The organism is Planococcus sp. APC 3900, assembly GCF_030407735.1.
Classification (GTDB): domain Bacteria; phylum Bacillota; class Bacilli; order Bacillales_A; family Planococcaceae; genus Planococcus; species Planococcus notacanthi.
This window is the reverse complement of record NZ_JASDCT010000005.1, coordinates 1-56,596: the sequence shown is the minus strand read 5'-3', so window position 1 is coordinate 56,596 and position 56,596 is coordinate 1. Positions and strand designations below refer to the sequence as shown.

The following is a 56,596-nucleotide window of genomic DNA, read 5'->3' as shown; positions in this document are numbered from 1 at the left end:
TTATCAGTCATCGGTAACTTTCGAAAAGGCATTATATGGGTCGTTCCGACCTTGGTTTTAACCTTATTCATGCTATTCGGTTTCTGGTACGACTCGCAAGGGGACAGCCATTTCGCGCCAATCACCATGTTGGTCATCCTGTCTGTCAGCTTGTTGGATGATATCGTCTATTTCGCACTTGGCCGGATGCCTGCCGGGCTATTCAACCGGCCCGAGCCTGCAGAGCCGATTAAAGAATTGATCCGGAGGTTGCTGTCTTTTGCGGTAACCCTGGGACTCATTTTCCTCATCAGCTCATATTTAATGTAATTTCATCAAAAATGCCACCTTCGAAATCAAATGATTTCATAGAAGGTGGCGTTTTTTCGTAACGGGCCAATTGCCGATAATTATTTATAGAGTGTTGAACAGTTCCATCCGAATCCGTGATATATGCTTCTCCATCAGCTGCTTCGCTAAGTCGCTGTTGCCGTCGGCGATGGCAAGGTAGATTTCTTCGTGTTCTTTGAGTGTATCCTGATGCCGGTTTTTATCGGTGAACCGTTGGCTGCGGGTAGCCCTTATATTTTCTTCCATCCGTTTGGCGAGTGTTTCCATCAAATCGATCAAAAGTTGGTTCTTTGCAGCATAAGCGACCTGAAAGTGGAAATCCAAGTCTGCCTGGACGCCCATTTCCGGATCGTCTACGGCGTCAGCCATTTGCGACAGCACATGCCGAATGGCTTTTAGGTTCTGAGAAGTTGCCCGTTGTGCTGCCAGAGAAACCGCTTCCACTTCAAAAGCTCGGCGAAGTTCGAGCATGTCGTCGATCAATTGAGCTTGTGTCTCCTCTATGTGCGTGCGGAGTTCTTTGCCGAGCGTATCGCGTTTGGAAGCAGCGAGGAAACTTCCGCCCCCTTGGCGTATTTCGATAAATCCTTTGCTTTCCAGTCCCTTCAATGCTTCTCTCACTGAATTTCGGCTCACGCCGAACAGAACGGCGAGATCCCGTTCGGAAGGAAGCCGGTCACCGGGATGTAAATTTTGTTCCAAGCAGAGCATGTTTATCTGTTCGACAATCAATTCATAGGTTCGTTTCTTAGGATTCAAAAGTATCCTCTCCCCGCCAGCTTTTTTCTACTTTTCATCATCATACAGAATATTTTTGTAAATGTCTGAACATTTCGTTGTGATTTTCAGAGTATTATGTATAATTAGGTTAATTGGTTGGACCAATTCTTAAAGAAAGTATAAACCTTTCTTTTATTATACTGAATTTTACTAAAGGGGCGATACAGTATGGCAATCGACAATCAGGAAAAGATCCTTGAAAGCTTGAAGCAGCACTTGACACCAGAGCAGATCAGCGTCAATGAAACCGTTAAAGAATTGCATGGGAAAGATGAATCCTATCACAAAATGGAGTTGCCGGACATCGTCGTTTTCCCTGAAAACAAGGAGCAGGTTTCGGAGATTATGAAAATCTCGTCACAGTATCAGATTCCCGTCATCCCATTCGGACTTGGTTCCAGTTTAGAGGGCCATGTCATTCCGCAACGCGGAGGCATCACCATCGATTTTTCATTGATGAACAAAGTCTTGGAAGTTTTTGAAGAGGATTTTCTTGTGACTGTACAGCCGGGTGTAACACGGACCCAGCTCAATAAGGAACTGAAGAAATACGGCTTGTTTTTCACAGTAGATCCAGGAGCGGATGCGACGCTTGGCGGTATGGCCGCCACCAACGCCAGCGGCACTACATCAGTGAAGTACGGAGTTATGCGTGATCAAGTAAGGGATTTGGAAGTGGTATTGGCGGATGGAACCTTTATCCATACCGGCAACAAAGCAGCAAAATCTTCCTCAGGCCTTCACTTGAATGGATTGTTTGTCGGTTCAGAAGGGACGCTCGGCTGTTTTACTGAAATGACACTTCGTGTATACGGCATCCCGGAACACATCACAGCAGCCCGCGCGTCGTTCCCGACGGTTAAAGACGCCGTGGAAGCCGTCGTATCCATTTTACAGGCAGGCATCCCGATTGCCCGCGTCGAACTGGTGGATGAGCAATCCATGGTACAAGTCAACAAATACAACGAAACCGCTTATACAGAGGGGCCAACACTGTTTTTAGAGTTTCATGGCAATGAAGCGGGACTGCGTCAGGACGTGGAATTCATGCAGGAAATCGTCCAAGGGCATGCCTGCATCGAAGTGGCGTTTGAAACGGATACCGCAGCGCGCAACCGCTTATGGGAAGCACGCCATACCTTGGCTTATGCCTATATCCACGGGCATCCAGGCAAAAAAATGATGGTGACGGATGTCTGCCTGCCGATTTCTGAACTGGCAGGAGCGGTCAGCCATGCACGGGAAAATCTGATGGCACTTGAATTGCCAGGGGGCATCGTGGGGCACGTCGGCGACGGCAACTTCCATGCACTCATCATGATGGACATGGAAAACCCGGAAGAAGTGGCCAAAGCGCAGGAATTCAATGAACGCATCGTCTTGTATGCACTTGAACGCGGCGGCACATGCACGGGAGAACACGGTGTCGGCATCGGCAAGAAAAAATACCAGGAACAAGAACACGGAGCTGCACTGGACGTCATGGCAAAAATCAAAGCAGCCCTGGATCCGAATAATTTGCTGAACCCTGGAAAAAATATCAACGTCGATCACAAGGAGCTGACCCAATGAAAGTTTTGCAGTCCATTAGTGCAGTCGCCGGAAAATACTTTGCCGTCTGGGTCATCCTGATTGCATTGCTGGCCTTTTTCTTCCCAGCCGCGTTCCTGGGCTTCGGCAGCTATATCACCATTCTGCTGGGTGTCGTCATGTTCGGAATGGGCTTGACACTGAAGCCAGTCGATTTCAAAATCATCTTCAAAAGTCCGCTCCCCGTCGTCATCGGAGTAGCGGCACAATTTTTAATCATGCCGTTTGCAGCATTCGCCATCGCTTATGTATTGAAATTGCCGCCTGAACTGGCTGCGGGACTCGTGCTCCTCGGCTGCGTTCCTGGAGGGACGGCATCGAATGTTATGGTTTATCTGGCCAAAGGGAATCTGGCGTTGTCCGTTGCAATGACCTCATTATCGACTTTGATGGCACCCATCATGACGCCGCTGTTGTTATTGCTGCTGGCAGGCCAATGGCTTCCGGTAAACCCGGTATCGATGTTCCTGTCGATCGTTCAAGTGATCATCATTCCGATTGCGCTGGGCATTCTGGTTCAACGGTTTTTCCCAAAAGCAGTCGCCAAAAGCGTCACCATCGTACCGCTCATTTCCGTTGCTGCTATCTTAATCATTGTGTCAGCCGTCACAGCGGCCAATGCGCAGAACGTCATCAGTTCAGGCTTCATCGTATTCCTGGCTGTCTTCTTGCATAATGGCTTCGGCTTACTGTTGGGCTATCTGACAGCGATGGCAATGGGGCTCAATGAAACAGACCGCCGTGCCATCTCACTTGAAGTGGGCATGCAGAATTCCGGCTTGGGCGTCGCCTTAGCCACAGCCCATTTCAGCCCGCTCGCTGCACTTCCAAGCGTATGGGGCGCGATCTGGCATAATATTTCCGGACCGATTCTTGCGACGATTTGGTCGAAGAGATCGGCTGATAAGAAGGAAGTAGTTGGGGTGGATAGAGGGGTAGAGGTTAAGCCTTGGAAGGTTTGAAAGAGTGTCGGTGAATCATTTATCATATATAGGAAACTATTAGCCGTCCATTTATGGGCGGTTTTTTTGTGGTTGATTTTGGCTAAAGATTAAGAAGGGTGCGTCAAGTCAAAGTTGGTTATTATTGTAATTACATCCTACTCTAGTAAAATGAAAGCTGAAGATAATTATAGATGCGAGCGGAACCATGTTAGGATAAAGAAATGAAGAAACAGAATATAAAACCAATAGGCGCGAGTTCTTAGCAGGCCATATAGAACAGCATAATCGACCTCTTAGGGGGTCAAAGTGTTGAAAACCTGAATCAAATGGTGCAAGAATACACCAGCCAGTTACAATATATTACTTTTACTCAATAAGAATGAAATCAAGGTTGGGTGGGCAGATGCAATTAGTGATTTCCCCATGCTGTCGGATCTGCTTTAGAATCTATGAATTCTTTTATGGGAGCATCGTGGATGCCCGTGTCTTAGGTACCTTAAAAAGTACAGAAGTCCTCCACAATTATATCCACCTGTCTATAGCGTTTTGGTGTTTAGCGAAATGAAACAAGTTGGTAAATAGTACGTCACTTGGTGGTAAATAAGATGACAGATATGATAAAATCTTTTTCCGTAATCAATTTCCGGATTTTGTGATGCAAGTAAGCGATCTGTTCTATTTAGAAGTCATACATCATCAATTAATAGGTTATGATAATATATTTATTTTTTTAGATTTAATAAGTGATTCTCCAATGGCCTCCAGATACGAAAGGGCAAAGAGGCTTTTCACTCAACTAACATTCACTTCTTAGATTTCTTTCTTGCTCTGCTCGTCCATATACTTTTGACGTATTTCTGCTAAGGTTTTTCCGGTTGCTTCATGAACAGCGAATACATAAGTTTGGATACTCGACCAGCCATATAAAGTTTTCAACCATTTTTGCATGGATAAAACTTCTCCATCGTATTCAACAAGACCATTATTCAAAAGAATGGCTCTTTCTGTACGATCTTTGGCTTTAATGATGTCTCCTGGTTTTATGACGCCCCACTCAATCATTGCATCAATTTTGGGCAATACCCGCTTAGTCAATCCAGTCTTTTGATTTTTTGCAGAAATACCTTTTTCTAAAAAGTTAACGTAATAATCGTTGTACTCATTCAAGGGCAAAACCTTGGTGACATTAAAAACAATCGTTTCCTGGATCTTATAAGGAATTAATTTAAAGCAGCTGATGTCGACGCCACTATCGTTTAACCAAGCCACTGCAGATAACGTCTGTTCGTCGAAGTCAGATGCGACTAACACGATTTTTTGTTTCTTATTGAATTGGTCAAGGACATTGTTGATGTCCAAAAATTCATTTAAAATACGCGTCCCCAGTTCAGAGCTGGTCAACGAAGGAAATTCAAAATCGGAACGGTATTTCTCAACATACGGACCATAAATCTTGTTAACCAAGTCTTCGGTATCGGCAATGGTTGCATAGCTTGCAGCATAACGGATGGCTTGGAATTCAAAAACATCTTTCCGGCTTTCAATATCTTTTCTGTCACGCTTAATTTCTATTAATACGATATTCCCGTTATTATCCACTGCTGTGAGATCACTGCGTCCATTGGAAGCGTTGCACACCTGTTGGCCCACAACTATCATGGATTCTTCTTCATCGCAGATCATTTCAATGTTTTTTCTCAGCAATTCTTCAATATGATTTTCTGTCATCTCTAGCTCTGAAAAGCTTGCAGCTTCAACTTTTTATATATATGTCCCTGAGATTATGTACATGACATTTATCCCCTCTACTAGTAATGTATTAGAAATATATTAATTGATAATTTGGAAATTTTAATCTTTTTATTTAATGATATGTTACCATTTAAGCAAATAGTTCACAAAGAAAGCCAAAAGATATTAACGAGAAGAGGAACAGCAAATGGTGAAAAAATATCGTGATCGGTTAAATATTTCTTCAGAAAAATGGCTGGAATTGCTTAATAACAAAGAAGTGTTTAGAGAAGACGACCTCGAACTAATAAAAGTCATTTTAGATAAAAACGATATAATATCTGGATCTGCTATAGCTGAGAAAATCGGGAAAAAGAATCATGGAGTTTTAAATCTGCAAGTCTGGAGGCTGGGAAAAAGAATTATTAAGTTTTATACAGAAATTGAATATCCTAAAAACGATAAAGGTGCGACACGTTATTGGCATATTCCATTTTTAGGAGAAGATCATCCTAAAGAAAAACGTTATTATTGGGAACTGCGTCCGGAACTTAAAGAAGCAGCCACAAGGTATTTTTATTCTGATTCTACATACGAAAGGATCAAGTCCTTTCCAAAAGATTTTTCTGCTATCAGGATCTTGCCTATGTCAGAAAAAGATCTTGAATTCGCTGGGAAAACGAGTGAAGAAGTGCAGAATTGGTTTAAAAATCATTTGCCTAATCGAACATATCAATTTAAAAACAGGATGGATACACCGGATGAAACTTTAGTTTTATTCCAATACCAAAATCGTTTGATTGCATTAGCTATGCTTGAAAGGGTGGAAAGCTATGAGGAAAAGAATGAATATGGATACAAAGGAAGATATAAATTTCAGAGTTCCTCAATCGCTATTTTTGATCCACTGAGTCTTAATGATGTTCAAGAGATTTGGAGCGGGGTAAAAAGCTTTAATCAATCTTCCCAAAAGCTTGAACTTGCACAATATGGAGCCTTGAAAAAATTGTTATCAAAACGAAATTTCAGATTTGTGGAATATGAAGACGAAGAAGATTATCAGAATGCAATTGGAAATATGGAAGTTGAAAGCGAAAAAGTAGAAGATCAACCTGAGGACTTGATCATTAAAATCAGCAAAGCTTCTGAGAAAATAAAATGGGGCAGAGATCCTGTTAAGGGGAAAAGAGCAATTGTCCAAGTTGATTTCAAATGTGAAGCTGATGACTCTCATACTTTTTTTAACTCATTTATAACGGGCAAAAACTATGTGGAAGCACATCATCTTATTCCTTTACAGTTTCAAAATAACTTTATAAATAGCCTAGATGTAGAAGCAAATATCGTTTCCCTTTGCCCTATGTGTCATAAAAAAGTACATCATGCAAGAATGGATGAAAAGTTACCGGTTGTGGAAGAATTATACGAAAAGAGAAAAGATCGATTAGAAAAATGTGGAATAGGCGTAAGTTTAGAAAATCTTAAAAGCTATTATTGAAGATGAACGGTGGATTGTTAGTATGAAGGAGTTGTCTTAACAAGCGATAATATTTTCTTGTAAAATAGATAATAAAAAGCGTATCAGTGAACAGAGGGATTGAAACATTCAGAGCTATTAACTATGCCTATCGTAGCAAAATACACAAATGCAACAAATCATTTTCAATGAAAAATTACAGTAATGAATGGTTTTTAAAAGTACTAAATATCTTAATGACTTTGAACGTGAGATCAGATTCCCACTACTTAATTAGTAATAAGAAACAAGAAACTGCCCCGCATTCTGCTTTCTCCCCAAAAAATAGTATGCTATACTATGGATATAAAAAAGACCGAGTGCTCTTACACCCGGTCAATGCAGTACATGCCGCAAAAGAGCGGCCAGCCAAATTATGAGAATGTTTATCTTAAAGAGTAATCGCCCACAATCCTGGCAGGGAAAGAGCGGTTACTTTTTTTATTTTTTGATGGTAATTGCGATGATTGCCACTACCGCTGTTAAGGCCGCAGTGAGGAATATACCAAATTGAAATAGCATATTCATAGCATCGTAAGTTGCCGACTGGTCGAGCATTGATAAGGTCCATGAAGCAATCTATAAACTGATCAACAGCAAGAAATTCGAAGACAATATGATTAAAATTAATAAGAGCATTTAAGCTGCAGCTGAAAAGCTGGGTTATCAAATTAAAGAGTACGATATGGCAAATGGCTAACAATTAATTCAATAAAAGGAGCAACACATCCATGGCAATCGCTAAATATGCAAAGTTTCAGCAGTACAAAAAATTGATTCAATCCATGCCATCGACCTATACAGAAGAGGCATTGATCGACGAGAAATTTCTTCTTGAACGAGACGATAAGAAAAAGCTGGAGATTTACTACGCTCCTTTTGAATATGTAAACGAAGGGGCGAAAGTCGTCATTGTTGGCATTACGCCTGGCATGCATCAGATGAAAAAGTCCTTTTCGACTGTAATTAAGGCGGCTGGAACAGAAAGTGATAACGAAGAAACTCTTCGCCAAGTGAAGAATAACTCCAGTTTTGAAGGGACCATGAGAAAGAACCTGGTCAAGATGTTGGATGAACTCGGCTTAAATGAGCATCTTGGCTTATTCTCAAGCATTGAGTTGTTTGAAGAGTCTAGCCACCTGGTTCATACGACTTCGGTTCTCACTTATCCTGTATTTTATAACGGGAAAAATTACAGCGGATCGACACCGAACCTGCTGAAAAATGATATGTTGAAGAAATACATTACGGACAAATTTGCGACAGAATTGGAAAACCTGCAGGATGCGTTAATCATTCCACTAGGCGTCAACGTTTCGAATGCTCTTCAATATCTGTCGGAACAAGGGGTGGTTGCACCGGGAAATATCCTTTCGGGCTTCCCGCATCCATCGGGCGGCAATGGCCATCGCCATAGACAGTTTGACGAAAACAAAGCTGCCATGGAAGAAAAGCTGAACGATCATTTTATTCGTGAAAAGCAGTGAAATAGCCAGCTGAACTATTTATAGGTAAAGGAAAAGGACTTATGCAAGTCCTTTTTTGTTTGGCTAAAAAATATTTCCGTTAATTTACATTTACTTAACCTTTCTTAATGCTCTATTCATACCTGCAATACATTCACTGCTTATGCTTGAGTTATCAAATACATAAGGAGTGGTTGAATGAAACGAATTGTTACCATATTGGCAGCAAGCTTGGCGTTGACAGCATTTACAGGATCAGCACTTGGTGCCGAACAGGGAGAAGCAGGCAAGGTGCTAACCAAACAGCAGCAGCAAAAGATGGTGAATATTGCGCATCGTGGAGCTTCGGGACATGCACCTGAGAATACGATGGAAGCATTTCAAAAAGGCGTTGAAATGAAATCGGACTATATTGAAATTGATGTCCAAATGACAAAGGATGGAGAGCTCATCGTCATTCACGATACGACAGTGGATCGTACAACCAATGGAACGGGCAAAGTCGGCGACTTAACGTTGGAGGAATTTGAGCAGTTGGATGCCGGCAGCTGGTTCAGTGAAGCTTATGCGGGTGAAGAGGTTCCGACTTTTGAAGAAGTGTTGGATGCATTCCGCGGGAAAACGGGCATTTTAATCGAATTGAAGGCACCGGAACTTTATCCGGGAGTGGAAGAGAAAATTGCGGATGCATTGATCGAACGAAATATGAGTAAGCCGAATAACAACAAAATCATCATCCAATCCTTCAATCACGAATCCATGAAAAAATCGAAAGAGCTGTTGCCGAATCTCTCCCATGGCGTTTTGACAGGAGGCAGTTGGGCCAATGTAACCGAAGAGCAATTAGCTCAATTTGCGGCTTACGCTGATTACTTTAATCCAACCATGAACATCGTCACGCACGAATTGGTGAGTGATGTCCATGAAGCGGGGATGGATATTTTTCCATACACTTCAAGAACGCAAGAACAAGCATGGCGGCTATTCGATTTGAATGTAGATGGAATCATTACTGATTTTCCAGAGCATGTTTATTCTCATCCCATGAAAAACTCATAATTTAATAAATACACAAAATACCCCAATCCATAAGAAGCTCAGTTGCCACTTTGAACTTCTTTGACTGGGGTATTTATTATTCTAGTTAAGCATCAACAATGATAAGCGCTTTTCTTTGTTTTCGCATTTCCTTTAAAGAAGTAAGCATGTGAATGATCTTCTTATATTCGATAAATTAGTTTAGGACATGAGTTTTCAAGATAGTAGTCTGTAAATTGTGAATTCTTAGATGTATAATTGAGTATACAGAATGAAATCGGCTATCGTTCAATAGATGATTAAAAATTACTGAAAAAATGATGTTGTATAAAATCAAGAGGGGTAACTCTCAACGGAAAGAAGGGAGAAAATCATGATTAAAATCCGGCTTGAAAGAGATTTCAATGTCGCTCCAGAATTGCTTTGGGAACTTGTGGTTGATCCGGATCATTATCGTTTTTGGACAGAAGCCTTCTCTGAAGGCTCCACTTTTTACGGGGAATGGACAAAGGGCAGCAAGATTCGTTTTGTGGGGGAAGATGAAAATGGGCTGGAAAGTGGAATGATATCGGAAATTGCAGAAAGCCGATGGCCAGAGTTTATTTCAATCAAGCACGCGGGCTTGGTGATGGGGGGTGTCGATGACTATGATTCTCCTGCGGCTCGGGAATGGACGCCAGCCCTCGAGAATTATACATTCACCTCAAAGGAAGACGGTACGTGTACTTTTGAAGTAGAGCAGGATGTGCCGGAAGAAGAGGCTGAAGAGTTTAAAGCTAACTGGGAAAATTCTTTTGACCGCATGGCGATTCGGCTCCAAACCAGTGGAGATGTAGGAAAAGTGATCACCCTTCGTGAAAAGTCGAGCCAACGTCCCGAGGAGATTTGGGAAAAGCTTGTCACGCCTGAAAAAGTAAAGTCGTGGAATTACGCCAGCGATGATTGGCATTGTCCGAACGCTGAAAATACATTAGCGATTGGAGGCGAATTCCACTACGAAATGGCTGCTAAGGACGGCAGTGAATCTTTTGATTTTGGGGGCACCTACACAGACATTGAACCTCCTGAAAAATTGTATTTTGCGTTGGGTGACGGGCGCAAGGTACGGATCGATATCTTTGAGAAGCCTGATGGCTGTTTGATCGAAGAACGCTTTGAAGCCGAACAGCAAAACAATTTGCATCTTCAGCGCCAAGGATGGCAAAGCATTCTGAAGAACTTGGCTGGCTAGTGTAAACCAGATGTACCTTAAAAAGATCAATTAACTTTTGGAATGGACCTTGTAAAGCGAAAGCTTACAGGGTCCATTTTAACTGATGAATTGCTACAGCATTGTCCCAGTTTATCCAATTTCCAGACGGGTAGATACTTATAGATGCATTCACAAAATCTATCTATTAAAGAGGTGCTCACTCATGAAAAACGAAATCATCATAAAAAACAAATTGGGTCTAGGTACAGCGCCGCTCGGCAATATGTTCAGAGCGGTACCGGAAGATGAAGCGATGAAGACAATCCAGTCCGCCTGGGAAGAAGGCATCCGGTATTTTGATACGGCGCCGTTTTACGGAGCTGGATTGGCTGAGCTTAGACTTGGAGAAGTGTTGTCTTCCTATAAACGGGATGACTTCCTGCTGAGTTCAAAAGTAGGCCGGATTATACTGGACGAAGAGGAAGAAAAAGAAGGGTTGTTCGAACATGGCCGCAAGAACAAAATACAAACGGATTATACAGAACAAGGGACGCTCCGGTCGATTGAAGACAGCCTGAAACGCCTGAAAACAGATCGCTTGGACATGGTCTTTGTGCATGACCTGTCACCGGATTTTCTTGGAGATGAATGGATTACAAAATTTGATGAAGCGCGAAAAGGTGCCTTTAAAGTGCTGGACCGCCTCAGAGACGAAGGGATCATCAAGGCGTGGGGCCTCGGTGTCAACACGACAACACCAATCGAAGTGGCGCTTGAGTTGGAGGAGGCCCATCCGGATTTGAGCTTGTCCGCAACGCAGTACACACTGCTTCAGCATGAACGTGCACTTGAGCGAATGATGCGGCTGGCGCTTGAAAAAGAAGGTGGACTTGTCATCGGATCGGCCTTCAACTCCGGTGCCTTGCTCGGAGGAGACTATTTTGATTACCAGGAAATTTCGCCTGACATCCAGAAGAGAGTCAACCACTTTAATGATGTGGCCAATAATCATGATGTGAACTTAAAAGATGCAGCACTTCAATTTTCGACAGCGCATCCGGCAGTGAAGGCGGTAGTAACAGGTTCAACACGGCCAGATCGCATCAAAGAAGACCTGCAAGCTATGAAGGCGGAGATTCCAGCTGCTTTTTGGGAAGAACTTATGGAAACCGGACTCGTTTCTTCTAAAGCGGTTTTGCCGGGAAGTAAGATGTAGATTAAGTAGATGTAGCAGTAGCAAAAAGGTTTCGGTTTAATAGCCGGAACTTTTTTTGTGCTTATTTTTAAATTTGTACGCCATATTATTTTCGGGAAGAGCGGAATTGCGCTTTTTAGAATTTATTATCTCAGAAATAAAATGAATAGTGTTCGCCGAATTAGAAAATACTGGATTCTAATATAATAAATGTTAAAATATAAATGAACTATTTCAAATAATCTAGCTTTTGAACTCATACATTTTAAATAATGGAGGTAAGCATTATCATGATGCTATTGGAATTAATATTAGTTTTGCTTATGATTACATTGGCGCTTTTTATACATGAAATGGGTCATGCACTGGCTTTAATAATGAGCGTTAAGAAAGCAAAAGCGGAAGTTTATGTGGGTTCGTCCAGCAAAGAGAAAAAACTGAGGTTTCGGATCGGGAGAATTACTTGTTATGTAAACATTGCCATTTCAGGAGTCTGTTACTCAGTGGTTCCGGAAGAGCTACCGCCAACTACTTCTAAACAACAAGCTATTTTTCTTGTAGGTGGACCGATTGCTTCAATCCTTAGTTTTATAGCCTTGTATTTAGTCTCAACTTTAATATCTGGTGTAATCGGCGCTATCATAACTGGAATTGCGTTCATTTGTTTAATTGCATTCATCATGACGTTAATGCCTATTACTTACCCTGCATTTTTAGGTGGACTTCCAAGTGATGGATTGCAGCTTTTAACTATCTTTAAAGAGAATAGAAAACAACGTAAAGCGGTTTTGTGAGATGTGGTCTTTAGTATACATAGCAGTGCATAATCTATATAAACTGATTTTAGAGGGGCACGGTTTAATCTAAAGGGCATTTAAATGAAGATAATTCAAAGTGGATGTTTTTTCTTTTGAGTTTATTCGCCCTTCGGCTCGACTGCTTTTCGGGTAAGGTATCCACAAGTAATTCCGCCGATGAAGAGGGCCATTCCACCGAAATCCATATCTTGAATAATCGCGCCGATAAGAGACCATGTAAGCATGACTGCAAGAATTAAAATGATCAGGTATTTCATTTTCACAACTCCTACTCATATTTAAATTACCATGTTTTTACCTTATCATACTTTTAAAACCAATTATTGTAATATAAAATAATTTTAGTAATGATGGACCGAGTTATGAGAATAGAATATAGGAAATACACAGTTCCAGCTTCAGTATGTTACTGAGAAGTTGGCATTTAAGCTTTATGAACATTAAAAGAAGACAACTTTCATCTTTATCCCTTTGGAATCTGAAAGCAACCATTGATGAAGTGAATTAAGTTTTCGGACTTCATTTAGAAGGCAGCTGAAATATAAAATAATCTCTATCTCTTTTCAGTTATATTACCAGTACATATAGAGGGGGTTCTTTTTCAGGAACGCCTGAGAGAACATTGTAGCAATGGTGCTCATTTATATGGCGCTGAGAGTTGATCATCTTATAAAAAAGTTAGAAGACAGAAGATAAACTTTGCTGGAAATAAAATGATTCAAAGGCCGTACTCGATAAATGAGTACGGCCTTTTATTAAATTTAAATAAGTTATTTCTCTGGTTAAGTTAAATTAAGACCGAAGAAAATATCGATTACGAGTGGAAAAGAAGAATCTTTAAACAAGCCTGTTTTCCACTATTGGTATTTTCGTACTATTCAGTCTATATTTTCGGGAGTTTAAATTTAACGTTTCTGTTACTATATAACTCTTTTGAGGATTATAGATAAAAACTTAGTTTATATAACATACAAACTAACTGAATATTGCTATAATCATTTTGGGCTTGCAAAGCGGAATATGAAAACGCTTTCTTATAAGTGCTTTGCAGACTTAAAACTTCAGACAGGAGGTAGGATTGGAGATTTCTGATGACCTTTTTTAAAAATTTGATTTTAAAAGGAGAGAAAGAAATGCTGAAAGTTCTACGTAAACCGATGATCACTGGCTTGGCTTTAGCCCTTTTATTACCTGCAGGATTGAACAGTTCCGCTAATGCTGAAGATTCCCTCAAGGCTTTGGACGTTGATCCGATTTATGAACGATACGCCGATTCCTTTGCAATTGGAGCTGCGGTCGAACCTTTTCAGCTTGAAGGTGAAAGCGGGGAAGTGCTGAAGCATCATTACAACAGCATTGTGGCTGAAAACGTCATGAAGCCGATTTCGATTCAACCTGAAGAAGGTAAATTCAACTTTGAAGAAGCAGATAAAATCGTCAAATTCGCGAAAGAAAATAATATGGAGCTTCGTTTCCATACACTGATCTGGCATAGCCAAGTTCCTGAATGGTTCTTCCTGGATGAGAAAGGCAAGCCGATGGTTGATGAAACGGATGTGAAGAAACGTGAGAAAAATAAAAAAATCGTTCTTAAGCGTGTAGAAAAGCACGTGAAAGAAATCGTTAAACGCTATAAAAATGATATCGATTCGTGGGATGTGGTCAATGAAACCATTGATGATGGCGGCGGCCTTCGAGAATCTCAATGGTACCAATTGACAGGAACGGATTATATCAAAGTCGCTTTTGAGACTGCCAGAAGATTTGCCGGCAAAGACGCTAAACTTTATATCAACGATTACAATACTGAAGTAGAACCGAAACGGACAGATTTGTATAACCTGGTGAAAGACTTGTTGGCAGATGGAGTGCCGATCGATGGCGTAGGGCATCAGGGACACATTCAATTAGGCTGGCCTTCCCTTCAGGAAACTGAGGATTCCATCAACATGTTTGCAAGCCTCGGGCTGGACAATCAAATAACGGAATTGGATATCAGCCTTTACGGCTGGCCGCCAAGACCGGCTTATCCGACTTACGAAGACATTCCAGAAGAACGTTTCCAAGCGCAGGCAGAACGCTACAATGACTTGTTCGAACTTTATGAAAAACTGGATGACAAAATCAGCAGTGTCACATTCTGGGGCATCGCTGATAATCACACGTGGTTGAATGATCGTGCTGAAGAATACAATGACGGCGTCGGTGTGGACGCACCATTTGTTTTTGGACGCGATTATAAAGTGAAACCCGCTTACTGGGCTATTATGGATTAATAAAAAATTGGCTATTTGAGATTTATAACTGTTTCTAATTTTGAACTGCCTTTCCGTTGTTTAGTACTACAAACAACGGAAAGGCAGTTTTTTATAATATAAAAAAAGGGATGCTAAATAGAGAGATACACACCAAGCGGAGTGAAAAGAATGAAACAAATTCGACAGCCTATATCAAATCGTTGGAATTGAGAATGGTCAAGCAGAAGCAACAATAAGATATTCTCATTCACACCTAATCAATTATGAACTCCTTAATGGCATTAATCAGTAACCATTCTGCATTGTACTACGGACAGTTTTATATGGTCGGAATAGCAGAGGTCTAGCAGCTAGTTTATTGCTGATCTTTTATGTCCCTTGATTTCCTTTTTGTGTATAAAACATAAATAGCATTCAGAATGAACAATACTATAGCGGATGTTAAGAAGCCGAGTATTCCAGGTACATTAGGACCAGTTATTAAATAGAAAATAGTAGCTAAAACAAAAGCTGTAAAACCAGCCATACTAAGTTTCCATTGAGAATTTTCTATTTTCTCCATACCAGTGCTCACCCTTTCTTATGCAAATAATAGTTCTCTCACAAATGAAGAGCTTTCAATCGTTGAGATAGACCAGTTTCGGACAATACAGATTATTATTAAAATTATTTATTTCAATAGTACCAAACTAATAATTTATAACAAACTCTAAGTGATTATTGTAATTAAACATTTTACGTATCATTGAGTCTACAGGAAGCAAATAATATCCTCGGTCAATAAAAAAGAACTGTAGCATGGTGACTACAGTTCTCATGGAATGTTCAATGATCATTAATTAATCCACTGCACAATTTCTTTCATGTCTTTTCTTACTCTCGGGAATTTAGGCTCGTCTTCCCGGTAACCAAACGCAACCATAGCCGATACAGCTAAATGGCCATCCTCCAATAAGTTTTCTTCCTCCAGAAGCTTTTGTACTTTATCGTAATGAAACCCTTCAATTGGACAAGAGTCAATTCCTAGGAAAGCGGCGACAGTCATCATGTTGGCAAAAGGAATATAGGTTGATTTTCCAGCCCAATCCAACATTGTACGCTCGTTTACCAGGAGATTTTGTTGGTTTTCTTGGAATTCTTTATACGCTTCTTTGATTTGATCATACATTTCAGCAGGAAGCCCGGCATTAAGCGATTGATTTTTCGCATATTCGGAGTCGTACTTGGTATCCTTGATGGTTCTTGCAAGAATGATCACGAAATGACTTGCGGTGGGAAGAGTGCCTCGTGCACCTGGAGTAATTTCTTTCAGCTTTTCTCTGAATTCCTGGTTTTGAATAATGAGGAATTTCCAAGGCTCATAGCCAACTGAACTTGGTGAGAGTCGGGCTGCTTCTAAGATTAGATTAAAGTCTTCTTCTGAGATTTTTTTGATGGGTCAAAGGATTTTATAGCACGTCTAAATTGAAACGCATCCAGAATTTCTTGTCTTTTTATTACTTTTTGTGTCATGTTCAAAAACTTCCTTCTTCGTTGTATTTAGGCAAGCTCGCTTTTATCAGACTTAACATCAATAAAAAATAGGTTGATATTTTCCATGTTTTGATGAGCTTAGCCTAGCCATCCAGTAATGAAGTATAAAAAATGGAAATATAACATCTTACACTTAATCAACTGGCGTTGTACGTTAGACACTATAGGAAAGTTCAGTTGTTATCAAACATCGTGTTTATGCATTTTTATGTGAATCTGTTAATATCATCAATTGAACTTTTATTTGAAAGTTTCGTCTTTACTAAAAGGATGAAATGCCAGGAGCGGGAAGTGAACTAATGAAAAATCATCGGAATTTATTGATATCCATAGGCATCGTGGCTGTTCTTTTTGTGGCGGCCATTATCTACACTCTTGTGAGTAACCAAGATCCGTATAAATTTCATTCGGGATTGGGCTCCGGTCTTTCTGTCTCTCCAGATGATGAAACGATTTTGTTTTCCTATTATGACCAAGGAGCAGAAGCAATATTCAAAGGCCGCTTGTCAGACGGGGAAGTAGAGAAAGTGACAGAACCGGTAGACGAGGACCATCGCATGCCGCAATTCTCCCCTAATGGAGAAGACATTCTCTATTTGTCTGCTGGGAATGAAGGTGTTCAGTCTCTTCAGTATATGCGTATTGAATCTGGAAGTGAGCCTTTACAATTAACTGGAATGGATGTGCATGTATCCACCGCTGCTTTTTCACCGGACGGGAAAACCATATATTATGTAGCGATTCCAGCAGAGGATTTTTTAAAGCCAGAAGGTGAAAAGGAAAACGGAGCTGACTTGTTTTCTGTAAATACCGCGTATGGAGAATTTCTTAAATTAACGGATAAAGACGCTTTTGACATGTCTAAACTCTCGGTTTCAGCCGACGGAACCACTCTTTATTACACGGAATTTGACGGGATTCAACAGCTGATAGCCTATTCACTCGATGAGAAGGTTGAAAGTCCTTATTTGCCTCAGTTTCTTAAAGAGGACCTATATGAACCTTATTTCTCGGAAAATCAAGAGTTGTTGGCTTATACTGCTGCATCGGAAGAATCCAAAAAGTCCGGCTCGTTATTTGAATACGAACTTTTTTTGATGGAGACTTCAAACGGAGAAAAGAGGACACTTACGGACTTTCATGCATCAGTGACATCGCCATCGTTTTTTCATCATGAAAACCGGATCGCCTTCTTAATGCAACCGAATTGGCCAGATCAGCCGGAGGTTTATGAAGCAATGGCCGTTGATTTTGACAGCGGTGAGACAGCGCCGCTGACTTTGGAATTTCCTGAATCGAATAACACGTTTCAGCCAGCCGCTATCGCACGATTATTCGTAAACCCGCTAACGGTACCGGGACTTTATATTCTGTTGTTCGGTTTGTTGAGCGTTTACTTTCATTCGGCATTAGACAAAAGATATCTGCCAACTAAAATAAGTGCGGTTCTTACGGCCATTGTTTTCATAGTCAGTTGTTTAATCCTCTTTATGAACCCATGGGCTGCTATCGGACTATTTGGATTAGCTGCAGTTTTGGCCTTCTGTACAGTACTCGTCTTAGCTTTTGCATATATTTATACTGGATTAACGAGTTCAGAGGACGGGGATAATGAAGATGAAGAAAGTGAAATCTTGAAGCGGTGAAATCAGAGACAGGGAGAATCGATATTACAAAAAGTCCCTTTTATGGTAAAGTTGATGGATCGTGTTCTAGAAATGGAGGAGTGACATGACAACTTTAATCAAGCGGCTTGTAATTCCAACTTTCGTTGTGCTGCTTGTTTTGCTAAGTGCTTGCACAAATGCCGATACTCAAAAAACGCTGATGATTGACCATCCAAGTGGCTATGAGGGAGTTTTGGTTTCCGGTGCTACTTCATTAATTGATACAAGTGGTTATGAAGAAGTGCTAGTCAATGGAGAAGACAAAGCGAATGAGTTGATTGATACATTGAACGGAAGTGAAATTGTCGAAGCAAGTGAAGAAGAACTTGAAAGCAGAACAGCTGACCTGGAAGCACCAGGAAGTTACCGAATGCTGCTTTACAACAAACCAAACGTCAACAGTACTAGCGAGGATATTTATCCGATCCTATTCTATAAAGATGGAACGATTCAAGTGAACCAAGAAGGAACCTCTTATTTTATCGCCGAACCCCCAAAAGATTTGCTGACTAAATTGAAGGCAGATTGGGATATTGATTTTTAAGAGGAAAAAATTTTTGCGCTCAAAATATCTTATATAAGTTTTTATAAAATGGATTTAAATTTTCAATTAAAAGATGCTGTCCCTACATGTCATTGATCAAGACTTTTTTGGGACAGCTCTTTTTGTGTTGATTCTCTTCAAACTTCTTTAACCACGGTTTCTGCGTATACATCATGCGGAAATTTTGCTCCGGTAGTGTTGTATTTTTTCGGGTTTTTCAAATAGATCAGTGAACTTAGAGTATCCCGGTGAACCATTCGTTTCACAATCTGTTTCGGTGTCAGTTCTTCACCGGATTCACTCAGAATTTGGATGCCCGCTGCTTTTTGTCCAATGGTTTGTCCGCTTTTTCGCATCTGTACATATTCCAACCCATATAGGACCACTGCCGGTGCAACTACCGTTTGGAAAAAACTATTTTTCACTTTCTTTTTTACTGCCTGTTCTACAGCCGCAGAAACTGCTGTGGAAATTGCTGTATCAATCAAAATGCCTTTTACTCTCTTTTTCATTAGCTTGTCCATTCAATTCATCCTTTCTTATCTTTCTTTATCGGATTCTTTAATCAGTAATTCCAGTAGAGAAAAAATTAACCCGCATTTTTGAATGAGAGATAGTGGGGAATCATCCTTGCGGCATTGTATAAACTTCCTCAAAAGGCTGCACCACAACAAAACCATTACCCGAAAACTTCATCTGAACGGATTCTCCGCTGCCTCTGCCAAACAGGCTTTTCAGCTGAATGTCTGTAACAAAATCCGGTTCCAAATTCCCTGACCATGCAACGGTAGCATTCGGATCTGTGAATACGGGTCTGTCAGGCGTCACGAGCAAGGTGAGCGGCTCATAATGGGAAGTAAAAGCGACAAGTCCGTTGCCTTCCAGCCGTACATTGAAGAGCCCGCCAGCCATCATTCCAGCGACGCGGCGCATGAGTTTGATGTCCCAATCCAGGCCGTCTTGAAAAGCGAGCAAATCATTTCCGTTGATGAAGATGCTTTCGCCTTCCAAATCCAATATGGTGATTTTCTTGCCGCGATCGGCTAGATAAAGTTTGCCGTTCCCATTCGCCTTCATTAGCTGTGCACCTTCTCCAGTGAAAGCTTTTTTAACGAATTTACCTAGCCCATGTTCAAGCATGCCTTCGCGTTCGAATTTGATGTTTCCTTCATAAGAAATCATTGATCCTGCTTTTGCCCAGACCAGCCCGTTCAGGTTCACTTCCAATAAGCGATCCGTCTCCAGCTCAAAAAATTCACGAGCGCTGTCATCTTGCTGTGTGGTTTGTACAAATTGATGGATGGAGTACTTCGACATGACAATTTCTCCTTTCAGTGATTACTAGTATGTACGTTTGAGAAAGAAAATGGTTCCAGCGTGAAGAGTGAATGATCGGGATGTTTGAATATATGATGTGAGATATGCAACAGAATCTAATATCTTAGAAGCTGAATTTAGGCATCAAGGCTCGTTGTTGCTTTTATAAATAAAGGACTTTGTTCGTCTGGAAAAGAATTAGTAGTAGATCAGTAAACCAGAAGAGGAGGTCTGAATAGATGGCAAACGTTAAAGAAGGATTTATCCCGGTTACGGGAGGGAATGTCTGGTACCAGATCAGCGGCAATGGCCCCGGCATCCCGTTATTGGTACTTCACGGGGGACCGGGATCGAAAAGCAGTGACAGTGATCCGCTCCGGCAATTGGGGACAGACCGTCCGATAATCCATTATGATCAGCTGGGATGCGGCAAATCGGATCGCCCTGATGACGTGGCTTTATGGACGGTAGAGCGCTATGTGGAAGAGTTGGAACAAGTCATCCAGGAACTTGAACTGGAAGAGTTTCATATACTGGGTCATTCCTGGGGAACCATGCTTTTGGCTGCTTATTTGTTCAAAAAGCCAGAAGGGGTCCGAAGCGTTATTTTTTCTGGACCGGCACTAGACGCGCAAAGATGGGAACGGGACCAGCGGGATTATTTAAAGCAATTTCCAAAAGAAGTTCAGGAGACAATTGAAATATGTGAACGGAAACAAACGACCGATTCTCCAGAATATAAGCAGGCGGTAAAGGCATTTTATAAACGCCATATGTGCCGCGTTGAACCATGGCCAAAAGAGATGGAAGAAGAAATGAAAGAGTTGAACCATCAAATTTACAACTTCATGTGGGGAGCGTCTGAGTTCACAGTTACCGGAACGTTAAAAAACTTCGACGCGACTGGGCGCCTGAAGGAGATTGAAATGCCGGCTTTGTTCACATGCGGCCGGTTTGATGAAGCGACGCCTGAAGCAACGGAGCATTATGCCGGGCTGGTTCAAGATGGGGAATTCCATGTGTTTGAAAACAGTTCCCATATGCCGGGAATAGAAGAACCGGAAGCCTATGTAGAGACTGTCCGCGAGTGGCTGAACCGTCAGGAATTGCGGCCGGGAGCGTAAAGAAAAAATCACCCAGCAGAGAGATTCCTGTTGGGTGATTTTTGAATTTACAGACTCACAGACCCTTGCTGGATGCTAGATTTTTGTGAAAAACCGGCGTATAATTCGAGGTGAAAAATAGCTTATACATAGAAGTGGTTGCCGGATTTTACTGGTTGAAAGATACTCTTATTTTTTATTCGTATGATTTGCCGCAGGATCCATGGCTTCGTAGTAGCGGAATCGCCATATGCTTTATGTCCATGGAAAAAGTTCCTTGGTTGGTAATGTGCAGAACTTGCCGCATGCTTTATTTTCCCCTAAAACCGGGAGGTAATGAAAGTGGTACAGCAAATGAATAATGCTTTTTCGTTTGCGCATGGAGAAGGTGATGCCTATTGGTTCAATGGTACTTTGATGGAAGTAAAAGCAACCGGTCAAGAAACAAATGGCGTTTTCAGTTTGATTGAAGGGCTGCTTCCGCCTGGATATGAAACGCCGTTGCATGTCAAAAGCAAGGAAGAAGACATGTATTATGTCCTGGAAGGCGAATTGACATTCACAGTTGGAGACAAAATAATCCAGGGAAAAGCAGGAACGTTCATATTTGTTCCGCGCCACATCAAGCATAAATTCAAAGTGGAAGGGTCTTCCCCCGCGAAAGTGCTGTTCATGTTTACGCCTGCTGGGGTGGAACAGTTTTTCATCGAAATGGGCGTACCGGCCGATAACTATGAATTGCCATCGGGACCGGTAAATTTTGATATGGATAAATTTATGGCAACCGCTCAAAAATACGGCATTGAAGTTATAGGATAAAATAAGGCAAGGCGGTAAGTTCTGCACATTGTCTATAAAGAGAATAGCTTGTGAAATCAAGTAAATACAACCAGTTTTTACGACAGTAATGAACTAGTGCTGAAGATTCGTGAAGTTAGTTCTGATCGTAAAAAATGCATACTGGATAACTCGTTGTTGAAATGAAAAAGGACCTCGAAGGGTCCTTTTTCATTTCAACGGATGATCGTTTTGACAACTGACATTTCTTTGCCAAACCGGACACCCTCATCTACAAATCCTAAACTGGCGTATAGACTATGTGCGCCTTGATTTGCAGGATGGTAACCGACGGCAATCTTTTGCGCCTGCAAGGAACTTACCATGTGGTCAATCATTAAACTGCTTGCCGTTTTGCCGATTCCTTTGTATTGAAACTGCTTATCGATCATAATGCGATAAATCCAATAAGCATCCAGTTCTTCTGGAACGGAATTGTACATCAGAAAGCCAACCATGGTATCGCCATCATAGATAGCTAAGGGCTTTAGTGTGGGCTCGAACTTTGATTGCACAATAGAGACTGCATTGGGCTCCATGAATTGCTTTTGCTCTTCTGCTACTTTCAATTCGCAACAGGTATACCAATTTTCTGCGTCCAGTTGTTTAAGGCTGATAGTTGAGATGCTCATTATTTTCCCCTTTCGGAAAGACGGCAATCGCTTTTTTCTTTACTCAGGAATACAGATATGCATTCATTTTATAGAATACTGCCGGTATCTATTCAAACGAGAGGAAATTGCGTATGGATCTATTATAGCATGCAGACGTTTTTCAACTCTGTCGTTTATTGCCTTATTTCAATGTGCTATGCTGATGTCAATATGAACAAAAGTGAGGGACTCGAGTGGAAAAATCATTGGTCTGCATTACAGCTTACTCCAATAAATTCTGGAAAATAAAAGCGCAAGGCAATTTCTTTATCGTTTCTTATGGAAGAATCGGGACCCGTGGCTCGATCAATACAAAAGAATTTCCTTCAGAAACACTATGTCTGAAAGAAGCGAACAGATTGATCGAATCTAAGTTTAAAAAAGGCTATCGGGAAAGCGGACAACAGACATAAGAAGTTTTGGAGGGTTCAATGACAGAAGAGCAATTTTGGACCCTGTTGGAAACCGCTCATCTCAAAGGGGATGACCCGGAAGAACAGCTCGAGTGGCTCATTGGCCAAAAAGCCGGTGCATGAGATTGTCGGCTTTGATTTCCATTTTAATCAGCAATATGCTAAATCCTACACATCTGATTTATGGGCAGCAGCCTTTATCATTATGGGAGGCTGCTCTGATGATTCTTTTGATTATTTCCGTGCATGGCTGATGTTTCTTGGAAAAGAACCGTATGAGGGAGCTCTTCAAAATCCCGAAAGCATCCTTCCTTATTTGGAAAGGATGGAAGAGGATGTGCCGGAATTTGAAGATTTCCTGTACTGCGCCAGTGCGGCGTTTGAGGAAAAAACCGGAATGGATCAAGACGACTACCTCGATTAGTATTGGAAGGTGTCGGGAGACGTATACGTGCAGCCCGAAATGGAGTTTGATTGGAGTGGAGATGACGGAGAAGGTTTGTTCAAAAAATTTCCGTTGTTGTGGAATGCGTATGGAGAAACTCCTTTAGGTTAAAGGATAGAAGCGATTAAAAACCTTTTCTCGCATTCTAAACGACAAGATTTGGCGACTAAACAGCATAATCAGCTGCTTGAATTGGAAGAAAGAGGGCAAATTTCAAGAAAAAAATTTAGCTTTTTACTTATTTTAGTAAAACATTCTAGAAAGAGTGGTCTTATTGCCGGAAAGCACTCCTGTTTTAAATGATAACCCGATGGCTCAATAAAAAGCAGAGAAGATGCAGATATTAGTGCGTCTTCTTTTTTTGTTGATTTAAAAACTCCTTATGGATAAAGGATTTTCGATTCAACAAGATGAGGTGGCTTGGTTAGTGGAATGGAAAATGTGGATAAATGAACGGATGAAAAACATGATCCATTTTTATTGAAATGCCATGACAGAAAATAAAGAAAGTATATAAAAAAAGCTTTAATGTTTTCTGAATTAAAAGAATTTTCTATAATACTTTACATATTTTATGCTATAGACTAGTCTTAACGTATCGGTAAGGCAAATAAATAACAGGAAATAAGGTGATATTTAGGCAGAAAGTACAATTTTAGATTATACAAAATAATATCAAATTATCTGAATAATGATATTTTTATATTTCAACTTAAGAGTTACGAAAGCATCATAGGGGATGTAAAGGAGTAGTTAGTATGATTATAACAGAGGAACTGGCTGGAACAGCAGAAGCGGTAAGTAAAATTTTGGGTAGCGAAGTGGAGTGCCAAGATGGAACTTACCAACTGAAAACTAAACGGTCGGTTTACGTGAAAAATAGCAAAGTATTGGATGTCAGTTTGTCCTTGGATTTGGATATTTCATTCAGCTTAAGTGATGAAGGACCGGATGGCAGTAACGAAGCGCGTGTTTGTCTGATGCCGGAAGAACTCGCGGCTTTTACGCAAGCGCTAATTGCACATCCCTTATATTTCCCCATCAGCTATTCGCAGCACATGACAATGGAATGCGGAATGTATTGTATCCGCTTGACTTCACAAGAGCCTCCGGAAGTATTTGCGGAACGCCTTGTTGCTGCACTTGATGCACTGGGATAAAAAAGCATTTGCACAGATAAAAATGGATTAAAGGGGAGAAATGGTCATGGAACAGATCGAACAATTTCCTGAACAATCGGTTGGTTATTTTTTTCTGAAATCCAAAGACGTGCACGATGAAAACGGTTGTTCTTTCATTACATTCTTTGCCCGTTTGGCGAAAGAAATCAGATACGAGAAAGAAGGGAAGATACAGGAACAGGTACAGACAGTATGGGTGGATATAGATGAAGTCATGCTGGAAAAAGCATCACCGAAAGCAAAAGCATTGCCGAATGGCATGCAGCGCTATGAACTCACACCAACTGTCTTCCATAGCCTATATCAAGTATCCCAGCAATGCCCTGAAGAGTTATTTACCATCACACCTTATCACCGGGAATCCAGCAGCGAGAGATATATCCCTTGAGTTTAAACGGGGAAACCTCACAGCGGTTAGTATTTTATTTTAGCTTATCCGTAGTCGGATAATGCCCTTTTTGCCCCGTATTAAACAGCTTTGCACGCAATTATTATGTGGAACCATACCAAGGAGGATGAATAGGATGACTGTAATGATGAAGGAAGTAAAAGGAATGGGTAACCCAACTAAATCGTATTTGGAAATTTACAAGGAACATGTAAAGGGCTATAAGGAATACAAAATGCAGAAAGCCGTTCAATCTTCCAAAAAAGAATTGGCTAAAACCGCTTCAAATTAATTCAAGTTCAGCATGTGCATGCAAAAAATACAACCTGAAACCAGACCGGTTTCGGGTTGTATTTGTGTATGAAAAAAACGCCCCGAAGGACGTTTTCTATTATCTGCTTCGTATTTTGGACAGCAAGCGCAGTATTTCCAAGTACAGCCAGACCAATGTCACAAGCAAACCGAAAGCACCATACCATTCAAAATATTTCGGAACCCCTTTATCAGCTGCATTTTCGATAAAGTCAAAATCCAACACCAGGTTCAGCGCGGCGATGATGACGATGACCACGCTGATCGCAATGCCGAGCGGCGTCGCTTCGTGGAGATGAGGGATTTGAAAACCGAAAAACCCGCCGATGAACGAAATCAGGTAAACCAGGAAAATGGCACCCGTGGCAGCGGCAATGCCGAGACGGAAATTCTGTGTCACTTTGATGAGTCCCGCTTTATAAACAAGCAATAAACTGAACAGCACTCCAATTGTGATCAGGACAGCCTGGAAGACGATGCCGCCGTATTGAGCTTCGTATTGGGCAGACACTGCCCCCAGGAATAATCCTTCCAGCAAAGCGTAAACAGGTGCTGTAAAAGGAGAGATTTTAGGTATGAAGATTGTCACCAATCCAACGATCAAGCCACCGATGGCTCCAACCAGAATCAACGGCAATACACTGTTCGGGCTATTGACGAACTGATTCCAGGAATAGACGAACGTTACCAGCAACAGCAATAATAAAATGAATGTTTTATTGACCGTTCCTTGAATGGTCATTTTTCGGCCAATGTTCGTGTCGTTGAAATTATCGAACGAATCGGCTTTTAAACTCGGGTTTCCACTTCTCAACTCTCTCACCTCGCATATTTTTCGTAGCAGCATTTATTATATCCTTTTCATAAACAGAAATACACGATAAAGAGAAGCGCTAATCAATGATAATTTCTTCAACGCCTCTAACCGTTAAATGGGATAAAACCGATTAGTCAGGCTATAAAATATTCCCGATATGTGAAGAAGGTGAATCCTACTACAAAAATCAAGTACAGAATTGAGCCGATGAAAATATAGGATTTTTCCGGCACATAAGCTTTCTGTTCCATTCGAATGCCCGTTTGCCCTTGAATCGACATGTCCAACCGGCGGCTGGCCATGCCTCCTTTGGATTTGAAAAAATAAATAAGGGCAAGCGCCAGTCCTGCGAAGGGGATAGCCACATCCAGGAAAGCGACGTTAAGCGCAATAGCTGCTAGCCAATTGCCGCCAGCAATCACAAAGATGGTGAAAAAGATGATCAGCGTATTTTTCATGTGTACCTCCAATTTGTATTTTTTGAAATAAATGTTAATCTGCTGCTGGTTATTATACGGTGAAAAAGAAAGAAGGTTTCAATGATTTTCGGATTGCTTATATAGGAATAGAAAATGGAGTTCTTGTAAAGTAATTCCCAATTTAATCGGAGCAAACTTCACAATATAGGATCAGCAGAAGCGGTAAAGTATTTATTTTATTCCGATAACAGAGAATCTATCACTGGATATATGTGGTAAAGTAAGAAGGCGACAGCTGACAATGAAATGGTAAATTAAAACTGATTAAGGCTGTAAAGTTGAATGTAATTTGATGTGAATGATATTACATTCAATTTTCTCAATAGAAAATAGTAGAAGATTTAATATAGTAAGGAGAGGAACTTCACGATGATACAAAGTAAACTCGCACTCATTGGTTCATTTGTTATTTTATGTATCTGCATGTCTTTGTATTTTCCGTTTCCGAATAATGTCAGGTTAAATGCTCGTACTACGTTTATGTCGTTTCCAATTCGTGACCAAGCTGGATATATTCCACTTGGGATAATGGGGGCCATTTTGTTTATAATCGCTTTAATTTTGTTGTTCAAGGGATTAAAGAAATATCACTTCCGAACAATACTAGTTGTGTTGATCCTATATGCATTTTTGCCGAAACTTTTAATTACGGCTTACCAAGAAACAGTTGCAAGCGGGATTAGAGCAATATCATACGATAGCAATGGCAAGTGCAATTTTGAGTCGGTGGGGCAAAAGATAGCGAATGGGGAATGTGAGCTTGTATTGCATAATCGAAGTAATGAAGCTGTGTCATTTGAATTGGAATTTATCGATTCATTTTTTATTGAAGACGGTGTACGAATGGAGTCTCTAATGAATTTAGCGGGTCCGTATAGTATTACAATAGAAGCAAATCGCATAGAGCCTATTCGATTCAAGGAGTTGCTCGACTTATCAGATGTGCCGAAACATATCGAATCTGGAGAATCATCCGGGATTCATTTTAAGTTGACTGACGGTGAGAAAACACGTACTTTATAGCAGGCTATAAAAAGTTATAACCTGTTGAAATGGCCAAACTAGCGAGAAATTTATTTCAATGATTCCGTAAATAAAATTCACCCTAAAAAGCAGCAGCCCTTTATCCATGAGGGCTGCTGCTTTTCATTGCATCAATTTTCAACGAAATCAAAACAAAACGCTTCCAAACCGATTTCAGCGAGCACTTCCTGGCCGGCGGCTGTTGGATGGATGTCTTGCGGAAGGACGTATTCCGCCTGATTATTCCCAAAAGCATGATATGCATCAGCCAACTCTACATCATGGAAAGAATTCGCTATTTCAGCGAAAGCAGCATTGATCTGCGGCAAGTATTGATCGGATACCTGGTGCAGCGGATCGGCCACTTGGAACGGGTTATAAATAGTGTACAGAACAATTGGTGCATCTGTCAGCGAGCGTATTTCGTGAATGCTTGCTGCAAGATTGTCAAAAGCATCACTGTTGGCGAGCTTTTGTTGAATGAGTGTTAGAAACAACTCGGAATTTCCGCCACTTTCAGCATTGGCGGCTCTTAAAATTTCCAGAAAATCGTTGCTTCCGATGTTCAAAGTGACGTAGTCAGCGTGATGGACGGCTTTTCGAAATTTCTTATTGCTATCCAAAGCTGTAAGCAAGTCGTCCGTCTGCCATCCCGGAACTCCTAAAATGCGCACCCGCAAATCAGCGTCATCGCCGATAAGATAGGGAAAGGCGACTTCGGCAGGACGATCGTTGGTTTCCCCAAGATTGTAGCCTAAAGGAATGGAATCTCCTAGAGCGACAAGAGACTCCTTGCCGTGACCATGATGGCTATCGGCTAAAGCTGTAGGGGTCCCAAGAGCCAAAGCGATTAAAGCAGCAACAAAAATTTTTATCATTTTACTCATAAGGCACCTCCTTTCTTGTTTTTTCGTTCATTATAAACCCGGAAATCTGAATTGTCTGTATTTTTTATTAAAATTTTGTTGGAAAAGATGGAAATTTAAGCACTCACTTTGAATTGCTTTAAATAAGTCAACATAATACTTGCAACTGATGGAATAGCTTTCTTGTAATTTAATTGTGAATAAGACCTTATATTAGTACCTAATACTAATAGTTGATGTTAGAATGAGGCGAAGACATCATAAAGGGGCGATTTAAATGAGTATTTCCAAAGCAAGAATTACAGCCATCGGATCATATGTACCTGAGAAGAGGTTGACGAATCACCAGTTAGAAGAATTAGTGGAAACAAACGATGAATGGATTGTCCAACGGACTGGAATAAAGGAACGCCGAATTGCTGCTGATGATGAATTTACCAGTGATATCAGCATCAAAGCAGTTGAAAATTTAAAAGAACGTTATGGAAAATCGCTTGATGACGTCGATATGATTATTGTCTGCACCATGACTCCTGATTTTAAGACGCCGAGTGTGTCTGCTCTCGTGCAGGCAAAGCTGGGGATAAGAAATACCGGCGCCATCGACTTGAATGCAGCTTGCTCCGGATTTGCATACGGACTTCACATGGCCAACGGTTTGATCACGGCTGGACTGAACAAAAAGATTTTAGTGATTGGTGCAGAGACCTTCTCTAAGATCCTCGACTACAGCGATCGTTCGACTTGTATCTTATTTGGAGATGGCGGCGGGGCCGTGCTTGTGGAATTTGATGAAGAAAAGCCGAGCTTTATCGCTTCCCATATGGGAACAAACGGGGAACTGGCCAACAATCTCTACTGTACGGATCTTTCCACGCAGATGTTTGGCAACGAATTGGCGGTAAATGGATTCGTGAATCAAAATGGACGCGAAGTCTACAAATGGGCAGTCAACACCGTTCCTAAAGGGATGAACGCTTTGATGGAAAAATCACAATTTGAGACAGAGCAAGTGGATTGGTTCGTGCCGCATAGCGCCAATCTCCGCATCATCGAGTCCATCTGCAGCAGAAATGGACTGCCGTTGGAACGGACCATTTACAGTCTGGAGTATTACGGCAACACTTCTGCAGCGTCTATTCCATTGTCCTTGGATAAAGGCATGCAGGAAGGGAAGATCAAGCCGGACGATAAATTGCTGCTATACGGGTTTGGTGGGGGTTTGACGCATGCTGGCATGCTGGTCAACTGGTCGATTTAAGTAGAGTGGAAGCACCGCTTAATTCGCTGAAGGGTTATAAGTTTTACGTCATCTTTGAATTCGAAGATGACGTTTTTATTTTTTTCAAATAGAGCAGAGGTGTCAGGCACCCAAACAATTTTAGGCAATAAATTTTCTCAATTAATGCGAATTTTAGTTATCTCGAAGCTGAGGCATATAAATTGTATTTGCCGTTCTGGAACCGTAGAATTGGGTTTAGCACCAAAGTTCCGCTGAAGTATTCAATGGTAGATTTCAACAACTCGAGCGGATGGCCGAAACGATGCACAGTTTGAAAATCTACGGATTATGTTTGCTTATGGCTCTTTAGGGAAACAAAAGAGTAAACCGTAGGACTGATTTAATTCACTATCAATGATTGATAAATAAAGTAAAGAAGGTGCATAGATATGGGTACGAATAAAACGATTCTAAAAACAAGTGATTGGGTAAAAGGCAAATCCCGCCACGACGAGCTGATTATCGGTTTCATCGATTCCATGAATGTCCTTAAGGAAGCAGTAAACGTTACAGTGGTGGAAAGCGACAACGAAGAAATGATCGGCTTGACCATTCCGATGTCGGTGCACCAAGTAGAAATTATTCCAGAATCCGATACCAAAGATGCCGCGCAATTGGGCTTCCTGATCGATTTAGCATTGGCTACTGACGACAAAGAGTGGTTCCAGGAACTCTCTGCACAATTAAATGGCAAAAAAGAAACAGTGAATTAAGATAAACTCAATGACATCAATAGGAATAGCACCTACTCCTCAAGGGTTCAAAAACCTGCAATTGTGGATTTAGGTGTTATTTTTTATTTGTCTTTTACTAGAAAGGAAACTTCTATCAATGAAAGATATTAGCTTTGAAACTTTATTGTCTACTATTTGTCTAATCGTCTATCAGGGGGTGGATTGATGAAGAAATTATTACTATCGTTCATTTTTAGCATTCTATTTTTGGTCGGGTGTACATCAGAAAATATTAAAAAAGTGGATGTTCATGAAATGGAAAGCTTTTTAGTTACTAAAGAAGATTCATTGGTTACATACACAGATTCTGAAGCGATCCGAACAATTGTGAAAGCGTTCAAAAAAGCCAAAATAGAGCCAGGCATAGTCGATATGGCAGATCCAGAATATCAAGTCGATTTTGGAGAGAATTCCTATTATCTTTGGGTAGATGAAAGGCAAGGGACAATAATGGATCTCGACGACACACATACCATCTATAGTCTTTCGGAAAAGTCGTCAAAAGCGGTCTATAAAATAATAGAGGAAGCCCGATAAAACGATTAACGAGCTTACCTCATTATAGAAATTGTAACGGTGGGATTCGAACTTGTGCGGTTGATTAGCGTTATATTTTAGAGGTGATGGGTATGGTGAAAAAGGTATGGATTGTTTTTGGAAGTTTTGCAGTCCTCATTGCATTGGCGGCATATGGTGTCCACTGGGCATTCTTTGATATTCAACGCGTGCCCGAAGGTGAGTATCTGACGGAATCAGTATCGCCTGATGGCCGCTATACAGTGCGTGCGTATAAGACAAATGGCGGCGCTACAGTAGCCTATTCTATTAGAGGCGAATTGGTGTTTAACACTGAAGACAGCAAAACAAAGAACATATACTGGAATTACAAGGAAGACATAGCTGTGATAAATTGGATTGACGACGACACCGTGGACATTAATGGGCACCTCTTGGATGTTCCGGAAGAAAAGTTTGATTTTAGAAATGAATAATAGCATGCCTTTAGCAATTTATAAGGACTTGCAAAAGACTATCAGCTCCGATTTAAAATTGAGGACTTTTAAAATCCTTTTCATATTTCCTTTCATACTGAAAGCATTTTGTTATGCAAACAGAATGTTCCCTCGACTTATATTTGACCTGATCCGCCCGGCAATTTATAGTTGCTATATAAGGCAATAACTAGCAGATATCTTTAACACGCCTAATCAGCTATCTTAAGAAAATCAATTTATTGGAACGAAATAATATTTCTTAATACCAACTTAACAATAGCTTCACAAAACAACTCTATACTTATCGAGAGTCGTACATATCTACTGGAAATCATAATTATCATTCGAGGAGGAATTTACATGAAAAAAATATTTTTTGGATCAGCGACATTGTGCTTAGCTGCATTTTTAGCGGCATGCGGCAATGAGGAAGCTGGATCTTCAACCGAACCTGCAGAAGGCGGAGCGGGCGTCTCGGGTACTTTGGATTTCTATACCTCGCAGCCTGATGCGGATGCACAAGCATTAGTGGATGCTTTTAAAGAGCAGAATCCGGAAGTCGACATCAGCATTTTCCGTTCCGGTACTGAAGAAGTTGTATCGAAAATACAGGCAGAAAACCAGGGCGGCAATATCCAGGCAGATGTGCTGCTGGTTGCCGATTCCGTGACTTTCGAAAATTTTAAAGCAGAAGAGTTGCTGCTTGCTTATGAATCGCCTGAAGCGGAATCCATCGATGAAGCTTTTGTCGATCCGGATGGCATGTATGCTGGGACAAAAGTGATGGCGACCGGTTTGATCGTCAACACCAATGAAGTGACAGAACTTCCTGACAGCTGGAACGCGTTGACAGAACCGGCAACGAAAGGGCAGGCAGTTATGCCGAGTCCGCTATATTCAGGTGCAGCAGCCTATAACCTGGGCGTCATGACGCGACAGGACGGCCTGGGCTGGGAATATTACGAAGCGCTTCGTGCCAATGACATCACCATTATCCAAGGAAATGGAGCAGTATTGGAAAGCGTTGCCACTGGGGATCAGAATTACGGCATCATCGTAGATTATTTGGCGGCTCGCGCCAAAAATGAAGGATCTCCTGTAGAGTTGATTTACCCGTCAGAAGGCGTTCCGGTGATCACTGAGCCGGTGGGCATTATGGCAAACACGGAAAACGAAGAAGCGTCCAAAGCGTTTGTTGATTTCATCCTTTCAGAAGAAGGGCAAACTTTGGCGTCTAAACAAGGCTATACGCCTATCCGCGAAGGCATCGAAGCGCCTGAAGGCTTGAAGACATTGGATGAAATGACCATCCTGGATGCCGAAGCGGTTGAACTATTGGAAACGCGTGATGAAGACAAAGCGAAATTCGGAGAGATTTTCGGCCAGTAAACGACTGCGTGAATTTCGATGTGAGGAGTTACGGATATGACAGTGAAACAGCCAATGGTAGAAGAGAGAAAGAAGAGGGATTCCTCTTTTTCTCTCTTTTTTCAAAAAAAGAATTTGTATAAAATAATCGGCCTGTTGGCCATTTTCGTGTTTTTCCTATTGCCGGTGCTGCGGCTCGTCTGGCTGAGCTTTGTAGAAGACGGCTCAGTGACATGGCAATATTACACCGAAGTCTTAGGGGAGCCTGCAACCTGGAAAACGGTGCAGAACACGTTGATCATTGTAGCAGGCTCGACGGTTCTGGCTTTAGTGCTGGGGGTCTTGTTTTCCTGGATTGTAGCTTATGTCCAACTGAGTGGAAAAAGGGCGATGCAACTTTTTATCTTTCTGCCTTTCATCATCCCTTCCTATATTACGACTCTTGCCTGGACACAATTTTTCAGCGCATCGGGTCCAGTGAATGCAGTTCTGTCGTGGCTGCCGGGAAGTTTGGAAGCCCCAAACCTATACAGTATCGGGGGGATCATCCTGCTCCTTGGGATTTCTCATTATCCGCTGGTGTATTTGTTTACGGTCAATGTGTTCCGGAAAATTCCGCGTGAACTGGAAGAGGCAGCTGCGACTAGCGGCTTGTCGAAAAAACGGGCGTTCCGCAAAGTGGTGCTTCCGCTGGCGCTGCCCGGAATTGCCAGCGGCGGACTCATCGCCTTTTTATCGAATTTGGATAACTTCGGGATTCCGGCGTTTCTCGGGACACCCGCCAATATTCGCGTCTTGAGCACTTATATTTATGAACAAGTGGTCGGATTCGGGCCTTCGGCATTCTCGCGCGCCGCTGTGTTGTCTGTCATTCTTGGCGTTATCGCATTGCTCGGGACTGTCTTGCAGTGGTTCTTGCTGCGCCGCAGCCGCGTCAATGAGACAAACAGAAGCGATTCCACGCCGCGCATTTATTTATCGGCTGGCAAGCAAAAGCTGTTGGAAGCATCCTTATGGATTTTCCTGCTGGTGACGAGTCTGATGCCGCTGATTACAATGGGCGCATTGTCGCTGATTTCCGCTTATGGGGTTCCGTTCAATCTGGAGAATTTGTCCTTGCGAAATTATGAATATGTCTTTTTGACCGATTCCAAACCTTTATCGGCATTGACCAACAGCCTGCAGTTGGCCTTTTTCACGATGCTGATTTGTTTGGTGCTTGGTACTGCGATGGCGTATCTGCGCTTCAAGTACCCGGACTGGAGCACGAAAGCGGCAGAGCTGTTCATGACCATTCCGTTTGCGCTGCCAGGTACAGTGTTTGCCCTGTGCATGATCTTCATGTGGCTGGAGCCGGTGCCAGGTTGGAATCCGGGCATCTACGGCACGGTGTGGATTTTGTTCATCGCTTACGTTGCTCGGTTTTTTGTGCTTCAAGTTAGAGGAAGCTATACGGCATTCCTGCAGATCGATCCATCGATGGAAGAAGCTGCACGGACTTCAGGAGCTGCCGGCTGGGTAAAATGGCGACGGATTTTATTGCCATTGCTGTTTCCTGGCATTCTCAGCGGGGCGCTGCTCGTATTTTTGATGGCGCTCACGGAGTTGACGGTATCCAGTCTATTGTGGTCTTCCGGCTCCGAAACGATCGGCGTCGTAATTTTCGGATATGAACAGGCCGGTTATTCGACATACTCAACAGCCTTTTCGACCGTACTGGTGCTCGGCATACTGATGGGTGGCGCACTGTTTATGTCGGTTGGCAAATTATGGGATAGAAAGGTGCTGAAAAAATAAATGATCAAAGTGGATAATGTATCTAAAAATTATGGTTCATTCACCGCCTTGCATTCGATCGATCTTGAAATCGGAGATGGTGAATTTATTGCGGTGCTCGGGCCCTCGGGTTGCGGAAAAACGACTTTATTGAAGTTATTGGCAGGTTTTATGGGACCAACAGAAGGGACCATTTCCATGGACGACACCTTATTGGCATCGGCTAAGCGCGTCCTGCCGCCCGAAAAACGCAACATCGGCATGGTATTCCAATCATTTGCTTTGTGGCCGCATATGACGGTCGCCGAGCACATCAAATTTCCGCTGAGCTACCACCCGAATAAAATCAAAGAAGGCAAAAAAGAGTTGCAGGAGCGCATCAATGAAGTACTGAAACTGGTCGGTCTGAATGCGATGGCTGACCGTTACCCCTCAGAACTGTCAGGTGGCCAGAAGCAGCGCGTGGCACTCGCGCGGGCCATAGCGCCTTTGCCGAATCTATTGCTGATGGATGAACCGTTGAGTGCGCTTGACGTCGAGCTGCGGATGGAAATGCGCAAGGAAATTCAAAAGTTGCATAGGGAGACAAAAGCATCCATCGTCTTTGTCACACATGATCAAGGAGAAGCTTTAGCCATCGCTGACAAAATCGTTGTCATGAACCAGGGGCGGATTGAACAGATTGCGCCACCTGAAATTCTTTACACACGTCCGGAAACGGAATTTGTGGCCACTTTTGTCGGCAAATGCAACCTGGTGAAAGGTCAGTGGCAGAATGCAGGATTTGTTCCGGCCATCGATTCGAAAAATGTTTGGCCAGACCTTGGAGTGGCGGAGAGCTTTAAGGGAAATGGCATTTATCCGGTGCGCCCGGAGCAGTTCCAACTGACGGCAGCAGAACAAGATGGGGTGCAGGGGATCGTTTCTTTTGTCCAGTACCAAGGGCACGAAATCCATTATACGGTGGAAGTCGGTGAAGAAACCTGGACCATTCACGAATCGGTATTTGCATCACGTTTTCAGCCAGGAGATTTTGTCGGCATTTCGTTAAAGAATGCCCCGGTCCAGCAAAAATCTTTAATTACGCGCTGACTTATTTTGGAGCTGAAGTAACCGCTGTCTGCAGTGCGAGAAATGTAGAATTGGTAAAGTCTTTGGGAGCAGATCGAGTTATCGACTGCAACATTCAAAATTTTACTGATTCAAGTGAAACATGCGGTATCATCTTCGATACGATAGGCAAATCAAAGTTTTCGCAATGTAGAAGCACTCTTAAAGAAAAAGGCATCTATCTTTCGTCAGCTGCACGAATGTCCGATTTTGACCTAATGATTTCGACATCAGCCATGAACAATAAGAGGCTGATAGGCGGCCTAGCACCGATGAGAAAAAAAGATTTGCTCTTTCTGAAGAATTGATTGAAACTTGAAAGATTAAATCAATCATCGATTGAAGCTATCCTTTAGAAAGAATGGCAGAAGCTCATGCGTATGTAGAAAAAGGAAAGAAGAAGTGTGGTAATAACTTTTGAACGTTTTGAACCATTTTAGCCTTACTAGCTATTAATAGAAACCAAAGATCATGTATCGATTTAGAAGCTGAGGAAGCCCAATTCGTGTTTGAACACGATTGGCTTCCTCAGCTTTTTTGCACTGAACAATTAAAAGAAAAGCTATAATTAATTTTTTAAATAAAACTGAGTATTCAATCTTTTAATAAGAACAAACGTTTGGTATAATGAGACGTAGTTAAGGAATGCGATATTTTTAATCAGTAAAAAACCGGTAGTATAATTTTAGATATAAGTACACTCAACTATTACCTGCCATTTCACCTGACAGCCATCTGCCTCTATATTCCAATCAGTCTAACAAGAAATGTAAAGTATTTTCTAGACTTATCTATTGTTGGTGAAGCCTGGAGATTATGATCATTGTTGATCTACCCATCAAATCATAGAAAAGGTGAGGAGTATGTGGGAAGGCGAAAACATTCTACAGAACAATGACTTGGCTATTGAGGCGGAGGGTTTGGTAAAAGTATTCGGGAAAGAGCGTGCAGTCGATGGCGTCGACCTGGCCATTCAGAAAGGAACAGTTTATGGTTTTTTAGGTCCGAATGGAGCAGGCAAAACGACGACTATCCGAATGTTGGCAACGCTCCTTCCTGCAGATGCAGGTAAAGCCCGTATTTTTGGCCATGACTTGGTTTCAGACAGTGCGGCGATCAGGCGCCGAATCAGTCTGACGGGCCAATACGCGTCGATTGACGAGGATTTGACGGGCGTTGAAAACCTGATGCTGATCGCTCGGCTGATGGGGTTTACACGGGGGCAAGCTAGAAGCCGGGCAATGGAATTATTGGAAGCTTTCGGATTGGAACGTGCCGCAAAACGCCAGGTGAAAAAGTATTCAGGTGGTATGCGTCGTCGCATCGATATTGCAGCGAGCATCGTAGTGACGCCGGATCTGCTGTTTTTGGATGAACCGACTACAGGACTCGACCCACGCAGCCGCAATCAAGTCTGGGATATCATCCGCGCACTGGTTCGGGCTGGGACGACGGTTTTGCTGACGACGCAGTACCTAGAAGAAGCAGATCAATTGGCAGACCGGATCGGGGTTATCCACAACGGCAAAATTATTGCTGAAGGGACCAGCAATGAGCTGAAGGCATCGGTCGGAAGAGGGACATTAAATGTCCAGTTGGTTAATGCTGAAGACCAGTGGCGTGCACAGGCCATACTGGAAGAAAAGCTGGATGCTGCAGTTCATCTTGGAGCTGATTCCACGTCTTTGACGGCGCAGGCTGATGATTCTGCACGCGTCGCGGAAGCATTAGCTGAATTTGCCGAACAGCGTATCGATGTCAGTGATTTTTCTTTAGGACGCCCTAGCCTTGATGAAGTGTTTCTAACGTTGACAGGTAAGTCTGCAGATCAGCAACATGCTTCTGAGGAGGAGACCTTATGACTGTCCAACTTCAAACAAAAAATTCGATCGGCACAGATTCAAGCATAGACGAGCGTTTGCATCAAGCCATCGCTTCAGGCAAACGCCCAGAACCGCCGAATGCTTTCGCTTCGACAATGGCGTTTGCTTCGCGCGCCTTGCTGCGGATCAAGCACGTTCCTGAACAGATGTTTGACGTTACCGTTTTTCCGATTATTTTTCTGCTGATGTTTACGTATTTATTTGGTGGAGCCATTGCCGGATCGACCCGTGACTATTTGCAATTCCTTCTGCCCGGCATTTTGGTGATGACAGTTGCCCAAATTACAATGTATACGGGCATAGATTTGAATAACGATATACGAAAAGGGATCTTTGACCGGTTCCGGACCTTGCCGATTTGGCTGCCTTCTGCGTTGATCGGCGCCTTGTTGGTTGATGTCATCCGCTATTCGATGGCTTCTGTCATCATGATCCTTTTAGGGTTGATGCTCGGTTTTCGGCCGGAAGGCGGCCTGATGGGTGTGGCATTTGCCATTGGGCTGGTGCTGATTTTCTCTTTCAGTTTGTCATGGATTTGGACAACTTTCGGGTTGATTGTCCGTTCCGAAAAATCGTTAATGATGATTAGTTTTTTGGTGCTCATGCCGTTGACTTTTGTCAGTAATGTTTTTGTAGAGCCTGAAACCTTGCCGACTTGGCTACAGGGATTCGTAAACAGCAACCCGATTTCCATTTTAGCAACAGCGGTACGTGGATTCATGCATGGAACAGGAACTTGGCAGCAGGTGGCCGGTGTTCTGGTGGTGTCGGCTATCATGACAGCTATTTTTGCCCCGCTCACGATGTATCTATATCGAAATAAGAAATGACACGGAAGGAACATCTGATTATGGAATGCTTTTTCTCTGCCGGTATTGACAGAATAGTCTATACTAAAGGCTGATACGGAGATTTATAAAAGCCGATGAGGAGGAAAAGTAAATGAAAGTTGCAGTAATCGTAGGAAGCGTACGGAAAGATTCATTCAACCGGAAATTAGCGGAGTTTGTAAAAAAACGTTACAACAACAGATTTGACATGGAGATTCTGGATTTGAGTGTCCTGCCTTTGTACAGCCAAGACATTGAAAATAATGAACCGCAGGAAATTACTGATTTCAAGAAGTCGGTCAAAGAAGCGGATGCGGTTCTTTGGGTAACTCCGGAATACAACTCAACCATTCCTGGTGTCCTGGGAAATGCCATCGACTGGTTGTCGCGTGTCGATAAAGTGATGATAGGCAAGCCCTCCTGGATTATGGGCGCTTCTATGGGGAATTTAGGAACCGTTAAAGCGCAGATGCATTTACGCGATATTCTTTTTGCGCCAGGGCTGCAATCTCCAGTGTTGATCGGCAATGAAGTTTATGTGGGTGCGGTCCATAAGAAAATGGACGAAACAGGCACAATTACGGATGAAGCGACTGTGGCATTCCTGGATCAAGTGGCGGACAATTTTGAGCAATGGATGAAACGGTTTATTTAGTTTGTGGAAGGGAGCAATGGCCAGTGAAAATTGCCATCTTATCTGACGTTCACGAAGGGTTGAACCGCAAAAAAACAGGTGCTGATATTTGGGGGCTGCTGAAAGAATGGCTGGCTACACATAAGCCGGATGTATTTATTACAAGCGGCGACATCACGTCTGGCCCTGTTAAAAGTCTGGCGTTATTGAATCGGCTAAAAAACGAATTGCCGGAGATCCAGATTTTATATGTACATGGCAATCATGATTTGTATCACGAGGATGCTACCGCTGCCTATGAAACTTTGTTGAAATTTGCAGGGAATCTCGGCAATGGTCCGGTTCACTTGAACGAAGAGTGGGTCGTAATCGGAGATGGCGGATGGTATGACTATACATTCGGTGTCGAAGAGTATACCGCTGAACAGTTTTCTGCCGGGCAATTCAACGATTTCACATGGCCGGATAAAATCCATGCCCATTGGCCGGAGAATGATGTGGCAATCACAGAAAGATATTTGGCGAAGCTGGAGAATTGGCTCATGGCTAATCAGGAAAAGAACATCATTCTGGTCAGTCATTTTGTGCCGTTAGCCCATTTTGTCCAAGTTAAAAACGACCCTGCCTGGGATTTCTTCAATGCCATGATGGGAAGTAAAGGCATTGGGGAACTGGCTGAAAAATACGGCGTGAAAAAATTGATTTTCGGCCATATTCATACGAGGTATCATGAAGAATACAAAGGTATCGATTGCATCTGCAATCCCCTTGGCTACTATCCGCACGAATGGAAAAACGATTCTGCTGAGGAGGAAATCAACTCAGCGATAAATGTCATCGAAATCTGAAGAAGTCTTTGTCCATGTTTACTCCGCTCTTCTCAAAGGAATAGGATAAGCAATACCTAATGGGAGAGGCGGATCAGATTAATGGATATCTACACAATCGGACATTCCAGCCATTCAAAAGAGTTTTTTGACGAGATGCTAAAATCTCGATCTATCGAACTTTTAGCAGATGTTCGGGCATTCCCGGGAAGCCGCAAGTGGCCACAATTCTCAAAAGACGAATTTCCAGTCTGGCTTGAAGCAGAAGGATTCGCATACGAACACTTCCCGAAGCTCGGTGGCAGGCGACGAAAGTCGAAAGACATGGAAGAAGACCGGAATGCAGGCTGGCGCAACCAGTCTTTTCATAACTATGCGGATTACACACTGACAGAAGAATTCCAAGAGGGCATAAAAGAATTATTGGAGAAAGCGGCTGTCAAACGGACGGCGTATTGTTGTTCAGAGCGCCATCCTGCGCGTTGCCACCGTCTGCTGATCAGCAATTATCTGACCGCAAGCGGCCATCGCGTCTTGCACATCATCGATGGAAAAAAAGGGGCGGTCGATATTGTTGAGCATGAAGTGGGCATGTGGGGAGCCAAGACTGTGGTGGATGCCAAAGGTATAGTAACTTATCCAAAAGAGGAATAAACCACAACCAAAAAACCTGCAGACCTTGTGAAGGATCTGCAGGTTTTCTTCTGTCCTGATGATGGTCTTGGGCGTTTTAGAATCTTTTGCTCGTCAGACGGCCAAGTAAAAAGGCTCCAGCAACCACCCCGATTGCAGCATTGGTCTTTTTGGTGAATACCTGCTTCACGACCAGGTTTAAATTCTGTGGGCGCTCTGCCAGTCTTCGCATAAAGTAGCCATACCAGTCTGTACCGAAAGGAATGTACGTGCAGAAATTGTAGCCTTGTTCCGCCAGCTCCAGCTGCATTTCCTTGCGGAAACCATAAAGCATCTGGAATTCGAATTTTTCTTTCGGAATGCTATGGTCAATCACGAATTGTTTTACGTGGTTGATGACATTGTGGTCATGTGTCGCAATGGAAGTGAATTTGCCGTTCAATAGATGATACTCGATCAACTCAATAAAATTGGCATCAATTTCTTCTTTGGTTTGATAGGCAACTGCTTCTGGTTCTTTGTAAGCGCCTTTGACAATGCGCAGGCGGTACTTGCTGTATTTTTGAATGTCTTCCTCGGCTCTGAAGAAATAGGATTGAATAACAGTCCCGATATTGTCATAGTCCTTCGATAATTCTTCCAACAAGTCGAACGATGGCTGCAGGCGCGCATAATTTTCCATATCAAAATTAATGAAAATGTCAAAAGCGGACGCTTTTTCGACGATTTCCTTGATATTTTCAAGACAGAAATCGTAATCGATGTCCAACCCAAGCTGTGAAGGTTTTAAGGAAATATGGGCATCCACTTGATGTGCATGGATAGCATCCACGACACCCAAGATTTGTTTTTTTGCGTGTAAAGCTTCTGCTTTGTCGTGGACAAATTCACCCAGATTATCGATGGTGCAGCTGATTCCTTGTGCATTCAGTTCTTTGATGCTGCCCATTGCTTCTTCGATATTGGTTCCAGCGACAACACTATGTGCCCCCAGCTTAAATCCGTAATTTTGTGCGGCTTTATTTAAAAGTTGGTTTTCTGAAAGATGCATAAAGAAATTTTTAACGATCATTTTTATTGCCCCAATCTTCTCTGTATTTTTTACGGAACAAATTAGTGGAGGGAAATCTAAATTATGTTTTAAAAAACATCTAGACGCAAAATAATTTTGCATTAATAACTATCCCTATCTATAATAATGCAAAATTATGATGCATTTTGCAATCTTTATTTTTTCTATTTTGATATTTATTGAAGTTTTCAGTCAATAAAGAGACAAATAGTGAAAATTTCAGTGTGCACTTTCAGAAGTTATGGACTTTGTTAAACTGGAATCAGAAGAAAAATCAATAATTAAAGGAGGGGGCGAATGGAAACTGACTATCTCTTTGAAACTCAGCGGCTTGGTTTCAGAAGTTGGAAAACGCAGGATCGGGAACCGTTTGCAGCTATGGCGGCAGATCAAGAAGTGATGCGCTATTTTCCAAAAACGTTGATGAAGGATGAAGCGGACCTTTTAATTGACCGCTTTAACGCACATTTTGAGGATAAAGGGTATACCATGTGGGCCGTGGAACGCAAAGAAGACAGGGCGTTCATTGGATTTATTGGTCTGTTGGAAATCACCATGCCCATCGAAGGACAAGGGGCAGCGGAAATTGGCTGGCGTTTGGACAAGCGCTATTGGAAACAAGGCTATGCGCTTGAAGGGGCGAAAGGCTGTCTAGCGTATGCATTCGGTCCTTTGGATATGGCAGAGGTCTATTCCTTTACTTCAACGACCAATCTCCCTTCGGAAACTGTTATGAAAAGGATCGGTATGAAAAAAGTAGGCGAATTTGAACATCCGAAACTGGATTCCAGCAGTCCGCTGAAGAAACATGTGCTATATAAAATCCATAAGCTGGATGCCGTAAAAGAATATGAAGAATGATGAGGTGCAACATGAAAAAGCATGTGTTGGAGAATTTCAATGAATTGGCAGGCATCTATGAGAAAATGGGAGATGCAAATAATCTTTATAATACGCAATACGAACGGCCAGCGATGATGCAGCACATTCCTTTCACGATGGAGGGGATGAGAGGACTCGATGCGGGCTGTTCGGCAGGCTGGTATTCCAAACAATTGGCCGATCGAGGGGCACAAGTGACAGCCGTAGACTTGAGTCCCGAAATGGTCAATGCTACACAAAAGCTGCTTGGCGAAAAAGTGGAAGCCCTGTGCTTGGATTTGGAAGAACCTTTGCCTTTTGACGACCATCGTTTCGATTTTATTGTAAGTTCCTTGACCTTGCATTACTTGAAGGATTGGCAAGGGGTTTTTTCGGAGTTCAGCCGCGTACTGAAGCCAGGAGGGAGTTTTCTGCTGTCGATCCATCATCCTTTGACGGATCTGCAGCTGTTGGACGATGCTCATTATTTTTCGACTGAATTGATTGTCGACCAATGGAATAAGGCAGGAAAAATTTACAATATGCCATTTTATCGCCGGCCGTTAAGTGAAATCCTTAATACGCTGCTAAGCTTTTTTTCAATCGAGCAAGTGATAGAGCCAAAACCAACAGCACAATTTAAGGAATTGGCACCTGAACAATATGAACGATTGTTGAAGAGCCCAAATTTCCTGATTTTGAAAGTCCGAAAAAAATAAAAAACAAAACAATCCCCCCACTCGGTACAACCAAGTGGGGGGAATTCATGTTCTATTCGTCTTTATTGCACATGCAACGTTCACATTCGTAGATGATAGACTGGTGCTGCTCCTTGATTTCGCATCCGCACTCGCGGCATTCTTTCATTGAGCGTGTCTCATATGTTTTAGTCGTTTTCATAATGATCTCCTCCAATAGGTTAATTTGGTTTGAATGCCGTGGCGTTGGAAAGGATGCTAATCAGTAGACATGTGTTGCTTACTTAGTTGTTGTGAATTGAGCGGTTTCAGTCGAGCCCTTCATAGCAGTTGTCGAGCTTGTACCGCCCGAAACGATCTGTGAAATCTCATCGAAGTAGCTTGTACCAACTTCACGCTGGTGGCGTGTCGCTGTGTAGCCTTTCGATTCGTTGGCGAATTCAGCTTGCTGCAGCTTCGAGTATGCCGCCATGCCGTTGTCTTTGTAATCGTGAGCAAGTTCGAACATGCTGTGGTTCAATGAGTGGAAGCCAGCCAATGTAACGAACTGGAACTTGTAACCCATCTTGCCAAGTTCAACCTGGTATTTCGCGATTGTTTCTTCATCAAGCTTCGCTTTCCAGTTGAATGAAGGTGAACAGTTATAGGCAAGCAATTTGCCAGGGAATTCAGCATGGATGGCATCAGCAAATTGTTGAGCTTCTTCCAGGTTCGGGTGGGACGTTTCACACCACACAAGATCCGCATAAGGTGCATATGCCAGGCCGCGTGCGATAGCTTGGTCAATTCCTGCGTTCGTACGGTAGAAGCCTTCAGGTGTGCGTTCGCCTGTGATGAAAGCATGGTCGCGTGGATCGATGTCGCTTGTGATCAAATCAGCTGCATCTGCATCCGTACGGGCGATGATGAGGGTCGGTACGCCGAGTACATCAGCTGCCAATCGGGCTGCAGTCAGGTTTCTTACTGCATTTTGAGTTGGAAGCAATACTTTGCCTCCCAAATGTCCGCATTTTTTCTCGGAAGCCAATTGATCTTCAAAGTGGACGCCTGCAGCTCCTGCTTCGATCATCGCTTTCATCAATTCGTAGACATTCAGCGGTCCGCCAAAGCCGGCCTCTGCATCTGCTACGATTGGTGCGAACCAGTCAAAGCCTTCTGTGCCTTCAACGCCATCGATTTGATCTGCACGTTGAAGCGCCTGGTTAATTTTCTTCACTACATCAGGTACTGAATTGACCGGGTACAAACTTTGGTCAGGGTACATCTGGCCTGCAGAGTTTGCATCCGCAGCTACTTGCCAGCCGCTCAGGTAAATTGCTTTTAATCCTGCTTTAACTTGTTGAACTGCCTGGTTGCCAGTTAATGCGCCGAGTGCATTTACAAAATCTTCTTCGTGAATCGAGCGGAACAAGCGTTCAGCACCTTTTCTCGCCAATGTATGTTCAATCTGGATAGAACCGCGAAGCTTTACGACTTCCTCAGCTGTGTACATACGTTCAATGCCGTTCCAGCGTTCGTCTTGTTCCCAGCTCTTATTCAGTTCCTCGATTTGTTGTTGTTTGTTTGCGACCATGTCATCCATCCCTTTCTGATTTGAGAATCAACAATCTGTGTTAGTACAGTTTGTTTTCTTGTTAATTAATATATAACAGAAAGAGATGGTTGTCTTCAAAATTGGACAAAAGCGATTATTTACCGATAAGGGACGACTATTCGCGATAAAGAAGAGAGAGTATTCTGATATCCTGTTTCAATACAGTTTTAGGAGAAGTATGAGGAAAGGGGAAGGTGAGGACGATGGAAGCGAATAGGAGGATGCAGACTGGCGATGGATGCAAAAAGTACTGTTGAAGAAGCAGTGATTTTGGACAAACCGTTTAGAAAAACATACCGTCTCTACATAATAACCATTCAATCATGCAATCTTTGAATTTGATTCCTTTTAATATATAGAAGGAACAGAAAAAATTTAAGAGGAAAACTGTGCTTAAAACCTTGCCACAGCTAATTTGAAAAGAGGGACCCAAGGCACTCTCAAAGCAGTTTCTTCTATATAATAGAAGCTCTTATAGAATGACGATAAAAATTGACAAGTGCACACACGTTCAGAAGGCATACAGAAAAAGGAAAGGATGATCTATTATCCATCATTAGGCTGAATCCATAAAAGCAATAGAACAGGATTTTCGTTCATCGAAAGTGGTTCTTGCCCGCGATAAAGTAAAAAAAACAGCTGCAGCTAGGAAGAAAGCTGCGGCTGTTTCTATAAGGGAATATTTTTAAAAGCTTATTAGCGGTCCAATCCTTTTCCCATCCCCTTCAGGAAGTTAAGGCCGAACTTGATGGTGCGGTTGATGTCAGGGTCTCTGAATGCTTTTACCAGCTGGAGCACCCCAAGTTTTTTGCCATTATTATTTTGAGTTTCCGCTTCTTTTAAGCCATTGACGACACTCGAAGCCAGCTTGCCTGTTGAAGCCGGATCAATCGCTGTCAGTGCGCCTGCTGCACTCATCATATTATTGATGAGGTTGGTCACCGGTTCACGTGTTGCCTGGCCCATGACCACTTCGGCAATGCCTTCTTTCGCTTTGACCATCGCGAGGACAGCATCCAAGACACCTGCATCATCCAAATCACCAGTAATGGCCAATAATTTATTAAGCGCCTGATCCTGTTCGGCAATCAGCGTTTCCAATTCGTAGAGTTTTTGCTGACGGATTTCGTCAGCGGTCCATTCCTTCTTCTTGATCTGCGTTATTGGGCTTGCCATTGGACATCACCTTTCTATCGTTGATCTGTCAGGTGCACATAACCTTCACGTGCCCATTTGCGTTCCACTTCGATGCCGGATACTGGCGTCCGTTTCTTGTCCCGCGGATTTGATTTTGGCAGCGGGCGTTTGACATGGTCTTTCAGCACTTCCATCCGGACCTTGGTCTGTTTATAAGCCGGCGTATTGGTACGCTGATCGACAGCCGGTCCAGTCAGGAAATTGATGGCCGTTTCTTTGTTTGTTGAATTCATCGGCATGAACAATTCATTGCCTTTTACTCGCCCTGTAACGATGACGGGCAATTTCAATGCGCCGTAAGGGGAGACGAGGCGGACAGTTGATCCATCTTCCAGTCCACGTTCTTTAGCCAGCTGCGGAGACACTTCAACGAAAGTTTCCGGCAGTTTGGAAATGATCCCTCTTGATTTATCGGTCATATTGCCTTCATGGAAATGCTCCAGCAAACGGCCATTATTGATATGCAGATCGTACTCGACCGGGAACACTACTGGTTCTACCCAATCGGACAATGCAAAACGCGCTTTTTTGTCCGGGAAATTAAAGCCATCGGCATAAAGGAGTGGGGTGCTTTCTCCTTCAAGGCTGCCCCAAAGGAAGCTGTTCCAACCTTCCATGTTCGTGTAATCGGCTTTTGCGAACAATGGAGACAGACTCGCCATTTCTGCAAAAATTTCACTTGGGTGGCTGTAGTTCCAGCCTGCACCAAGGCGGTTGGCGATTTCCTGGACGATCCACCAATCCGCTTTCGAATGGCCGAGTTCAGGAAGTGCTTTATACAGACGCTGAACGCGGCGTTCTGTATTGGTGAAAGTACCGTCTTTTTCAAGTGACGGGGCTGCCGGAAGGATGACATCTGCGTATTGGGCGGTCCGTGAGAAGAAAATGTCCTGTACGACGAAAAAGTCAAGTTTCGCAAGAACTTCATCTACGTGGTTGGCGTTCGAATCGACCAATGCCATATCTTCACCGACAACATACATGGCCTTCATGATGCCTTCGTCAACAGCCTGCAGCATTTGGATATTATCCATACCCGGCTTGTCGTCGATTTTCACTCCATAAGCCCGTTCAAATTTTTGGCGGGCAGCGTCATCTGTAACATGCTGGTAGCCCGGAAGCCAGCCTGGCAATGAGCCCATGTCGCAAGCTCCTTGAACATTGTTGTGGCCGCGCAGCGGGTATGCGCCAGCTCCTGGCCGGCGATAGTTTCCAGTCGCCAGCAAGAGGTTGGAAATTGCAGCGGACGTGTCAGAACCACCGGTATTTTGCGTGACTCCCATGCCCCAAAGGATGCAAGTGCCGTCAGCATCACGGATCATTTCAGCTGTGCGGATCAAGGTTTCCTTGGAAACGCCACTGCGTTGCTCGGCATAGTCCAATGTGTACTGGTCCAGCACTTCTTTAAAATCATTGAAATAATTGACGTTGTCATCGATGAATTGCTGATCATGCCAGCCTTGGTCGATCATGTATTTCGTTACAGCCATCAGCCATACCTGGTCCGTGCCTTGTTTCGGCGTAATGAAGATATCCGAGCGTTCGGCCATTTCATTTTTGCGCATATCGGCAACAATCAATTTCTGGCCATGCAATTTGTGCGCGCGTTTGACGCGAGTCGCTAATACGGGATGGCCTTCTGCCGGGTTGGCGCCAACAATGATGACGAGTCCCGCGCTGGCGATGTCTTTGATGGTTCCGGCATCTCCGCCCATTCCGACTGTACGGAACAAACCGTCTGTCGCAGGGGATTGGCAATAGCGTGAGCAGTTATCGACGTTATTCGTTTCAAATACCTGGCGGCTCAGCTTCTGTAAGATGTAATTGTCTTCATTGGTGATTTTCGAAGACGAGATGACACCGATTGAATCTTTGCCGTTTTGTTCTTTGATCGTTTTGAATTTCGAAGCGACTAAATCAAGCGCTTCTTCCCAAGTAGCTTCGACAAACTCACCATTTTTGCGGATGAGGGGAGTGGTGATGCGCTCTTCGCTATTGACGAAGTCCCAACCAAATTTGCCTTTTACGCAAGTGGAGATGGCATTGGCCGGCGCTTCGGAAACAGGCTGGATCTTCAGGATTTCACGGTCTTTAGTCCAGATTTCAAATGAACAGCCGACACCGCAGAATGTACAGACTGTTTTGGTTTTTTTCGTCCGTGTTTCACGCATCGTTGCTTCTGCATCCGATACGGCCATGATGCCGCTATAGCCCGGTTCAACGTCTTTCACCAAATCAATCATCGGCTTCAGGATTTTCTCCGGAATGGCGGTCATGAAACCTGCTTCACCAAGCATCGATGTTTCCATCAAGGCATTGCACGGACAGGCAGTAACACATTGGCCACAGCTGACGCAGGAAGAATCGTTGATTTTGGCGCCGCCGTCCCACAGGACAATCGGCCGGTCGCGTGACCAGTCCATCGTCAAAGTTTCATTGACCTGGAGGTTCTGGCAGACCTCGACACATTGGCCGCAGGCGATACATTGGTTCGGATCATACCGGTAGAACGGATTGGTTAAATCAACTTCATCGACTGTACACTTCGGTTCGAACGGGTATTTTTGGTGTTCAATTTCCATCATGTCGACAGTGTTGTGGACTTTGCAGTTGCCATTGTTATTGTCGCAGACTGTGCAGTACAGCAAGTGATTCTCAAGAATCCGGTCCATGGCTTCGGTTTGCGCTTCCTTGGCGCGCGGGGAAGCCAATTGGACTTCCATACCGGCAGTTGCTGGAGTTGAACAGGCACGAACAAGCTTTCCGTCAACTTCAACGATACATGTGTCACAGGTTTCGATCGGGTCGACTTCAGGCATATAACAGATTTGCGGATGAAGAATCTTTTCTTCGTTGAGCACCTGTAAAATGGTTTTTCCCTGCTCGAACTCGACAGGGGAACCGTTAATCTTAATGGACATGCCAAAACCTCCTTCTTATGATATGCAGCATCCAGCTTTTACAACGGACGTTTGACCTGCCAGCCTCCTCGGCATAGGGGAATCAAACTGTCCGCAAAAAAGGGATAAAAAAATTCCACCATGAAAAACACACTTGACAAGTGCATCTGTTTCATAGTGGAATAGTGTCTTAACAGGACTTGTTAAATGACCAATCCAAATATATAGGGTAAAGTGAAAGCGCTGTTGCATTAAAATACAGCAACACCAACATATGCTATTATTATATACAGTAAAAATGAGATGCACAACTAAAATTGGTACTAGTCAAAAAATTACAAGTCCGAAAGAGGAGAGGATCTACATGTCCAGACAGATCCATGAATTCAATGACATCATTCGAAAGTTGCGGAAAAACCTTTTTGGAAAAGGTCCCGAACGCATACAGACTGTCTTTGTTAATGATATGGCCATCGCGACTTTATATGGGAATTTGAGCCCCTCAGAACAATTCATTGCCAGAACACCGGAAGGCAGAGAAATGGTCCACACTGCGCGCACCCGGATGATCCAAAGTGTCTATGCCACATCAGCACCGGAAGGCATGGAGGAATTGGTCGGGGCCAAATTCGTCCATCTATTCTCAGACATCAAAGTTGAAGACGACATCGCCGTATCTGTATTTCTGTTTGACCGGCCGATTGACCAAAATGGACAGCCAGGAGGCAAAACCGATGCAACAAGATAAAGCACGAAAAATCCTGCGCTACGAAAAAGGCGGGTTTATCGAAAAAGAAGACCGTGTTGTTGTCGAACAACCGGCTACCATTAAAATAAACGGCAAAGAGTTTATCACTATCGTCTGTTCACCTGAGCATATGGAAGAAATGGCCATCGGTTTTTTGGTATCTGAGCGCATCATCCCCAATTACCGGGACATCCAGGAAATCCGGGTGGAAGAAAAAACGGGAACGGTCCACATAACCGCTGAGAAAGTCTATCCATTTTTTGAGCAGCTCCAGAACAAGCGGTTCATCAGTTCCTGCTGCGGCATGAGCCGACAGGGATTTGTCTTTGCGCATGATGCTATGATTGCTAAAAAAATGTCCGATGTCAGCGTAACGCTAACCCCGGAAAATTGCTTTCAGCTTATGGAGGGGATGGCGGCTTCAGCTGAAATGTTCAAGCAGACAGGCGGCGTCCATAATGCGGCGCTTTGTGACGCGAACGGCATCATCGTTTCGCGCATGGATATCGGCAGACATAATGCACTCGATAAAATCTACGGCTATTGCCTGGTGAACAATATTGACGTCCGCGACAAAGTCATCGTCTTCAGCGGGCGGATTTCATCAGAGATTTTGCTGAAGGTAGCGAAGATCGGCTGTGAAATTGTCCTGTCGAAATCCGCACCAACAGAATTGGCATTGACTTTGGCAGACGATTTGGGCATCACCGCTGTCGGCTTTATTCGCGGTGGATCGTTCAATCTGTATACGCACCCTGAACGGATTGTCAGTAAAGAAACTTCTGCAACTTAGTAAAAAAATAGAGTGACAAAAAAAGGGAAGGGTGCTATGCTTCTAATCGTCTAAATATTTCGGTTATTAAACAGAGGCAGTTCTGAGCTGTATATTCCAGCCATCGCAGTGTTTATTGTGATTTTACTTATTCCCAGTTTGGTATTTCCTGCCTGCCTAGTCGAAATACAAATGACCGCAATTCCTAAAACTGATGATTTTCACTGTTGGAAATCATTTTATATAAACACAAGCAATTGACTAGGAGGTTAGGGAAATGAAAAAGAAGCCGAAAAACAGATGGTTAATCGCATTATCTGCAGTAGGAATACATATTTCGATCGGCTCCGTCTATGCATGGAGCAATTTTACCAATCCACTGATTGACCAGTTTGGGTGGTCCACCAGCCAAGTGCAGCTGACATTCAGCATCGCCATCCTGTTCCTGGGATTATCGGCAGCCTTTTTCGGCAGCTTTGTAGAGAAATACGGTCCGAGAAAAGCGGGATTAGTAGCAGCCTTTTTCTTCGGTGCCGGCATCATTGGCTCGGGCTTTGCTGTAAGCGCTTCCTCTTTGCCGATGCTCTATGTGTTTTACGGAGCGCTTGGGGGAATCGGGCTTGGCATCGGTTATATTGCGCCGGTCTCCACATTGGTCAAATGGTTCCCGGATCGCCGCGGTTTGGCTACTGGCCTTGCCATCATGGGCTTTGGCTTTGCCGCAGCCATCAGCAGCCCCATTATGGAAATGCTCATCACTTCAGTTGGAGTGGAACAGACTTTTTATATTTTAGGAGCAGCCTATTTGATCATCATGACCCTGTCATCCCTGTATCTTGAAAAGCCGGAAGAAGGCTGGATGCCTGCAGGCTTTGAAGAAAAAATAAACACCGGCAAAGCTGAACGGAAAATCGACTTGTCCCAGCTGACGGCCAACGAGGCAGTAAAGACAAAGCGCTTTTATTACTTATGGTTTATGCTATTCATCAACGTCACATGCGGAATCGCGATTTTATCGGCGGCCAAACCGATGGCAATTGACAGCATCGGCATGACTACCGTCCAGGCAGCGGCTTTGGTTGGTGTCCTTGGAATTTTCAACGGCCTCGGACGTTTGGGCTGGGCGGCAATCTCCGATTACATCGGCCGACCGAATACGTATACGGCATTTTTCGTTATACAAATTGCGTTATTTGCATTATTGCCATTCACTACCAACGCAATTTTCTTCCAGATCATGCTGGCAATCATCTATACATGCTACGGCGGTGGATTTGCATCGATCCCAGCATACATCGCGGATATTTTCGGTACGAAACAATTGGGAGCAATCCATGGGTATATTTTGACTGCGTGGGCAGCAGCCGGCCTCGCAGGACCTTTGTTCGCCGCTTTCATGAAGGATAAGACGGGAAGCTATGAAAGCAGCCTGTTGTTCTTCGCCGGCCTGTTCGTAGTGGCTTTGATCATTTCACTGGTCATTCGTTTGGATATCCGGAGAATCCGTGCCAAAAATGGAGAAATAGCTGTAGCGCCAACTGCAGAAACCGTCAGCGATTGATAATAGAGACACCTTTGGATGTCATTCCAGAAATTAACAATGTGAAGAGGAAATGACTTCTTCATTTTCGACAGAAGTAAAAAAATCCAATCTTAAAAACAACCTTGAACGCTCCATTTGCCAAGGTTGTTTTTGTTTTATTCGAAAAGGTCAGTTTGACAGGCTCTCAGGCTTTGTATAAGTTTAATACGTATAGGTCCATTGTAAAAAATATCAAAGCTTTAAAGAGCTCCACATACATATGTAAATAATGCCAGCATTTTAATGAGTAGGAGCTGAAGAATAATGGTGGAAAAACGTAGGCCAATCTCCGTTTCAGAAGCACTCGAACGGGTTTTGTGCAAGGCGTCTCTAATCGGAAGTGAAAAGGTGGACCTGGAAGAAAGCTACGGCCGTATCCTCGCTGAACCGATCGTCGCTTCCAGTGATGTGCCGCCGTTCAACCGGTCTCCCTATGACGGCTATGCCATCCGTTCAGTGGATTCTGCCGGAGCATCAGGCGATAATCGGATCTCGTTTCGTGTCATTGACCATATTGGAGCGGGAGAAGTCTCGGCTGAAAAACTGAGGGCCAATGAAGCAATCCGCATTATGACGGGAGCCCAGCTTCCGGAAGGGGCTGACGCCGTTGTGATGTTTGAACAGACGGTCGAAACTGAACAAGGCATCACAATTCGAAAACCGTTTGAGGCACTCGAAAACGTCTCTTTGCAGGGAGAAGATGTCCAGAAAGGCGAAGTGGTCATCGATTGCGGAAGTTTGATCAATCCAGGCACAATCGCGTTGCTGGCGACTTTCGGCTATTCGCAAGTCGCGGTAGCGAAACAACCGGTTGTTGGAATCCTTTCAACCGGAACCGAATTGCTGGGGGTCGATGACGAATTAGTGCCGGGCAAAATACGCAACAGCAACGGACCGATGATTGTTGCCCAACTGAAGCGAATGGGTTTCCGCTGCAAGATGTACGGCATGTCGATTGACCAATTGGATGAAAGTTACGAAGTGGTCAAAAAAGCTGCGGACGAAACCGATTGCCTGATTACGACTGGCGGCGTTTCCGTCGGAGATTTTGATTTTCTGCCGGCGATCTATGAACGGCTCGGGGCTGAAGTATTGTTCAACAAAGTAGCCATGCGCCCCGGCAGTGTGACAACTGTTGCCGTCGCAAATGGCCGCTATTTGTTTGGATTGTCCGGAAACCCTTCTGCTTGCTTTACCGGATTCGAGTTGTTCGTGCGGCCCGCCCTGCTGAAGATGATGGGAGCGGGAAAACTATATTTGCCGCAGACAAAAGCGGTTTTAGGAGAAGATTTCACAAAAGCCAATCCATTTACACGTTTCATCCGCGCTTCTTACGACGGCGAAACAGTGTCACCGGCTGGATTCAATAAATCGAATGCGGTATCATCGATCGCACGAGGCAATGCGTTGATTGTGTTGCCTGGAGGCAGCCGCGGATTCCACAGGAGCGACACGGTTGATGTCCTCCTTCTCGGCATGGAAGAAGGGGCAAGCAAATGGCGGCTCTAAAGGTATTGCAAGTTGTCGGCTTCAAAAACAGCGGCAAAACAACACTGGCCTTAAATTTGCTGGAACAGGCTAAAAATAAAGGAAAGACGGTTGCGTTCATTAAGCACCATGGCCATGGTGGCCCGCTTGAACTGCCGAAAGCAGATACCGACAGCATGCGTTTGTTGGGAAACGGCGCTGATTGTTCCATTGCATATGGGGATGGCATCATACAAATGCATCAGCAAAAACAAACAGCAACAGTAGAAGAACTAGTTGACTATGCTTCTTTAGGGAATCCGGATTTGATTTTGGTGGAAGGCTTTAAAGAAGCGCCTTTTGAAAAAATTGTTTTGCTGCGTTCAGTTGAAGATAGCCTGGAGCTTCAAAAGCTGCAAAATATCGTCTTGGCAATTGCACCGGAAGAATTGCAGCTGGACAATATCCGGTTGATTCTTCAGAATGACAGTAAGCTATTACAGAATTGGTTTGCGAATTGGATGGTGATAGATAATGAAGGCATTTGAAATTGTAACAGAAGCGATCAACCCTCAAATTTACGCAGATTTTGTCTTGCGCCCTGAAGCGGGAGCAGTTACTTTATTCACTGGACATGTTCGTGAGTGGACAAAAGGGGTACGGACAATGTATCTCTCTTACGAAGCTTACGTGCCGATGGCAGAGAAAAAGCTGGCGCAGATCGGCGAAGAAATTGAACAGCGCTGGGAAGGGACGAAAGTGGCGATTGCCCACCGGATCGGCGAGCTGCAGATCAGTGACATTGCGGTTGTTATTGCGGTTTCATCGCCGCACCGGAAAACAGCCTATGAAGCGAATGAATACGCGATTGAACGGATAAAAGAAATTGTACCGATCTGGAAAAAAGAAATTTGGGAAGACGGCGAAGAATGGATCGGCGACCAGAAGAAAAAACCGGAAGGGGAATTGACATGATCCAATTGCATTATTTTGCAGGACTCCGTGAACAGACCGGTGTTTCTGAAGAACAAGTCGATATGGCCGGTCGGACTGTAGAAGACTTATGGCAATGGGCGACTGAGAAATACCCGGATTTTGTTTCCGGGGCAGCACGTGTGGCTGTCAATGAAGAATATGCGCTGCCGACGGATGTGCTGGAAACAGGAGATGTTGTGGCTTTTATCCCACCGGTAAGCGGAGGATGACAGTTCTTGTTGGAATCCTGTTGGCAGGCGGCCTGTCACGGCGGTACGGTTCCCCAAAGGCGTTTGCGGAACTAGAAGGAGAGTTGTTTTATGAAAGAGCTTATAACGCGTTAGCGGCTGTTTGTGATGATGTGGTCATCATTTCCAGACCTGAATTGATGGAACGCTTTTCATCCGATGCTGAAGTCGTTACCGATCTCGACTGGATTGAAGGACAAGGGCCGCTGGCGGGCATCCTGTCAGGGATGGTTGCCAAGAGAGCAGATAAATATTTCGTGCTGCCTTGTGATATGCCGTATGTAGGGCCTGCAGAAACAGCCAGGCTGTTGGATCTTGCAGACAACGCGTCAGACATTACAGCCTTATGGAACACAGTTGGAAAAATCCCGTTGTTCAGTATTTGGGATAAACGGGTAAAAGAACAGCTGCAGCAAGAGCTGGAGGCTGGACAATTCCGCGTCATGAAGTTTATGGAGAAAGTGGCTACCGAGTGGATCGATTCATCAGAAATCCATGAAGAGCCGCTTGTTTTCCGTAATGTGAACCAACCCGACGATCAAATGAGGGGGTGGCAAAATGGCCATTAAACCAGTACAGGACCAATTTCATCGCCCGATACGGGATTTGCGGATTTCGGTTACCGACCGCTGCAATTTCCGCTGTTCGTATTGCATGCCAAAAGAAGTTTTCGGAGATGATTATGCATTCTTGCCGAAGCAGGAATTATTGTCATTTGAAGAAATCCATCGCCTGACTAAAGTATTTGTGGCGATGGGTGTCAAAAAAATCCGGCTGACAGGCGGAGAACCCTTGATGCGCAGAGGGTTGCCTGAGCTTATTAAAAAAATCCTTTCGGTTGAAGGGGTGGAAGACATCGGCTTAACGACAAATGGCATGTTTCTTGGCAATCAAGCACAGGCCCTTTATGATGCAGGATTGCGCCGATTGAACATCAGCCTTGATGCCTTGGATCCTGAGCTGTTTGGAAAATTAAACGGCCGAGGTGTCGAACCTTCTCATATATTGAAGCAAATTGATTTTGCACAACAAGTCGGTTTTGAAATTAAAGTCAATATGGTGGTCCAAAAAGATGTTAATGAACAAGAAATTTTGCCGATGACGGCTTATTTTAAAGACCGGGGCATTACATTGCGCTTTATCGAATTCATGGATGTCGGCAACGACAATGGCTGGAGCTTTAAAAAAGTAGTGACCAAAAAACAGATTCTCGACAAACTGCAGACCGTCTATAAACTGGAACCTGTCGACAAAGATTATTATGGTGAAGTTGCGAAGCGTTACCGTTTTGAAGAAGGGGATGCCCAAGTCGGATTTATTACATCCGTTTCGGAATCTTTCTGTTCATCTTGTACGCGCGCACGCCTGTCATCTGACGGTAAATTTTACACCTGCCTGTTCGCAACCGGCCATTTTGATATTCGGGAATTGATTCGGAGTGGATTGACCGATGAGGAACTATTGGAAAAAATCTCAGCTGTCTGGGAACGTCGGGATGACCGCTACTCGGATGAACGCACTGAATTCACCGCAAAAAACCGCAATAAAATCGGCATGTCCTATATCGGCGGATAACAGGGGCAAATGAAAAAGGCGATTCCTGTAAACACAGGAATCGCCTTTTTCATTTGCTTATCTAGATGAGTCGATATGGTCCAAACCGTAAATGGAAAGGATAAATATTTCTCTTAGCGTTCTTCAACCGGCACATACGTCTGCATGCCAGGCCCGATGTATTCCGCACGCGGACGGATCAAGCGGTTGTTTGAGTACTGCTCAAGGATATGCGCCAGCCAGCCGGATGTGCGGGAAACCGCAAAGATCGGCGTGAACAGGTCGTGTTCGATGTTCAGGCTGTGGTAAACCGATGCCGAGTAGAAATCGACGTTCGGCGGCAGGTTCTTCTGGCCAGTGACGATTTCGTGGATCTTCACGGACATGTCGTACCATTTTTCTTCGCCGCGGATCTGCGTC

The 56,596-nt window shown here is 43.4% G+C and carries 58 protein-coding genes and 2 pseudogenes (1 of these 60 cut by a window edge); 42 read left to right on the top strand and 18 right to left on the bottom strand.

Translation table 11 applies throughout. The features are described from left to right. A protein-coding gene (locus QMA04_RS11435; RefSeq protein ID WP_290185881.1) for a hypothetical protein crosses the window boundary here: on the top strand, positions 1–309 show its 3' portion. It extends 51 nt beyond the left edge of the window; only the last 309 of its 360 coding nucleotides appear in the window; its start codon lies off the left edge, out of view; it ends in the stop codon at positions 307–309. A gap of 84 nt (positions 310–393) precedes the next feature. Here the strand turns inward: QMA04_RS11435 and QMA04_RS11430 are convergent, their stop codons facing one another. Further along, the gene (locus tag QMA04_RS11430; RefSeq protein WP_203339600.1) at positions 394–1,089 is read right to left on the bottom strand and encodes a FadR/GntR family transcriptional regulator; all 696 of its coding nucleotides are present in this window, start codon (positions 1,087–1,089) and stop codon (positions 394–396) included. A gap of 189 nt (positions 1,090–1,278) precedes the next feature. On the opposite strand from QMA04_RS11430, the gene QMA04_RS11425 reads away from it, so the two are divergent. Beyond that, the gene (locus QMA04_RS11425; protein WP_290185879.1) at positions 1,279–2,682 is read left to right on the top strand and encodes an FAD-binding oxidoreductase; all 1,404 of its coding nucleotides are present in this window, start codon (positions 1,279–1,281) and stop codon (positions 2,680–2,682) included. Continuing rightward, positions 2,679–3,662 (top strand): bile acid:sodium symporter family protein, encoded by a 984-nt coding sequence (locus QMA04_RS11420; protein ID WP_290185877.1) that lies wholly within the window; start codon positions 2,679–2,681, stop codon positions 3,660–3,662. Before QMA04_RS11425 ends, QMA04_RS11420 begins: the two co-directional genes overlap by 4 nt. 792 nt (positions 3,663–4,454) lie before the next feature. Here QMA04_RS11420 and QMA04_RS11415 read toward each other — a convergent pair. Beyond that, positions 4,455–5,372: a hypothetical protein gene (locus QMA04_RS11415; RefSeq protein WP_290185875.1), complete on the bottom strand. Its 918-nt coding sequence runs from the start codon at positions 5,370–5,372 to the stop codon at positions 4,455–4,457. 211 nt (positions 5,373–5,583) lie between these two features. On the opposite strand from QMA04_RS11415, the gene QMA04_RS11410 reads away from it, so the two are divergent. Beyond that, positions 5,584–6,873 (top strand): hypothetical protein, encoded by a 1,290-nt coding sequence (locus QMA04_RS11410; protein ID WP_290185873.1) that lies wholly within the window; start codon positions 5,584–5,586, stop codon positions 6,871–6,873. A 459-nt stretch (positions 6,874–7,332) separates the two neighbouring features. Here QMA04_RS11410 and QMA04_RS11405 read toward each other — a convergent pair whose 3' ends face one another. Next, positions 7,333–7,419, bottom strand: a complete 87-nt coding sequence (locus QMA04_RS11405) for a hypothetical protein (protein ID WP_290186135.1) — start codon at positions 7,417–7,419, stop codon at positions 7,333–7,335. A gap of 203 nt (positions 7,420–7,622) precedes the next feature. Here QMA04_RS11405 and QMA04_RS11400 point away from each other — a divergent pair, with 203 nt between their 5' ends. The 5 genes from QMA04_RS11400 to QMA04_RS11380 all read left to right on the top strand — a co-directional run bounded on the left by QMA04_RS11400 (position 7,623) and on the right by QMA04_RS11380 (position 12,576). Continuing rightward, on the top strand, positions 7,623–8,378 hold the full coding sequence (locus QMA04_RS11400) for a uracil-DNA glycosylase family protein (RefSeq protein ID WP_290185871.1): 756 nt from the start codon (positions 7,623–7,625) through the stop codon (positions 8,376–8,378). 177 nt (positions 8,379–8,555) lie between these two features. Continuing rightward, positions 8,556–9,416, top strand: a complete 861-nt coding sequence (locus tag QMA04_RS11395; protein WP_290185869.1) for a glycerophosphodiester phosphodiesterase — start codon at positions 8,556–8,558, stop codon at positions 9,414–9,416. A gap of 352 nt (positions 9,417–9,768) precedes the next feature. After that, the gene (locus tag QMA04_RS11390; protein ID WP_290185867.1) at positions 9,769–10,626 is read left to right on the top strand and encodes an SRPBCC family protein; all 858 of its coding nucleotides are present in this window, start codon (positions 9,769–9,771) and stop codon (positions 10,624–10,626) included. A gap of 184 nt (positions 10,627–10,810) precedes the next feature. Next, on the top strand, positions 10,811–11,803 hold the full coding sequence (locus QMA04_RS11385; RefSeq protein ID WP_290185866.1) for an aldo/keto reductase: 993 nt from the start codon (positions 10,811–10,813) through the stop codon (positions 11,801–11,803). Between the two features lie 269 nt (positions 11,804–12,072). Further along, positions 12,073–12,576: a hypothetical protein gene (locus QMA04_RS11380; protein WP_290185864.1), complete on the top strand. Its 504-nt coding sequence runs from the start codon at positions 12,073–12,075 to the stop codon at positions 12,574–12,576. Positions 12,577–12,698: 122 nt separating this feature from the next. Here the strand turns inward: QMA04_RS11380 and QMA04_RS11375 are convergent, their stop codons facing one another. After that, entirely contained in the window at positions 12,699–12,857 is a 159-nt protein-coding gene (locus QMA04_RS11375) for a hypothetical protein (protein WP_290185862.1), read from the bottom strand. Between the two features lie 876 nt (positions 12,858–13,733). On the opposite strand from QMA04_RS11375, the gene QMA04_RS11370 reads away from it, so the two are divergent. Further along, positions 13,734–14,876: an endo-1,4-beta-xylanase gene (locus QMA04_RS11370; RefSeq protein WP_191714407.1), complete on the top strand. Its 1,143-nt coding sequence runs from the start codon at positions 13,734–13,736 to the stop codon at positions 14,874–14,876. Between the two features lie 337 nt (positions 14,877–15,213). Here the strand turns inward: QMA04_RS11370 and QMA04_RS11365 are convergent, their stop codons facing one another. Beyond that, the gene (locus QMA04_RS11365; RefSeq protein WP_191714408.1) at positions 15,214–15,420 is read right to left on the bottom strand and encodes a hypothetical protein; all 207 of its coding nucleotides are present in this window, start codon (positions 15,418–15,420) and stop codon (positions 15,214–15,216) included. Between the two features lie 273 nt (positions 15,421–15,693). Continuing rightward, a pseudogene (locus QMA04_RS11360) lies at positions 15,694–16,370 on the bottom strand (NAD(P)H-dependent oxidoreductase). Between the two features lie 320 nt (positions 16,371–16,690). Here QMA04_RS11360 and QMA04_RS11355 point away from each other — a divergent pair. Together QMA04_RS11355 and QMA04_RS11350 are read left to right on the top strand one after the other, a co-directional pair. Then, positions 16,691–18,037, top strand: coding sequence for a hypothetical protein (locus QMA04_RS11355; RefSeq protein WP_290185859.1), 1,347 nt, complete (start codon positions 16,691–16,693; stop codon positions 18,035–18,037). 85 nt (positions 18,038–18,122) lie between these two features. Further along, entirely contained in the window at positions 18,123–18,602 is a 480-nt protein-coding gene (locus QMA04_RS11350) for a hypothetical protein (protein ID WP_290185857.1), read from the top strand. Between the two features lie 137 nt (positions 18,603–18,739). Here the strand turns inward: QMA04_RS11350 and QMA04_RS11345 are convergent, their stop codons facing one another. Then, positions 18,740–19,126, bottom strand: a complete 387-nt coding sequence (locus QMA04_RS11345) for an RDD family protein (RefSeq protein ID WP_191714415.1) — start codon at positions 19,124–19,126, stop codon at positions 18,740–18,742. 100 nt (positions 19,127–19,226) lie between these two features. Continuing rightward, positions 19,227–19,919 carry an AIM24 family protein gene (locus QMA04_RS11340; RefSeq protein ID WP_290185855.1) on the bottom strand — a complete coding sequence of 231 codons (693 nt, stop codon included), beginning with the start codon at positions 19,917–19,919 and terminating at the stop codon, positions 19,227–19,229. Positions 19,920–20,158: 239 nt separating this feature from the next. Here QMA04_RS11340 and QMA04_RS11335 point away from each other — a divergent pair, with 239 nt between their 5' ends. Both QMA04_RS11335 and QMA04_RS11330 read left to right on the top strand, forming a co-directional pair. Further along, positions 20,159–21,043, top strand: coding sequence for a proline iminopeptidase-family hydrolase (locus QMA04_RS11335; RefSeq protein ID WP_290185853.1), 885 nt, complete (start codon positions 20,159–20,161; stop codon positions 21,041–21,043). A gap of 321 nt (positions 21,044–21,364) precedes the next feature. Next, on the top strand, positions 21,365–21,841 hold the full coding sequence (locus QMA04_RS11330; protein WP_191714417.1) for a cupin domain-containing protein: 477 nt from the start codon (positions 21,365–21,367) through the stop codon (positions 21,839–21,841). A 194-nt stretch (positions 21,842–22,035) separates the two neighbouring features. Here the strand turns inward: QMA04_RS11330 and QMA04_RS11325 are convergent, their stop codons facing one another. Further along, on the bottom strand, positions 22,036–22,491 hold the full coding sequence (locus QMA04_RS11325; protein WP_191714418.1) for a GNAT family N-acetyltransferase: 456 nt from the start codon (positions 22,489–22,491) through the stop codon (positions 22,036–22,038). 215 nt (positions 22,492–22,706) lie between these two features. On the opposite strand from QMA04_RS11325, the pseudogene QMA04_RS18225 reads away from it, so the two are divergent. The 4 genes and pseudogenes from QMA04_RS18225 to QMA04_RS11300 all read left to right on the top strand — a co-directional run bounded on the left by QMA04_RS18225 (position 22,707) and on the right by QMA04_RS11300 (position 25,231). Further along, positions 22,707–23,481, top strand: a pseudogene (locus QMA04_RS18225) (DUF4240 domain-containing protein). Between the two features lie 647 nt (positions 23,482–24,128). Then, on the top strand, positions 24,129–24,530 hold the full coding sequence (locus QMA04_RS11310) for a hypothetical protein (RefSeq protein ID WP_191714420.1): 402 nt from the start codon (positions 24,129–24,131) through the stop codon (positions 24,528–24,530). A 46-nt stretch (positions 24,531–24,576) separates the two neighbouring features. Further along, complete coding sequence (locus tag QMA04_RS11305; RefSeq protein WP_290185846.1) at positions 24,577–24,939, top strand: hypothetical protein; 363 nt, start codon at positions 24,577–24,579, stop codon at positions 24,937–24,939. 136 nt (positions 24,940–25,075) lie between these two features. Then, complete coding sequence (locus QMA04_RS11300) at positions 25,076–25,231, top strand: hypothetical protein (RefSeq protein WP_290185844.1); 156 nt, start codon at positions 25,076–25,078, stop codon at positions 25,229–25,231. Positions 25,232–25,330: 99 nt separating this feature from the next. Here the strand turns inward: QMA04_RS11300 and QMA04_RS11295 are convergent, their stop codons facing one another. Together QMA04_RS11295 and QMA04_RS11290 are read right to left on the bottom strand one after the other, a co-directional pair. Continuing rightward, the gene (locus QMA04_RS11295; protein ID WP_290185843.1) at positions 25,331–26,065 is read right to left on the bottom strand and encodes a Bax inhibitor-1/YccA family protein; all 735 of its coding nucleotides are present in this window, start codon (positions 26,063–26,065) and stop codon (positions 25,331–25,333) included. 137 nt (positions 26,066–26,202) lie between these two features. Beyond that, a complete protein-coding gene (locus QMA04_RS11290) occupies positions 26,203–26,526 on the bottom strand; it encodes a hypothetical protein (protein ID WP_290185842.1) in 324 nt (107 codons plus the stop codon). 390 nt (positions 26,527–26,916) lie between these two features. Between QMA04_RS11290 and QMA04_RS11285 the strand changes: the two genes are divergently transcribed. Beyond that, positions 26,917–27,570, top strand: coding sequence for a hypothetical protein (locus QMA04_RS11285; RefSeq protein WP_290185840.1), 654 nt, complete (start codon positions 26,917–26,919; stop codon positions 27,568–27,570). Positions 27,571–27,701: 131 nt separating this feature from the next. Here QMA04_RS11285 and QMA04_RS11280 read toward each other — a convergent pair whose 3' ends face one another. Then, the gene (locus QMA04_RS11280) at positions 27,702–28,457 is read right to left on the bottom strand and encodes an SGNH/GDSL hydrolase family protein (RefSeq protein ID WP_290185838.1); all 756 of its coding nucleotides are present in this window, start codon (positions 28,455–28,457) and stop codon (positions 27,702–27,704) included. A gap of 256 nt (positions 28,458–28,713) precedes the next feature. On the opposite strand from QMA04_RS11280, the gene QMA04_RS11275 reads away from it, so the two are divergent. The 12 genes from QMA04_RS11275 to QMA04_RS11220 all read left to right on the top strand — a co-directional run bounded on the left by QMA04_RS11275 (position 28,714) and on the right by QMA04_RS11220 (position 40,529). Further along, positions 28,714–29,697, top strand: coding sequence for a ketoacyl-ACP synthase III (locus tag QMA04_RS11275; RefSeq protein WP_290185836.1), 984 nt, complete (start codon positions 28,714–28,716; stop codon positions 29,695–29,697). Positions 29,698–30,107: 410 nt separating this feature from the next. Beyond that, on the top strand, positions 30,108–30,431 hold the full coding sequence (locus QMA04_RS11270) for an IDEAL domain-containing protein (RefSeq protein WP_290185834.1): 324 nt from the start codon (positions 30,108–30,110) through the stop codon (positions 30,429–30,431). A 186-nt stretch (positions 30,432–30,617) separates the two neighbouring features. Then, positions 30,618–30,989, top strand: coding sequence for a YhfM domain-containing protein (locus QMA04_RS11265; protein WP_203339647.1), 372 nt, complete (start codon positions 30,618–30,620; stop codon positions 30,987–30,989). Positions 30,990–31,081: 92 nt separating this feature from the next. After that, positions 31,082–31,444, top strand: coding sequence for a DUF5412 domain-containing protein (locus tag QMA04_RS11260; RefSeq protein ID WP_191714430.1), 363 nt, complete (start codon positions 31,082–31,084; stop codon positions 31,442–31,444). 363 nt (positions 31,445–31,807) lie between these two features. Beyond that, positions 31,808–32,836: an ABC transporter substrate-binding protein gene (locus tag QMA04_RS11255; protein WP_290185831.1), complete on the top strand. Its 1,029-nt coding sequence runs from the start codon at positions 31,808–31,810 to the stop codon at positions 32,834–32,836. Positions 32,837–32,872: 36 nt separating this feature from the next. Then, positions 32,873–34,612, top strand: a complete 1,740-nt coding sequence (locus QMA04_RS11250) for an ABC transporter permease (RefSeq protein ID WP_191714432.1) — start codon at positions 32,873–32,875, stop codon at positions 34,610–34,612. Next, the gene (locus QMA04_RS11245) at positions 34,613–35,683 is read left to right on the top strand and encodes an ABC transporter ATP-binding protein (protein ID WP_191714433.1); all 1,071 of its coding nucleotides are present in this window, start codon (positions 34,613–34,615) and stop codon (positions 35,681–35,683) included. Between the two features lie 881 nt (positions 35,684–36,564). Further along, positions 36,565–37,563 (top strand): ATP-binding cassette domain-containing protein, encoded by a 999-nt coding sequence (locus QMA04_RS11240; protein WP_290185828.1) that lies wholly within the window; start codon positions 36,565–36,567, stop codon positions 37,561–37,563. Then, on the top strand, positions 37,560–38,414 hold the full coding sequence (locus tag QMA04_RS11235; protein ID WP_191714435.1) for an ABC transporter permease: 855 nt from the start codon (positions 37,560–37,562) through the stop codon (positions 38,412–38,414). The genes QMA04_RS11240 and QMA04_RS11235 overlap by 4 nt, the downstream gene beginning before the upstream one ends. Before the next feature lie 112 nt (positions 38,415–38,526). Beyond that, the gene (locus QMA04_RS11230) at positions 38,527–39,069 is read left to right on the top strand and encodes an NADPH-dependent FMN reductase (protein ID WP_290185826.1); all 543 of its coding nucleotides are present in this window, start codon (positions 38,527–38,529) and stop codon (positions 39,067–39,069) included. Positions 39,070–39,092: 23 nt separating this feature from the next. Further along, entirely contained in the window at positions 39,093–39,896 is an 804-nt protein-coding gene (locus QMA04_RS11225) for a metallophosphoesterase (RefSeq protein WP_290185825.1), read from the top strand. Positions 39,897–39,977: 81 nt separating this feature from the next. Beyond that, positions 39,978–40,529 (top strand): DUF488 domain-containing protein, encoded by a 552-nt coding sequence (locus tag QMA04_RS11220; protein ID WP_290185823.1) that lies wholly within the window; start codon positions 39,978–39,980, stop codon positions 40,527–40,529. A 76-nt stretch (positions 40,530–40,605) separates the two neighbouring features. On the opposite strand, the gene QMA04_RS11215 is transcribed toward QMA04_RS11220, so the two are convergent. After that, a complete protein-coding gene (locus QMA04_RS11215; protein WP_290185821.1) occupies positions 40,606–41,580 on the bottom strand; it encodes a proline dehydrogenase family protein in 975 nt (324 codons plus the stop codon). A 297-nt stretch (positions 41,581–41,877) separates the two neighbouring features. Between QMA04_RS11215 and QMA04_RS11210 the strand changes: the two genes are divergently transcribed. Further along, positions 41,878–42,441 carry a GNAT family N-acetyltransferase gene (locus QMA04_RS11210; protein WP_290185819.1) on the top strand — a complete coding sequence of 188 codons (564 nt, stop codon included), beginning with the start codon at positions 41,878–41,880 and terminating at the stop codon, positions 42,439–42,441. 11 nt (positions 42,442–42,452) lie between these two features. Beyond that, on the top strand, positions 42,453–43,160 hold the full coding sequence (locus QMA04_RS11205; RefSeq protein ID WP_203339656.1) for a class I SAM-dependent methyltransferase: 708 nt from the start codon (positions 42,453–42,455) through the stop codon (positions 43,158–43,160). Between the two features lie 52 nt (positions 43,161–43,212). Here the strand turns inward: QMA04_RS11205 and yhfH are convergent, their stop codons facing one another. The 4 genes from yhfH to fdhF all read right to left on the bottom strand — a co-directional run bounded on the left by yhfH (position 43,213) and on the right by fdhF (position 48,851). Further along, entirely contained in the window at positions 43,213–43,341 is a 129-nt protein-coding gene (yhfH, locus tag QMA04_RS11200; protein ID WP_191714442.1) for a protein YhfH, read from the bottom strand. A gap of 78 nt (positions 43,342–43,419) precedes the next feature. Then, positions 43,420–44,712, bottom strand: coding sequence for an isocitrate lyase (gene aceA, locus QMA04_RS11195; protein WP_191714443.1), 1,293 nt, complete (start codon positions 44,710–44,712; stop codon positions 43,420–43,422). A 717-nt stretch (positions 44,713–45,429) separates the two neighbouring features. Beyond that, positions 45,430–45,909: a helical membrane plugin domain-containing protein gene (locus tag QMA04_RS11190; RefSeq protein WP_191714444.1), complete on the bottom strand. Its 480-nt coding sequence runs from the start codon at positions 45,907–45,909 to the stop codon at positions 45,430–45,432. Between the two features lie 14 nt (positions 45,910–45,923). Next, positions 45,924–48,851 carry a formate dehydrogenase subunit alpha gene (gene fdhF, locus QMA04_RS11185; protein WP_290185816.1) on the bottom strand — a complete coding sequence of 976 codons (2,928 nt, stop codon included), beginning with the start codon at positions 48,849–48,851 and terminating at the stop codon, positions 45,924–45,926. A 343-nt stretch (positions 48,852–49,194) separates the two neighbouring features. Here fdhF and QMA04_RS11180 point away from each other — a divergent pair, with 343 nt between their 5' ends. The 9 genes from QMA04_RS11180 (at position 49,195) to moaA (ending at position 56,197) form a co-directional block, all read left to right on the top strand. Beyond that, the gene (locus QMA04_RS11180; protein WP_191714446.1) at positions 49,195–49,578 is read left to right on the top strand and encodes a Na-translocating system protein MpsC family protein; all 384 of its coding nucleotides are present in this window, start codon (positions 49,195–49,197) and stop codon (positions 49,576–49,578) included. Beyond that, complete coding sequence (gene fdhD, locus QMA04_RS11175; protein ID WP_191714447.1) at positions 49,565–50,371, top strand: formate dehydrogenase accessory sulfurtransferase FdhD; 807 nt, start codon at positions 49,565–49,567, stop codon at positions 50,369–50,371. Before QMA04_RS11180 ends, fdhD begins: the two co-directional genes overlap by 14 nt. Before the next feature lie 256 nt (positions 50,372–50,627). After that, positions 50,628–51,911, top strand: coding sequence for an L-lactate MFS transporter (locus QMA04_RS11170; protein WP_191714448.1), 1,284 nt, complete (start codon positions 50,628–50,630; stop codon positions 51,909–51,911). A 285-nt stretch (positions 51,912–52,196) separates the two neighbouring features. Then, positions 52,197–53,441, top strand: a complete 1,245-nt coding sequence (locus QMA04_RS11165) for a molybdopterin molybdotransferase MoeA (protein WP_290185813.1) — start codon at positions 52,197–52,199, stop codon at positions 53,439–53,441. Further along, on the top strand, positions 53,429–53,947 hold the full coding sequence (mobB, locus tag QMA04_RS11160) for a molybdopterin-guanine dinucleotide biosynthesis protein B (protein ID WP_290185811.1): 519 nt from the start codon (positions 53,429–53,431) through the stop codon (positions 53,945–53,947). Before QMA04_RS11165 ends, mobB begins: the two co-directional genes overlap by 13 nt. After that, positions 53,934–54,374, top strand: coding sequence for a molybdenum cofactor biosynthesis protein MoaE (locus QMA04_RS11155; protein ID WP_191714451.1), 441 nt, complete (start codon positions 53,934–53,936; stop codon positions 54,372–54,374). The genes mobB and QMA04_RS11155 overlap by 14 nt, the downstream gene beginning before the upstream one ends. Further along, entirely contained in the window at positions 54,371–54,604 is a 234-nt protein-coding gene (gene moaD, locus QMA04_RS11150; RefSeq protein WP_191714452.1) for a molybdopterin converting factor subunit 1, read from the top strand. Before QMA04_RS11155 ends, moaD begins: the two co-directional genes overlap by 4 nt. After that, positions 54,601–55,191 carry a molybdenum cofactor guanylyltransferase gene (locus tag QMA04_RS11145; protein ID WP_191714453.1) on the top strand — a complete coding sequence of 197 codons (591 nt, stop codon included), beginning with the start codon at positions 54,601–54,603 and terminating at the stop codon, positions 55,189–55,191. Before moaD ends, QMA04_RS11145 begins: the two co-directional genes overlap by 4 nt. Continuing rightward, on the top strand, positions 55,181–56,197 hold the full coding sequence (gene moaA, locus QMA04_RS11140; protein WP_290185806.1) for a GTP 3',8-cyclase MoaA: 1,017 nt from the start codon (positions 55,181–55,183) through the stop codon (positions 56,195–56,197). The genes QMA04_RS11145 and moaA overlap by 11 nt, the downstream gene beginning before the upstream one ends. Positions 56,198–56,310: 113 nt before the next feature. On the opposite strand, the gene QMA04_RS11135 is transcribed toward moaA, so the two are convergent. Beyond that, positions 56,311–56,596, bottom strand: a 286-nt coding sequence (locus QMA04_RS11135; RefSeq protein WP_290185804.1) for a citrate/2-methylcitrate synthase, incomplete at its 5' end; no start/stop codon positions are given.

What these genes read in the sequence shown, in the direction of transcription:
- QMA04_RS11425 (WP_290185879.1), top strand. Translation starts at nt 1,279, where the DNA reads ATGGCAATCGACAATCAGGAAAAGATCCTTGAAAGCTTGAAGCAGCAC.
- QMA04_RS11420 (WP_290185877.1), top strand. Translation starts at nt 2,679, where the DNA reads ATGAAAGTTTTGCAGTCCATTAGTGCAGTCGCCGGAAAATACTTTGCC.
- QMA04_RS11415 (WP_290185875.1), bottom strand. Translation starts at nt 5,372, where the DNA reads ATGACAGAAAATCATATTGAAGAATTGCTGAGAAAAAACATTGAAATG.
- QMA04_RS11410 (WP_290185873.1), top strand. Translation starts at nt 5,584, where the DNA reads ATGGTGAAAAAATATCGTGATCGGTTAAATATTTCTTCAGAAAAATGG.
- QMA04_RS11405 (WP_290186135.1), bottom strand. Translation starts at nt 7,419, where the DNA reads ATGAATATGCTATTTCAATTTGGTATATTCCTCACTGCGGCCTTAACA.
- QMA04_RS11400 (WP_290185871.1), top strand. Translation starts at nt 7,623, where the DNA reads ATGGCAATCGCTAAATATGCAAAGTTTCAGCAGTACAAAAAATTGATT.
- QMA04_RS11395 (WP_290185869.1), top strand. Translation starts at nt 8,556, where the DNA reads ATGAAACGAATTGTTACCATATTGGCAGCAAGCTTGGCGTTGACAGCA.
- QMA04_RS11390 (WP_290185867.1), top strand. Translation starts at nt 9,769, where the DNA reads ATGATTAAAATCCGGCTTGAAAGAGATTTCAATGTCGCTCCAGAATTG.
- QMA04_RS11385 (WP_290185866.1), top strand. Translation starts at nt 10,811, where the DNA reads ATGAAAAACGAAATCATCATAAAAAACAAATTGGGTCTAGGTACAGCG.
- QMA04_RS11380 (WP_290185864.1), top strand. Translation starts at nt 12,073, where the DNA reads ATGATGCTATTGGAATTAATATTAGTTTTGCTTATGATTACATTGGCG.
- QMA04_RS11375 (WP_290185862.1), bottom strand. Translation starts at nt 12,857, where the DNA reads ATGAAATACCTGATCATTTTAATTCTTGCAGTCATGCTTACATGGTCT.
- QMA04_RS11370 (WP_191714407.1), top strand. Translation starts at nt 13,734, where the DNA reads ATGCTGAAAGTTCTACGTAAACCGATGATCACTGGCTTGGCTTTAGCC.
- QMA04_RS11365 (WP_191714408.1), bottom strand. Translation starts at nt 15,420, where the DNA reads ATGGAGAAAATAGAAAATTCTCAATGGAAACTTAGTATGGCTGGTTTT.
- QMA04_RS11355 (WP_290185859.1), top strand. Translation starts at nt 16,691, where the DNA reads ATGAAAAATCATCGGAATTTATTGATATCCATAGGCATCGTGGCTGTT.
- QMA04_RS11350 (WP_290185857.1), top strand. Translation starts at nt 18,123, where the DNA reads ATGACAACTTTAATCAAGCGGCTTGTAATTCCAACTTTCGTTGTGCTG.
- QMA04_RS11345 (WP_191714415.1), bottom strand. Translation starts at nt 19,126, where the DNA reads ATGGACAAGCTAATGAAAAAGAGAGTAAAAGGCATTTTGATTGATACA.
- QMA04_RS11340 (WP_290185855.1), bottom strand. Translation starts at nt 19,919, where the DNA reads ATGTCGAAGTACTCCATCCATCAATTTGTACAAACCACACAGCAAGAT.
- QMA04_RS11335 (WP_290185853.1), top strand. Translation starts at nt 20,159, where the DNA reads ATGGCAAACGTTAAAGAAGGATTTATCCCGGTTACGGGAGGGAATGTC.
- QMA04_RS11325 (WP_191714418.1), bottom strand. Translation starts at nt 22,491, where the DNA reads ATGAGCATCTCAACTATCAGCCTTAAACAACTGGACGCAGAAAATTGG.
- QMA04_RS11310 (WP_191714420.1), top strand. Translation starts at nt 24,129, where the DNA reads ATGATTATAACAGAGGAACTGGCTGGAACAGCAGAAGCGGTAAGTAAA.
- QMA04_RS11305 (WP_290185846.1), top strand. Translation starts at nt 24,577, where the DNA reads ATGGAACAGATCGAACAATTTCCTGAACAATCGGTTGGTTATTTTTTT.
- QMA04_RS11300 (WP_290185844.1), top strand. Translation starts at nt 25,076, where the DNA reads ATGACTGTAATGATGAAGGAAGTAAAAGGAATGGGTAACCCAACTAAA.
- QMA04_RS11290 (WP_290185842.1), bottom strand. Translation starts at nt 26,526, where the DNA reads ATGAAAAATACGCTGATCATCTTTTTCACCATCTTTGTGATTGCTGGC.
- QMA04_RS11285 (WP_290185840.1), top strand. Translation starts at nt 26,917, where the DNA reads ATGATACAAAGTAAACTCGCACTCATTGGTTCATTTGTTATTTTATGT.
- QMA04_RS11280 (WP_290185838.1), bottom strand. Translation starts at nt 28,457, where the DNA reads ATGAGTAAAATGATAAAAATTTTTGTTGCTGCTTTAATCGCTTTGGCT.
- QMA04_RS11275 (WP_290185836.1), top strand. Translation starts at nt 28,714, where the DNA reads ATGAGTATTTCCAAAGCAAGAATTACAGCCATCGGATCATATGTACCT.
- QMA04_RS11270 (WP_290185834.1), top strand. Translation starts at nt 30,108, where the DNA reads ATGGGTACGAATAAAACGATTCTAAAAACAAGTGATTGGGTAAAAGGC.
- QMA04_RS11265 (WP_203339647.1), top strand. Translation starts at nt 30,618, where the DNA reads ATGAAGAAATTATTACTATCGTTCATTTTTAGCATTCTATTTTTGGTC.
- QMA04_RS11260 (WP_191714430.1), top strand. Translation starts at nt 31,082, where the DNA reads ATGGTGAAAAAGGTATGGATTGTTTTTGGAAGTTTTGCAGTCCTCATT.
- QMA04_RS11255 (WP_290185831.1), top strand. Translation starts at nt 31,808, where the DNA reads ATGAAAAAAATATTTTTTGGATCAGCGACATTGTGCTTAGCTGCATTT.
- QMA04_RS11250 (WP_191714432.1), top strand. Translation starts at nt 32,873, where the DNA reads ATGACAGTGAAACAGCCAATGGTAGAAGAGAGAAAGAAGAGGGATTCC.
- QMA04_RS11245 (WP_191714433.1), top strand. Translation starts at nt 34,613, where the DNA reads ATGATCAAAGTGGATAATGTATCTAAAAATTATGGTTCATTCACCGCC.
- QMA04_RS11240 (WP_290185828.1), top strand. Translation starts at nt 36,565, where the DNA reads ATGTGGGAAGGCGAAAACATTCTACAGAACAATGACTTGGCTATTGAG.
- QMA04_RS11235 (WP_191714435.1), top strand. Translation starts at nt 37,560, where the DNA reads ATGACTGTCCAACTTCAAACAAAAAATTCGATCGGCACAGATTCAAGC.
- QMA04_RS11230 (WP_290185826.1), top strand. Translation starts at nt 38,527, where the DNA reads ATGAAAGTTGCAGTAATCGTAGGAAGCGTACGGAAAGATTCATTCAAC.
- QMA04_RS11220 (WP_290185823.1), top strand. Translation starts at nt 39,978, where the DNA reads ATGGATATCTACACAATCGGACATTCCAGCCATTCAAAAGAGTTTTTT.
- QMA04_RS11215 (WP_290185821.1), bottom strand. Translation starts at nt 41,580, where the DNA reads ATGATCGTTAAAAATTTCTTTATGCATCTTTCAGAAAACCAACTTTTA.
- QMA04_RS11210 (WP_290185819.1), top strand. Translation starts at nt 41,878, where the DNA reads ATGGAAACTGACTATCTCTTTGAAACTCAGCGGCTTGGTTTCAGAAGT.
- QMA04_RS11205 (WP_203339656.1), top strand. Translation starts at nt 42,453, where the DNA reads ATGAAAAAGCATGTGTTGGAGAATTTCAATGAATTGGCAGGCATCTAT.
- yhfH (WP_191714442.1), bottom strand. Translation starts at nt 43,341, where the DNA reads ATGAAAACGACTAAAACATATGAGACACGCTCAATGAAAGAATGCCGC.
- aceA (WP_191714443.1), bottom strand. Translation starts at nt 44,712, where the DNA reads ATGGTCGCAAACAAACAACAACAAATCGAGGAACTGAATAAGAGCTGG.
- QMA04_RS11190 (WP_191714444.1), bottom strand. Translation starts at nt 45,909, where the DNA reads ATGGCAAGCCCAATAACGCAGATCAAGAAGAAGGAATGGACCGCTGAC.
- fdhF (WP_290185816.1), bottom strand. Translation starts at nt 48,851, where the DNA reads ATGTCCATTAAGATTAACGGTTCCCCTGTCGAGTTCGAGCAGGGAAAA.
- QMA04_RS11180 (WP_191714446.1), top strand. Translation starts at nt 49,195, where the DNA reads ATGTCCAGACAGATCCATGAATTCAATGACATCATTCGAAAGTTGCGG.
- fdhD (WP_191714447.1), top strand. Translation starts at nt 49,565, where the DNA reads ATGCAACAAGATAAAGCACGAAAAATCCTGCGCTACGAAAAAGGCGGG.
- QMA04_RS11170 (WP_191714448.1), top strand. Translation starts at nt 50,628, where the DNA reads ATGAAAAAGAAGCCGAAAAACAGATGGTTAATCGCATTATCTGCAGTA.
- QMA04_RS11165 (WP_290185813.1), top strand. Translation starts at nt 52,197, where the DNA reads ATGGTGGAAAAACGTAGGCCAATCTCCGTTTCAGAAGCACTCGAACGG.
- mobB (WP_290185811.1), top strand. Translation starts at nt 53,429, where the DNA reads ATGGCGGCTCTAAAGGTATTGCAAGTTGTCGGCTTCAAAAACAGCGGC.
- QMA04_RS11155 (WP_191714451.1), top strand. Translation starts at nt 53,934, where the DNA reads ATGAAGGCATTTGAAATTGTAACAGAAGCGATCAACCCTCAAATTTAC.
- moaD (WP_191714452.1), top strand. Translation starts at nt 54,371, where the DNA reads ATGATCCAATTGCATTATTTTGCAGGACTCCGTGAACAGACCGGTGTT.
- QMA04_RS11145 (WP_191714453.1), top strand. Translation starts at nt 54,601, where the DNA reads ATGACAGTTCTTGTTGGAATCCTGTTGGCAGGCGGCCTGTCACGGCGG.
- moaA (WP_290185806.1), top strand. Translation starts at nt 55,181, where the DNA reads ATGGCCATTAAACCAGTACAGGACCAATTTCATCGCCCGATACGGGAT.